The organism is Ruegeria sp. ABM4_193 (assembly GCF_056158705.1).
On record NZ_JBSWTT010000001.1, the window covers coordinates 3,510,877 to 3,560,444 of the forward strand.

The window sequence follows — 49,568 nt, forward strand, 5'->3', positions numbered from 1 at the left end:
CCGCACTGTCATCCGGTAGGATATTCCACCGATCCAGTGCGGCGCTGACCTGACGGGTCAACATGCGATCCGGTGTAATCAGGGCAGCGGTTTGACCGTCTTCAGCGGCTTGTCGCAGGCGCAAGGCGATGGTCAAAGCTTCGGCGCGGGGTGATTGCGCCTCGACCAGGGTCAGATCCTTGGTTGCGCCCTCCAGGTTGGTCAGTTCAGGCCCTTCGGTCATCCAGGCGTCAGTTACCGGCGCTGGGCGTAAAGCGAGCGAAACCAAACGGTTGCGCGCGCGTGAAGGCGAGGACAAGTCAGTCCATGCAGCAACCTGATCAGGCGCAAGATCCAGCGCGCGCATCAGTTTGTGGAACCGGTATTGTGGGTGGTCTTCCGATGTCAGCGCATCGTCCAACCCCTGCCAAACGTGGTCTGGCTGGTCGAAATCATAACCCGGCAGGACCAAGGCCCCCTGTGGCAGACGCGCGATGGCCTCCATCAACATAAGCGTTGTTCCGCGCGACCCGGTGGAGCCTGCCAGAATGACTGGGTGCTGCGGAGGATTCTCCTGCCAGCGCGCGATCAGGTTTTCGACAACGCGGCGTTGGCGGGCTTGCGCATCCATCGCTTGTGCGCCGGTATCGATGAAGTGGTCTGCAATGCCAATGAAAGCCTGCGCTCGTGCCCAATGCCCCGACATGTCGCTGACATCCAACTGCCGAATGGCCTCGGGCGACACACCTTCGCCTTGCATTTCATCAATAAGCGCCGCTAGGCTGTCCGAGAGGTCGAAGACCGAAGAGCGCGCCGCCAGATCCGGTTGCTGTTCCAGCAGTTTGGCCACCAGCTGCGTGAGTTCCAGACGCCGTCGAAGCGGTGGAATGGCTGGAGGAACCTGGGCTAAATCAACACTTTCCCCCAAATCTGTGACCAGCGACAGGCGTGGCAGCAGGCAGGGCGGCCCTTGATTGAACAGCTCGCGCACGCGCCGTTCCATGCGCCGTGTGTTCAGCACCAACTCCACCCGCGCCAAGGTTTCCGGCGGGCCAGAGCAGCGCTGCCGCAGGCCATCCACCAGTGCTTTTGGGAAATCTGTGCCGGGCGGCACAGCAAAGACGCGGGGCAGGGTGCTGGGTTCAAACATCTGTCAGCAGACCTTCGGCCAGTGCGATCCCTTCGGGGCGACCGACGTCACACCATCGCCCCGGATACTCTATAGCAAACAGGCGATTTTGATCGTGCATCTGGTTCCAAAGCAGGTTCAACGAGAACGCGGATTGCGGGAATGCGTGCAACCCATCTGTTTTGATAATCTGCGCCCCCCCATAGACCAAACCCGGCCCGCGCGTTATACGTCCGTCTGTGTCGGCCGAGAAATCTCCGTCCCCCGTGTGACCAACGGTTTGGACAATTGGAACACACATCAAAAGCGCATCCATACGGGTCGGATCCCACGCTTTCTGCAACAGGGTCAGAGGGTTTGGGCCCGACCAGATGGCATCGGTGTTCAGCGTGAAAACGGGGTCGGTGCCCAACAAGGGCAGGGCGGCTCTTAATCCGCCGCCGGTTTCCAGAATCTCTGGTTCTTCGCGTGAGATTATTACCCCTTTGGGGTTGAGATGCGCATACAGCTGATCGGCATGGTAATGCACGTTCGCCACGATGCGCACAGGGTCAAGTTCGTAAACAAGATCCAGCGCATGATCAATCAGAGGGCGCCCGGACACGTTGATCAACGGCTTGGGATGGTCCTTGGTCAAAGCGCCCATACGTGTGCCAAACCCTGCTGCAAACAGCATCACGCCAAAGGGTGAACCGGTCATTGCACCCTCAGCTTGTTCAAGTTTTCGGGGGTTGGGCTGGGCAAAGCCTCGTGCAGCAACGGTGCGATCGAAACCAGGGCCGGATGATCCAGATCGCGCATCAGATGGTCCCAGACCGCTGGTATCATGTCCACGTAGTGCGGTTTGCCGAAGTCCGTGGCAAGGCGTGCGAACACACCTAAAATGCGCAGGTTCCGTTGTGCGCCCAGCACACTGTAAGCGGTGCGAAAATCGTGATCGTCCATGCCAGAGGCCGCAATATACCGATTGATCATCTGCATTTCGACTCCGGGAGAGACCTTGCGGCGAATGTCCTGCAGAAGGGAGACCAGATCATAGGCGGGATGCGCCAGAACGGCTGATTGGAAGTCCAGCAGGCCAACGCGTTTTAGCCCGTCGCGATCCGGGAGCCAAATCAGATTTTCCGCGTGATAGTCCCTGAGCGCGACCACTTTCGCACCTGATGTTTCGCGGTGCAGAACATCCGCGAAACGGTGTTCAAACCGGCTTAGTGCACGTGCGTCGTAAGACCCCACAATTCCGGCCGCGTAACTTGTAAAGGCCAGCGTGCACAGTTCGGTCATCAGCGGCGGGTCAAAGGATGTCAAAGACAAAGACGGCGCTTGATGCAGGTGCAGCAAAACGTCTGTTGCCGCTTCATACAAAACACGTTCTTTCGAAGGATCCTTTGCCAGCACCCGGCTAAAAAGATCGTCACCCAGATCTTCCAGCAACAGAAAGCCGTATTGCGCATCTTCTGCGTAGATCTCAGGCGCGCTCAGGCCAACCGAACGCAGGTAATTCCCGATGCGTACAAAGTCCTCGACATCCTCGCATTTTTCAGGTGGTGCATCCATCAAAACGGCCGTTTGTCCGCTGGCCTGGTCGGTCAGCCGTTCGTAGCGGCGGTCCGAAGCGTCGCCCGCTAGCGGTGCACGGGTGGCATCGGCCCATTGGGTTTGAGCAATCAGGGCCTCGGCAAGGATCGTCCTGTTTGTCATCCGAAGGTCTCCAGTTTCTTTGTCCATTTCGGATCAAGCCATGACAGGGTCAGATGGCGCATCTCTTCAGTGTTAGGGTCTGTTTCAAAGGTCAGTTTCAAAGCGGCACCTGGTGTAAGTGGACCAAGTTTGTCAGGCCACTCGACAAGGCAGATAGCGGTTTCGAAAGCGTCAATCAGGCCCAGTTCCTCAACCTCGTCTACTGCACTCAGACGATAGAGATCGCTGTGCCATATTTCACCAATTGGCGTATCGTAGACCTGCACCAAGGTAAACGTAGGCGAAGGGACATCTTCGGGCTCGGACATGAGCGACTGAATAAGCGCGCGCGCAAAATGTGTCTTGCCGCTGCCGATCTCACCTTCCAACATCACAACATCGCCCGATTGCAGGTTTGCACCAATACGCTCGGCAAAATTGGCGGTTTCTTCGGGGGACTGAAACGTCAGGGATCGCGGCTTTGTCGTCATGGCGCCACAATGACCTTGCGTCTAACGGGCTGCAACCCGGTTCAAGCGCTGATCTGTTCTATCTGCTGGATTTTCGACGGGATTCTAGAAATGGAAAAACGAACTATGGTTGCACCGTTCTGTAGCGGAGTGACCGTGCATTGAACAGGGGTACCGGTTCTCAAATGAATTTCAGCCGTCCATTCCGCCCGATCATCACGCAATTCCAAAAAGTCCCTGATCTCGCCCAGGATCGGGGTCGCAAGGCAGAGATCCTGCCAGCGTCGTGTAACATCTGTGGCCGTGTCAGTTTGAAAGCCGGCATCTTCTGCGTCACCCCAAAGTTTTTGATACGCGTAGTTGGTCAATGCCAGGGTACCGTCATCTGCAAACACGGCAATTCCATCTGCAAGCTTGTCCAATATGGACTGCATAAGGTCCATTTCAGACCGAAAGCGGCGCGTCAGGGTGATCTCGGCTGTGATGTCCTCAAACAAGAACGCCACGGCCCCGTCGGGATGTGGTCGACCACTGACCGAATAGACCGAGCCGGATGGGAGCGACCATGTCTCGTGATAGTTTCCATCTTCTGCGGCTTCGAGAAGGTCATTCATCTGGCGCCGCCAACTGCGATAGTTCTTGGGCTCGGGCATCATGTGCTGATCCCGAAGTCGGTCGAAAAAGCTGCTTAGACTCGGACGACAGCTTAGAAAATCTGGCGGTAGGGTGGTCAGGTCGATCAAAGCCGGATTGAAAAGTGCAAGCTGTCGGTTGCGATCGAAAATGGCCAAGCCGATTGAAAGCTGCGCAAAGGTCTTGGTCATCGTCTGGACAAATTTGCGCTGGGCGGTTTCTGCTTGGACGATGGCGTTGATGTCGACGGCATAACACAGATGGCCGGACGCGTGTTCTAGCTGAGTCAGATCGAACCAAAGCTTGTTACTACTGCCTGAAACTTCAACAGATACTCTGGTTTTTCCAACGGATCGTTCCTCGGGCGTTGAAGGGAATAGGGGGTCGGTCAGGTCGGTGTCCTGATCGCGTGCTTTGCGCACGAGTGCGACATAGGCGGCGTTGCACCATTGTACCCGGTTGTTCTGACCCAGCAGCCACACTGGGTATGGGGCCTGATCCATGGCTAGCCGGGTTGGATCGTTCTGCGCTTCTGACCCTGCGGGCTTGGCCTTGGCAGCTTCACGCAGGCGGACACGGACAATGCCGTCAATCCACTCGCAAAGAACATCGCGCTCGACAGTGCAGTCGATAGGAGACACCACAACATATCCCTTATCGCGCACAGCGCCCGGAGATTCCGGAAAGGTCGGGAAATCCCTTTGTAGCAATCGGCGCAAGTCGGTCCAGTTTCTCACATGTTCGAAACCTGCCAGAGCGATGTCGGAATGGCTGATCAGCCTTTCTTCGTCGAACAGAAACACTGCGTCAAACAATGAAGTGTTTGAAAATAGCCCAAACGCATGGTCCCTTTGCGCACGACGCGGTAAGAGCCACTGAACGGCAAAACAGCCCGAGACAATGCTGATCGCGGCCAAAATGATCCAATCGGCCATTGTGTTCCCCAAAGCAGACTCCAACCCGCTTGAACTATGAGCAGGATTGGTTAACGGTCTCTTAACTCACACCTGAATGCGTTCGTTCAGACCCGATGGGACAGGCGTATCGCCCTTTTGTGCGTCAATCAGCTTGCGTGGCCAGGAGACTTTGACAATGGCGCCTCTGCGAGCGGGGTCGTCAGTCAGGCGTTGATAGGGATCAGCGCCATTGGCGAACTCCAATTCAGCACCACTGCGTTCCAGCAAGGTTTTGGCGATGAACAGGCCAAGGCCCATGCCTTCATATTCGGGGCGGGCCTTTTGGTCCGTTTCTGCCCGCCTGCGTCGCATAAAGGGATCACCGATGCGACCAATCATATGAGACGGATATCCGCGTCCGTCGTCCATAATACTGACGGTGATAAGGTTGTCGGTCCATTCAGCCTCGACCCAGACATTGTACCGTGCAAAATCCACTGCGTTCTGAATCAGGTTTCGCAATCCGTGGATGATTTCAGGCTTTCGCAGGATCGAAGGCTGTTGCACATCCCCGTCCTGCGCTGGCCCTTCGTAAAAGTGGACCTCTTTACCGCGACCGACATGTGGTTCTGCGGCTTCATTCACCACGGTCGAAAGCGGGGCCTGCCGCAAATGAAGGTCGTCTTTACCAGCCCGGCCCATGTCCCTCAGAATGTCCCGGCACCGGTCGGCCTGCTCGCGGATCAAAGCGGCGTCTTCCTTGAGGTCGGGGTGGTCGTCCAGTTCCTCGATCAGTTCCGCGCTGGTCAGTTTGATTGTGGCCAGCGGCGTGCCCAACTCGTGCGCGGCGGCCGCAACAACGCCACCCAAATCAGTCAGCTTCTGTTCACGCGCCAACGCCATGTGCGTCGCAGCCAATGCTTCAGACATGGACTGAACCTCAGCGCTGACGCGGTGGGAATAGGCTCCGATAAAAACAATAGCGATGACAATCGCGGCCCAATTGCCAAACAGAAGAATATCCGGAATATCCAGAACCAGCCCCAGGCTGGTGCGCAGCGGCAGATGGAACTCGGCCAGCAGGGTCGTCAGCACAATCGCCACCGCGCCAACGATCAGGGTCGAACGCGTGCTCATGACATTGGCCGAGATCGTGACTGGCCCCAACAGCAGAAGCGCAAACGGATTGTTCAACCCACCGGTCAGGTACAGCAATATGGACAGTTGCAAGAGGTCAAACAGAACCATCAAAAAGTTTTCAAACTCGGTCAGACGCTTGTTCTGTGGGAACAACAGGATGGCCGTCAGGTTGCCCATGACCGAAATGCCGATGGCCAGATAGCACAGGCCCAGTTGCAACTGCACATCGTAATATTGTTGGGCAACGGTAATGGCTGTGAATTGGCCAATAATGGCCACCCATCGCAACAGGATCAGAGTGCGCAGGCGAATCCAGCTGCTCCGTTCCTGGCCGCGCCAAAAAGTCTGGTTGGATTCTGCCATCGGTTCCTTATGTCCTGTTGCAAAGGCTGATCATCTTGATAGGTGTCCCGGCCGAAACGATCAACAACCCCCTTGTGACCGGAACACTGAAATGACCCGTCTATACGCAATTCTCGCAACTGTTGTATTGGCAATTGGCCTTGGGGCCATGTGGCTTTTGACGCGGGGCAGCGGTTCTGATGACCAGTTTGCGCAGTGCCGGTCCAGCCAGATCGCAGGGGGATCGGCCACTATCGGCGGGCCGTTTGAGCTGGTCAATGGCAAGGGCGAAACGGTGACTGACGCAGATGTGATCACCGAGCCTACGCTGGTTTATTTCGGCTACACGTTCTGCCCGGATGTCTGTCCTTTTGACATGTCGCGCAATGCTGACGCCGTGGATATTCTGGCCGAGCGTGGATATTCCACCACGCCGCTGTTCATTTCAATCGACCCCGAACGTGACACGCCAGAGGTGGTGGATGACTATGCTTTCAACCTAGGGGGCAAGACCATCGCGCTGACAGGCTCGCCCGAGCAAGTGAAGGTGGCAAGCAAGGCTTACAAGACCTATTACAAGGCGCATGACAAAAGCGACGAGTACTATTTGGTCGATCACTCCACCTTCACATATCTGGTCACGCCCGAACATGGTTTTCTTGAATTTTTCAAGCGCGATGACACGGCCGAGCAAATGGCGGACAAGGTTGGATGCTTTTTGGATCAGGCCGCTTCGTAACAAGGTTGTTTGACCTTTGTTCCCGCGCTGCTATTACTCATGTTCAAGCCAACGGCATGAAATAGCAGAAAGACCTAAGTATGGCAGACAGTTCTCAGCTTGATATTGGCCCTGATAAATCCCTGCTTCTGGTGGATGATGACGAGCCGTTTCTGAGACGTTTGGCCAAGGCCATGGAAAAGCGTGGGTTCGAAGTTGAAACCGCCGGATCCGTCGCAGCAGGCCGCGCTATTTCTACTGCACGCCCCCCGGCTTATGCCGTGGTTGACCTGCGGCTTGAGGATGGCAACGGCCTGGACGTGGTTGAAGTGCTGCGCGAAAAACGCCCGGACAGCCGGGTCGTGGTTCTGACGGGCTATGGCGCAATTGCGACTGCCGTGGCCGCCGTGAAGATCGGTGCGACGGATTATCTGTCCAAACCCGCCGATGCGACTGACATTACCAACGCGCTGCTGGCCAAGGGCGATGAACTGCCGCCGCCGCCGGAAAACCCCATGAGCGCAGATCGCGTGCGCTGGGAACACATCCAGCGGGTTTATGAGCTATGTGATCGGAACGTCTCGGAAACGGCGCGACGGTTGAACATGCACCGCCGGACGTTGCAGCGGATTTTGGCAAAGCGCAGTCCCAGATAGAGAAAAACCGTTGGGTTCAATCCCCTCAGGGTCCTCTTCGGGGGATCCGCACTAAGGCTGCGCGTCAGGATTCGGATAAATAAACCCGTTCACCGGGTACAAGCTGCCATATTGGCCCGGAAGGCTTTCGACCCGTACCAGCGTCCAGTCATTGTTTTTGGACACGTCTCTGACGCCCATCTTCAACGACACTTTGTTGCGGTGCCAATTGGCGTGGTTCACGATGACTTCGCGCTCGGTGACAACATCGGATACGACAGCCACATGGCCAAGTGGCATCCCGCGTGTTGCCCGAAACGACATGACAGAACCAACAACCGGCTCGTTGCCCCGATCAAACGCACTGCGCGCCTTGCCCCACCAATCCTTGGCGTTTCCACGAATTTCGATACCGCTGAGGTTGCGCGCATAGGGTACGCACCACACCCTTTGCCCGCGGGACTGCTTTTGCGAGACCTCGCGTAGCGCCATCAACTGACGGTCCGGGTCAAGCTGCGCATCGGTTGGGCCATGGGCGCACGCAGAAATCAGACTCAAAAACCCCACCGCAAATGCGGCTCGGGTTGTGCCGGACAAACGCGGCCAAGTCGTGTCTGTTTTGCGTATGCCTGTGTTCAAGAATCTTCACTGCCCATTCGAAGACATGTGAGTTTTAGGGCTAACATGCGGGCTGTGAAAAGAGGTCTGCAAATACGCGGCAAGATTTCGCCGGTTCTCTGTTGCATCGTTAAGACAATAGTGGCTGATCTTGACCAAGCGCCGCCTGTGGTAGGTCTCTATCAGAAGTTGTTATTGGGTGTCGCGTTGTGAAAATGAAGCAGCACTTAGTAAGTCTAAGAATTTCACTTCGATTTCATCCAAAGAATGAAGATATTCACCTTTTGAAACTTTCATGTCGATTCCGAATAGAAACATTGACGCTTCCCACAATAGGGCTCGATCTTGCTCTGGGTAAAAGCTGAGAACACCTTTGTCTTCGGCCCGCACAATGCTAGAGGCCCAACGGTCTGCATTTTCTAATGAAATATCTCCATCAGCTACACTTTGGTAAACCTCACGTAAGATCCGCCAATTCAGTTCCATCAAATTTTCTCCAACAATGAAGCGTGCCGCGCCAAATACGCTTCTCGCACCTCAACCGGCGGCCTTAGCGTAATCGTCAACCCCTCCATTACCACCCGATCAGGACGGCCAAAGAACTTCGTTGCCTCGGCTTCTGAAAATCCGGCAATCTGTGTCGCCTCCATCCAGGCGCTGATCTTATCGGCTTTCTTAATTTGCCGTTTCACCGTCTTCGGTACTTCGGCAGGCAAGCCGAACCGGATGTGGATCGCCGCCGCCAGACGGTCATCCAGCGCGCCATAATCCGGGCCGACGGCGGATTTGACAGGGGAAATCATGTCGCCGATCACATATTCCGGCGCATCGTGTAACAGCGCGGCCAGCCGCCATTTGATTGGCGCTTTGGGCGAAATTCGACCAAATATCTCTTCGACCAGCAAGGAATGCTCGGCCACGGAATAGGCAAAATCACCATTGGTTTGACCGTTCCAGCGCGCCACAAAGGCCAGTCCGTGCGCGATATCTTCGATCTCGATATCCACTGGGGTCGGGTCCAGCAGGTCCAGCCTGCGGCCTGACAGCATCCTCTGCCATGCTCGGGGTTGTGTTGCCATTTTGCCATGCCTTGTGAAGTCGGACACATAAAAATCGTATTTTTCTGCTATGATGTACCTGTCAGGATCACCAGCTGCCAACGTTTTCTTGAGCGTTCGTGCTTTGAAACATCTCCACTTGATCCCGACATTAAAACCGAGGGGGGCACACGCTTCTCCCGGTGTGCTCCTCTCGCAAGCGAAACGCGAAACGAAAGGAGTTCGCCATGTTCAAGCGTTTGTTCGCCATTGCATTGACTTTTGGTATGGCTGCCACAGCCCCACCTGCTTTTGCCCAAAACTGCGCAGAGCGAGAATCGATCATCACCAAATTGCAGGAAAGCTACGCCGAGGAATTGGCCTTTGGTGGTCTGCAAAAGACGCGCGGTGCGCAATCGGTGATGGAGGTTTGGACCTCGAAGAAAACTGGTAGTTATACCGTTCTGGTCACCAATGCGAATGGCATCAGCTGTATTGTTGCCGTTGGCACGGATTTTTTTGAAGCAATACCAAAGATAAAAATTGACGGCACCCCAAGCTGACAAAGGCCCTTAGCCTTCGGTTTCAACTCATCGACATTGCCACCTGCCCCAAGGAATGCTAGGGGCAGCCGGGACTGAGTAAAACCAGAAAAAATGGAGCGCCTGATGGCCGGGGACTATATCGTTAAGGACATTTCACTGGCCGGGTTCGGTCGCAAGGAATTGGACATTGCAGAAACCGAAATGCCGGGGCTGATGTCCCTGCGTGCGGAATACGGTGAAAGCAAACCTCTGAAAGGTGCGCGTATCGTTGGATCGCTGCACATGACCATCCAAACTGCCGTTCTGATTGAAACGCTGGTGGCGCTGGGCGCGGATGTGCGCTGGGCCTCGTGCAACATCTTCTCGACCCAAGACCACGCCGCTGCAGCGATTGCTGAGGCCGGTATTCCTGTTTTCGCCATCAAAGGTCAGACGCTGGAAGAGCATTGGGATTATCTGGACAAGTCCTTCCTGTTCGACGAAGGCCCGAACATGATCCTGGACGATGGCGGCGACGCGACGCTTTACATCCTGCTGGGTGCTCGCGCTGAGGCGGGTGAAGACATTATCCCTGTTCCGGGCTCGGAAGAGGAAGAGGTGATCAAGAAGCAGATCGCCAAACGCATGGAAACATCGCCGGGCTGGTTCACCAAGATGCGCGACCAGATTCAGGGTGTGTCCGAGGAAACCACCACTGGTGTGAACCGCCTGTATCAGCTGGTGAAAGACGGCCACCTGCCGTTCCCGGCGATCAACGTGAATGACTCGGTCACCAAGTCGAAATTTGACAACAAATACGGCTGCAAAGAGTCGCTGGTCGACGGCATCCGCCGTGCCACTGACACCATGATGGCCGGCAAGGTTGCCGTGGTTTGCGGTTACGGCGACGTGGGCAAAGGCTCGGCCGCTTCGCTGCGCGGCGCCGGTGCCCGCGTGAAGGTCACCGAAGTTGATCCGATCTGCGCCCTTCAGGCTGCGATGGACGGTTTCGAAGTCACCCTGTTGGAAGACGAAGTTGCCAGCGCGGATATCTTTATCACCACCACCGGCAACAAGGACGTGATCCGCATCGAGCATATGCGCGCGATGAAGGACATGGCCATCGTTGGCAATATCGGTCACTTTGACAATGAAATCCAGGTTGCCAGCCTGAAGAACCACAAATGGACCAACATCAAGGAACAGGTGGACATGATCGAGATGCCCTCGGGCAACCGCATCATTCTGCTGTCCGAAGGCCGTCTGCTGAACCTCGGCAACGCCACTGGGCACCCCTCGTTCGTGATGTCGGCATCCTTTACCAACCAGGTTCTGGCGCAGATCGAGCTGTTTACCAAAGGCGATCAGTACAACAACGAGGTCTACATCCTGCCCAAGCATCTGGATGAGAAAGTGGCCCGCCTGCACCTGGATCGCATCGGCGTGAAGCTGACCCAGATGGACGCCGATCAGGCTGCCTATATCGGTGTGAAGCCGGAAGGTCCCTACAAGCCGGAACACTACCGCTACTAAGCGCTGTCTGACGATGACTCAGACTTCTGGACGCCGCCGGTTTTTGTACTCGGCGGCGTCTTTCATTTTCAGGCTGGCAGTCGTGGTGATCCTGTTGGGCGGAGGGGGATGGTGGCTGCTGGCGCATCCCAATACTCCGGTGCCTTCTTATTGGAATCCGTTGCGCGATCTGAAAATCAGCGCGCCGGTGACGCCGGTCACAAAATGGCAGCTGAAACGCGCGCTGGCGCATGAGGCACAGTGCCGGGCGGCTTTGGCAGAGGCTGGTGTGCAATTCCCTGCAATGCAGGATCTGGTTGTCGATCAGAATTGCGGCATCAGTGGTCGGGGTGTGCTGTCGCAACTGGTAACGGCGCGGATGGAGCCTGTGGAAACCAGCTGCACCACCACCTTGCGCCTGGCCATGTGGGAACACCACGTCGTGCAACCCGCTGCGCGCGATCTGCTTGGGACCGACATAACCCGATTGCGTCACATCGGCAGCTATAACTGCCGCCGTATGCGCACCGCGCAGGGTGAAAACAGCGGTTGGAGCAGCCACGCCCGCGCGGACTCGATCGACATTATCGGTATGGATACGGCTGATGGTCGAACGCTGACCTTGTTGTCTGACTGGCAGGGCGCAGAACCGGAAGCCGCTTTTCTGCGCCAGATCTGGCGCGGGGCTTGCGAGTGGTTTCGCGTTGTTCTTGGCCCTGATTTCAATCGTTTGCACGCGGACCATTTCCACCTGCAAGGCCCCGGTTGGGGATACTGCCGATAGACCATTTGGCAGTTACTGTTCCAAACGCGATTTTGGGGGGAGAAATCGCGGATTTTTTTCCTTTTGGAAAAACCGTGGACGCGGCTACTCTTCCGGCCATCGGTGAGGATTGCCGGATTTATGGATTAAGGAGACTGGGATATGGGCAAGCGCGACGAGTTGATCGCTAAATACGCAGAAGATTTGAAAAGCAAATGTGGTATGGACCCCGATATGGACCTGTTGACCAAGGTCACCATCGGTTGCGGTCCGGCGATTTACGACGCAGATGCGGCAACAGTTGCAGCCAGCCAAGACTCCGAACTGGAAACAGTCAAGAACAACTTCCTGATCAAAAAGCTGGGTCTGGCCGACGGGCCGGAACTGATGGAAGGGATCAACAAAGCCATGGAAACCTATGGCATGTCCGAGCGCAACAAATACCGCGCCGTGGTCTATTACATGCTTACCAAGCATTTTGGCAAAGAAGCGGTTTACGGCTGATTTGTCGAAAAATACATGCAACGCCCGTCTTCTTCGGCGGGCGTTTCGCTTTTGAATCGTAGTTTAAATATTTGGGGTTTGAACCACCGGCAGCGGTTGGGCTAAGGTCAAACTGTGACCAGGACGGTCAGAACCAGACATTTCCATACGCGTGTGGTGAGTAGGGAGCACGCGGGGGTAGGGAAGGTTCTGCACCGTCGGAACCTTCCCTTATTTATTACCTAAGCTCATTGAGAATGCGGTCTATAAAGGTCTCGAAGCTTGTCGGTTGCCGGTCTGAATCGCGGCTTACCCCTCCACCCGAGCCAGCCAGATAGACTTCAATGCGTCCAGGGCGTGTTTTGCTGCCAGAACCTGTGAAGTCCCGCGCAATACCACCCAAAGCCTTGGCAGCAAGATCGGCGTTCTCGGCGTCTGCGGGGTGATAATACCGCACCTGAGTTTCTCTGATCCGATAGCCTACGCGCGCCGTCGCAACCACATTCGCCCGGCTTTCGTTCAATAGCTCGAATGCCCGGTCGCTGGTGTCTTGCGAAACCCGTGCCGGAACGAACAGTGACACTTCAAGGTCGATCGAAGGTTTAGCGGGTTGAAGTGGTTTTACCTCAGAGTAATTCGGAGTCGCTGATTGCGTGATCTCTTTGGGCAATGGGTCGAAGACTGCTTGTGTCGGCTGCAAAGAACTACGCTTTTTCAGCAGGCCGGAATCGGGATATTGCGGCGCAACGGGAACTGAAAATGACACCGGTTTGGCAAGCGTTTCCGGATCCTCCAAAACAGGTTCAAGTGAGGCGGGAAGAAACACAATCGGCGGGGCAAGTGACGCCTTGGTTTCTTGCAGTGGTGTTTCATCAATTTCAATGGGAGGCGGAACTGGCTTTTTCTCAAGAATCGGAGCTTGGATTTCTTCCTCAAGCGCGGGCGCAGCAGGATCCTCTGGAATTTGCTCGGTCGATGCCGCTGTAGGCGAAAGTGTTTCGTCCAATGCGGGTTCGTCGACAGGATCATTCGACTGCACGACGGAGTTTTCGGGCGTGGACTGTTGGGTTTCAATCAGCTTTGTTCCTGCCCAATGCAGCAAAGCCCCACAAAACAGAGCCGCCAAAATAATAGGAACCCGGCTTTTCGAAGGCGGTTTGCTGACAGGTTCATCCAGGTGGAGTGAGCGCACCCGTTCGGACACGATCTCGTCGATCTCAGTGTCATCTGTTGGCGGTAGAAGGTCTGTCTCAGTTGGTTTCAAGCGCGGTGGTTCGCGCGCTTCGGCCTTTCCATCAGCCAGCGCGTTTGCACGCTTTTCGCGCGCCTCTTTCAGGCGCGCTTCCCAGGTTTTTGTGTTCTTCGCAGCGACGGCGTCTTCGAGAATCCCACTGCCGCCTTTAACGTCAGACATGGGGTCACACTTTCAAGAAAGACCGAATTTTATTCGAACACCACCAAGCGTCTGCGATTACAAAAAACAGCAGATGGCAAGCCCCCACCCGGCGAAGCCCAGAGAAACATAGCATTTTGTCGAGCGCTTGAGAAGTTTTACGCCACACACAAGGTTTGCACGTCAATCAGGCTGCGTGTCGCCCAGTGCGCAAATCACCTTCCATTCGTCTTCCGTCACCGGCTGCACCGACAAGCGCGAGTTCTTGACCAGCACCATTTCAGCTAGACGTTCGTCCCCCTTGATCTGGTCCAGCGTCACCGGTTTGGCAAAGGGCCGAACTGCCTTGATGTCCACGCATTCCCATCGGTCATCATCGGTGGTGCTATCCGGATGAGCTTCGGCGCAGACCTCAACGATGCCTACCACTGATTTGTCTTTTTGCGAGTGGTAAAAGAACCCGCGATCCCCAACGGCCATCTGCCGCATGAAATTGCGCGCCTGATAGTTTCGCACGCCATCCCATTCCTCGCCGTTATCCCCTTTTGCGGATTGTTGATCCCAGCTCCAGGTTGAAGGTTCGGACTTGAACAGCCAATACGCCATCAGCCAATCACCTTTTTCCACGGAATCAGCTCAACCGATTGAAACAACCCCGCCTTGGTGTAGGGGTCATTGTCGGCCCAGGTCTGCGCGGCGGCCGTATCGGCGACGTCCAAAATGACCAACGACCCGATCATAGCATCACCATTCAAAAGGGGCCCCGCCTGAGATACCACGCCCGTCTCTTCGATGTAGGCCAGGTGAGCGGCGCGGTTGTCCAGCCTGGTTTGCAGCGCGTCGGGCTTGTCTTTGGCGATGAGAGCGATCAGCATTTATTCCTCCTTGAGGGGTCGGTTGAGCAAGGTTTGAATGGCCTCAGACACACTGTATGCACCATGGCTCAGATCCGCCACCGTAGTGCTGATAGGCATGTCCAACCCTTCTTTTTCAGCGATGTCCGACATGGCGCGCGCTGTGGCGACACCTTCGACTGTCGTCTGGCTGTCAAAACTCTGGTTTAGACCCAAACTCAGGCCAAAACGGTAATTTCGGGACAAGTCAGACGAACAGGTCAGAACAAGGTCACCCAGTCCCGACAATCCCATTAGAGTATCAGGACGCGCGCCTCGGGCCGTGGCGAATCGCTGCATCTCAACAAAGCCGCGTGTCAGCAATGCCGCGCGCGCACTGTCGCCCAATCCGGCCCCCATTGTCGCGCCGCATGCGATGGCCATAACGTTTTTTAGCGCACCGCCCAGCTCGGCCCCAACCGTGTCGGTCGTGCGATAAAGACGAAGATTTGTCGTTGTGAGTTCGGCTTGCAGCGTTTTGCCGATCTGGGCATCTGCACACGCCAGTGTCAGCGCAGTTGGCAGGCCGCGTGCGATGTCGTCAGCAAAGCTGGGCCCGGTCAGCAGCGCGATGTTGGCATTTGGTACAACGCTTTCAATCACGGCTATCGGTCCGAGGCCCGTGGACAATTCGATCCCTTTGCAGCAGGCAACCAGTGTTTTGCCCTGCAACAAGGGTGCATGATCCGTCAAAGCCTGTTGCAGTTTCTGCATCGGCACAGCCAGAAGAAGTGTATCTGCGGTACACGCTTCCTGTATATCTGCCGTAGCGGCAATGTTTGGCGGCAAGGTTACACCAGGCAGGCGGGCCTCGTTTCTTCGTGCCTCTTGCATTTGCTGCGCCTGATCCGCATCCCGCGACCACAGCGTAACCTGCCCATTGCCCGCCAATGAAATCGCCAGTGCGGTTCCAAATGCGCCAGAGCCCAGGACAGAAATGCTCATGCCTTGGCCCCTTTCTTGCCACTGCCCAGCATTGCGGGGCTGCGCTGATCCAGAGGCCAACGGGGACGTGCGGTCAGGTCCAGACCGTCGCGCGCGCCGGTGCGAAAACGCTCCAGACCGGCATAGGCGATCATGGCGGCGTTGTCCGTGCACAAGGGCAGCGGCGGGGCCGTGAATCGCGTGCCTTTTTCCGCACAAACAGTCTCTAACGCAGCACGAATGGCTGAATTTGCCGCCACGCCCCCGGCTACAGCAATCACAGGTTCAGATGGATTGAGGACCAGATACTGGTCCATCGCGCGTCGGGTTTTCTCGGCCAAGGTGTCCACAATCGCTTGTTGGAACCCGGCGCATAAATCCGCGCGGTCCTGACGGGTCAGCCCGCCCTTTTCGGCAACGATCTGGTCGCGCATCCGCATCAAAGCCGTTTTCAACCCCGAGAAGGACAGATCGCAACCGGGCCGGTCCAGCAGCGGCCGGGGAAAGCGAAAGCGTTTGGGGTCACCTGCGCGGGCCTCAGTTTCAACAGACGGGCCGCCGGGTTGTGTCAGGCCCAGAAGGCGCGCGGTTTTGTCGAAGGCTTCTCCGGGCGCGTCATCTATTGTGCCGCCAAGGCGCGTGAATTGCTCGGGCCCGTGGGCGATCAGGTATTGGCAATGGCCGCCCGAAACCAGAAGCATCAAATAGGGAAAGCTGATCCCGTCTGTCAGGCGCGGTGTCAGCGCGTGCCCGGCAAGGTGATTGACGCCGATCAGGGGCAAACCGGTCGCAGCACTCAGCCCTTTCGCGCACATGACTCCGGACATGACGCCGCCGATCAGACCCGGGCCGGCGGTCACGGCGATGGCGTCCATATCGCGCAGATCAACGTCGGCGGACTCCAACGCTTGTTTTACACAGATGTCCAGCTTTTCCGCATGCGCTCGCGCGGCGATTTCGGGCACAACACCGCCATAGGCGCTGTGCAGATCGGTTTGACCATGTACCACCGACGACAGGATTTCAGCATCCGCGCCGTCGGTTTGGCGCACAACGGCGGCAGCCGTGTCGTCACAGCTACTTTCCAAACCCAGCACGGTAAGTGTTTGCACCATCACCCTGATCCGTTGCATCATGTCATCAACGGCGGGGTATCACCCTGCGCGGATGCAAACAATCCTCAAGGGCCAAGGCGCCATACGTTGTATTTGTTGATGACCCGCCCGCGCGCAGCCTCGAAACGGTTTGTCGCGCAGTTGCCAACCCGCGTCAGATCCCGGGTTCAGGTTATCTATTCCCCAATTCTCGAGATTCGGCCCTTGAGCGTCGCGGTCGAAACAGAGGGGGTGAAGGGTCTGATTTTCACCTCGGCCAACGCGGTGAATGCGGCGGCTTCTAAAGATGTTGATCGCACATTGCCTGCTTATTGCGTCGGTCCGTCGACGACCGGGACCGCCAAAGGTTACGGCTGGCAGGCCGAGATGGTTGGGGCCACAGCCGAAGAGCTTGTGGGATATTTGTTGAAGAATCGGCCCGACAGCCCTTTGTTGCATTTACGGGGCGAGCACACACGCGGCAATATCGCCGCTCGACTGACCGAATCCGGTCTGACTGTGCGCGAGAAGCCGGTTTATCAGCAGCTTCTGTTGCCGCTAACACCCGAGGCGGCAGACGCCGCAGACCGAGATTTGCCGGTCATCGCCCCATTATTTTCACCGCGCACGGCGCGACATTTTGCCGATATTTGGTCCGGCTCAGCGCCGCTTTGGCTTGCCGCAATCAGTCAGGCAACGGCTGATCCCCTTTATTCCATGGACTATGCGCACCTAAAGATCGCCAAAGCGCCGACACCCAAGAAAATGCGTAAGGCAGTTAAAAAGCTTGTAAAACATGTGTTGCGGGTTGAGGGAGGCGAGGTCCCCGATTAACTTAACTTGGGCTGTTATTCATCTGAATTTGGATTCGATAAGGGGAATATTGCGGTGGCTGGTAAGAAGAAATCCGACGAAAAGCCGGTGGAAGACCCCAAGGCAGACGACGTTGTTGAATCCGAGCTGCAACAGGAAGATACGCCTGTTGACCCCGATGAACCTGTAGCAGAAGACCTTTCCGAAGCCGAAGCCGAAGCCGAAGCCGAAGCCGAAGCCGAAGCCGAAGCCGAAGCCGAAGCCGAAGCCGAAGCCGAAGCCGAAGCCGAAGCCGAAGCCGAAGCCGAAGCCGAAGCCGAAGCCGAAGCCGAAGCCGAAGCCGAAGCCGAAGCCGAAGCCGAAGCCGAAGCCGAAGCCGAAGCCGAAGCCGAAGCCGAAGCCGAAGCCGAAGCCGAAGTACAACCGGAAGAGGCCGCCCCGGTCAAAGAAAAAACTGTCGAGCGTGTGGTGGAAAAGCGCGGTGGATTTGCGCCTGCTTTGCTGGGCGGGGCTGTCGCCGCTGTAGTCGGATTTGCGCTGGGCAGTGGTGGGCTGCTACCGGGTGGAACCGACCACTCGGACGCTCTGGCGGCACTGGAATCGAAACTGGCGGATCAGTCGGATCAGATTGCGAAGCTGTCTCAGACGCTGGCAAACACTCCAGACGTCTCTGGTCTGACCGATCAGGTCAAAGCCCTGTCTGACAAGCTGGCACCGGTCGAAGGTGACCTGAACGCAGTCAAATCATCAGTTGATGCGCTGTCCGGTCAGGTCTCGCCTTTATCGGAACGGATCGCAACGCTTGAGAAAGCCCCAATCGAAGCCAACGCATCACCTGAGGCCACTGCCGCATTTGAGGCTGAGCTGAAAAAGCTTCAGCATTCGCTGGCGGCGCAACGGGCTGAGGTCGAAAAGATGGTGTCGGACGCGCAAGCGCTCGAGGCGAAAGCATCTGCCGAAGCTCAGGCTGCTACAAATGCAGCGGTTCTGTCTCGTGTGCATGGGCAGTTGGATGCGGGCCAACCCTATTCCGAACTGGTTGCGGAATTGAAGGCGGGTGGTGTCGATGTGCCTGACGCATTGAGCGCGCCGGCTGACAAAGGTGTGGAAACCTTGTCGTCACTTCGGGCTTCTTTTGAGCCAGCAGCCCGAAATGCTTTGGCAAACGCGCGTGATGCGGACAAGGGCACCGGCCTGATTGCCTTTTTGCAACGGCAAACGGGTGCGCGTTCGGTCACGCCACAAGAAGGGGATGGGCCGGACGCCGTTCTGTCGCGCGCTCAGGCTGCGCTGGCGAACGGAGACCTGTCCAAAACGTTGAGCGAGCTGAAATCACTTCCGGAAGCGGCGCAGACCGCGATGGCCGATTGGGAGCAGGCGGCTCAGACACGGGTCGCTGCTGTCGATGCGGCGAATACTTTGGCTTCTGGCCTGAACTCGAACTGAAGGACCTGCCATGCTGTGGTCACTGTTTAAGATCCTCGTTTTTGTTGCGATTATTGGCCTGCTGGCGTTGGGCGGTCAGTTCCTGATGCAAACCAGCGGTGGGGTGCAGATCACCGTCGCGGGCACGGAATTCACGCTTGGACCATTACAGTCCGTGATTGCGCTGGGTGTGCTGGTATTTGCCGTCTGGCTGTTCTTCAAACTACTCAGCCTTTTGGTTGCCACGCTTAAGTTCCTCAACGGCGATGAAACGGCCCTGTCGCGATATTTCGACCGCAGCCGCGAACAGCGCGGGTATCAGGCGCTGTCGGATGGTCTGATGGCACTGGCTTCGGGTGAGGGGCGTGCAGCAATGACCAAAGCCAACAAGGCCGAGAAGCTGCTGAACAAGCCGGAACTGACAAATCTGTTGGTGGCGCAGGCGGCCGAGATGACGGGCGACACCAAAAAAGCGGCTGAAACCTACAAGAAACTTGTCACCAACAACGCGACCCGTTTTGTCGGCGTGCGCGGGATCATGAAGCAGAAGCTGGCTGAAGGTGATGACGAAACGGCCCGCAAGTTGGCCGAAAAGGCTTTGGCAATCAAACCGCGCCATGAAGAAACGCAAGACGTTTTGCTGAACCTGCAAACCAAGGCCCAGGACTGGGCCGGGGCACGCTCGACCCTGTCTTCCAAATTGAAAGCGGGCTATCTGCCGCGTGACGTTTTCAAGCGCCGCGACGCGGTTCTGGCTTTGTCCGAGGCGAAGGATATTCTGAACGAAGATGCGAGCTTAGAACAGCAGGAACACGCGATCGAGGCCAATCGACTGTCACCTGATCTGGTGCCTGCCGCGGCCATGGCCGCCCGTGCTTACATCGCCAAAGGCAAACCCCGCCCGGCAACCAAGATTCTGAAAAAGGCCTGGGAGGCGCAACCTCATCCAGATTTGGCCCATGCCTTTGCCGAGATTGCGCTGGATGAAACGCCTACGGAAAGGCTCAAGCGTTTTACCGCGCTGACCCGCATTCACCCCGAGAATTTGGAAACCCGTTTGATTCTTGCCGAGTTGAACATTGTGGCCGAAGATTTCCCAGAAGCCCGTCGTGCGCTGGGGGATGTGGTAGAAAAACAAGGAGATGCGCGTGCTTTCACGTTGATGGCCGCCATTGAGCGCGGCGAAGGTGCTACGGACGCTGTTGTACAGGGCTGGCTGGCAAAGGCGCTCAACGCACCGCGTGGTCCGCAGTGGGTGTGTGACAATTGTCATGACATCCAACCCGAATGGGCCCCGGTTTGCCAGAATTGCGGCAGCTTCGATACGCTCAGCTGGCAAACGCCCCAGACGCCCGAGATCGCAAGCGCGACCGGTGTTCACATGTTGCCACTGATCGTGGGTGCACTTGAAGACAAGACGGACGATCCGGAAGAGGCAGAGCCGCTGGACGAGACTGAAACGGTTGAAGCGACTGCGGAGCCCGTCGAAGTTGCAGAAGAGACCGAAGTTCAGAAACAGGCCTGAGCCTGAAACAGACCAATGTGGTCATCACACCTGAATCAGTGTGCCTTTGAGCCTCCGGTCGCTGATCGGAGGCTTTTCTGCGTTGAAAGCTAGGGCGCAGTCAGCTCCTCCGAATTGCGAATACCTTGATCCGCTTCATTTTCGGACTTGTAGCGATGTGGTTCAGGGCAAGCTGTGGCGATTTGCTTTGCACCCGGAGCAGGGATCAGAACAGGACGCACAACGCAAACAGAGCTTAACGTAGACAGGTACGCTCTACCGCAACCACGTTTATTTTCAGTATGATAGGAAGAGATTTGGTGCCCAGGAGAGGACTCGAACCTCCACGTCCATACGGACACTAGCACCTGAAGCTAGCGCGTCTACCAATTCCGCCACCTGGGCAGGTGTCGTGAGGGGGCGTTTAAGCCCAGCGGCGGAGGGCGTCAACCAAATTCGCAGAGATTTTTGAAAGTTTTTTGAATTTGCTTCTGGGCCGCTGAATTGGCTCGGCGCATTTCACTCCTCACGCGGCGAATTAGCGCCTTGTTAGGAAGGCTTGCGGGCGTTAGGTCTAGGGCGCAATTTCTCAGCAGGAGCCCTCTCATGTCGAAACTGGTGACGATTTATGGCGGATCGGGATTTGTCGGTCGCTACATCGCGCGGCGCATGGCAAGTGAGGGGTGGCGTGTACGGGTAGCAGTGCGCCGCCCGAACGAGGCGATGTTCGTAAAACCTTATGGCGTCGTCGGCCAAGTCGAGCCGGTGTTGTGCAACATCCGCGATGACGCGTCCGTTGCGCTGGCCATGCACAGTGCGGATGCTGTGGTCAACTGCGTTGGTGTTCTGAACGAACTGGGCAAAAACGATTTTGGTGCTGTACAGGCCGAAGGGGCCGAGCGTATTGCGCGATTGGCGGCTGAGCAGGGGATTGAACGGATGGTTCATGTCTCGGCCATTGGCGCTGACGCCAACGCCGCCAGCGAATATTCTCAGACCAAGGCGCAGGGCGAGGCGGGCGTGTTGAAGCATATGCCAAACGCGGTGATCCTGCGGCCATCTGTGATTTTTGGCACAGAGGATCAATTCTTCAACCGCTTCGCCGGAATGACGCGCATGGGGCCGTTCCTGCCATTGGTTGGGGCCGAAACCAAATTCCAGCCGGTTTTTGTGGATGATGTGGCCAAGGCTGCGGTCAAAGGTGTTCTGGGACAGGCCGAACCTGGTGTGTATGAGCTGGGTGGTCCCGAGGTCAAAACCTTCCGCGCTTTGATGCAGCAGATGCTGGAAGTGATCCATCGTCGTCGCGTTATTATCGGTATGCCGTTCTTTGCCGCTCGGATCATGGCGGGTGTTCTGGATATCGTGAAGTTTGTCAGTTTCCAGTTGTTCCCGAACAACATTCTGACCCGCGATCAGCTGAAGAACCTGCGGAACGACAATGTGGTGACCGATGGAGCAAGGTCTTTCGCCGATCTTGAGATCACGCCGACCACGTTGGAATCTGTGCTGCCGGAATACTTGTGGAAGTTCCGCCCCTCGGGTCAGTATGACGAGATTCAGAATTCGGCGAAGAACCTGCGGACTGATCAGCTGTAGGCCATGAACAGCAGGATCGCGCCAAGAATGACGCGGTAGATGACGTAGGGTGTGAAGCTGACGCTGCGCAGTAGCCGCATCATCAGGCTGAGTGCCAAAAGAGCTGAGATAAAAGCAAACACCGCAGCAATGGCGCCGTCGCGCGCCAACTGTGCGTCGGCGTTTCCTATCACATCCAAAGAAAGCAAGGTGCCAGAGGCAAGGATCGTCGGGATCGACATCAACATGGCAATCCGCGCGCCATCTTCGCGGGTATAGCCTAACTGGCGCGCGCCAGTGATGGTGATTCCAGACCGTGATGTGCCTGGGATCAGGGCAAGAACCTGCCACAATCCCATTTTGAACGCGTCGCGTACGCCCCAATCAGCGGTTTCTTTGGTTTGTGGGGCTTTCTGGTCCATCCAATACAGCAACAGACCGAAACCCAACATGGTCCAACCAATTACAGTGATCGAACGCATGGCCTCATTCAGCCCCGTCATATACAGGATGAAGCCTGCGATCACCGTCGGGATTGTTGCGATGATCAGGCCCAGGGCTAAGCGTGCTTGTTCTGTGTCAGTACGGCCAATCAAGGCATGCGGTAGGCCGGAAATGGCGCGTTTAACGTCCGGCCAGAAATACATAACGACCGCGCCAAGGGTTCCCACATGCACCGCAACGTCTATGGTTTGCCCCTGATCCTGCAGGCCCGTCAGGTTTGGCAAAAGGATCAGGTGACCTGATGAAGATATGGGCAAAAACTCAGTGATTCCCTGAATAATTGCTACGAGAATCAGGTGGAAAAGACTCATCTGCCCTGCCGAGTTACGGTCACTATTGCTTTCCTTGTATGGGTATAAGGGTGGTACAAGAAAGGAAAGCACGCAAATAGGTCCGTATCGGAACTAAAATTCGGTTGTTTTTTCTGGAATTGACTTGCAAGCGACCGATTTTCTCAATTTAGGTCAGTATAATTGACTTTTAATTCGTAAATCTATCTCGTAAAGAAACCGGACCAAGCCAATTCATGGAGTCTGACCCGTGGCCAAGCAACCGATGCTGAAATTTGTGCAGATCGACCGGGACATGCCGGAAAAACGCGCCGCTGATGTGCGCAAGGAAGACTTCAACGAGATCTATGCGGAATATGCCGCTGCCAAAGCGGAAGAACAAGCCAGCCGGTGTAGCCAATGTGGCGTGCCCTATTGCCAGTCGCACTGCCCGCTGCACAACAACATCCCCGACTGGCTGAACCTTACGGCCACCGGTCGTCTGGAAGAGGCGTATCAGACCAGCCAAGCGACCAATACCTTCCCTGAAATCTGCGGCCGTATCTGCCCGCAGGACCGTTTGTGCGAAGGCAATTGTGTGATCGAACAATCGGGTCATGGCACCGTGACCATCGGCACGATCGAGAAATACATCACCGACACCGCTTGGGACAAAGGCTGGGTGAAGCCTGTTTCGCCCACCGCAGAGCGCAGCGAAAGTGTGGGTATTATCGGGGGCGGCCCCGGTGGGTTGGCCGCTGCAGACATGCTGCGCCGCGCCGGAATTCAGGTCACTGTCTACGACCGTTATGATCGTGCGGGTGGATTGTTGATGTATGGTATTCCGGGTTTCAAACTTGAAAAGGATGTTGTGCAACGGCGCAACGATCTGCTGGCTGAAGGCGGCGTGACATTTGAGCTGAACTGCGACGTTGACGCCGAGAAATTTGCAGAAATTCATGCCAAGCATGACGCGGTTATCATTGCAACTGGCGTTTATAAATCGCGTGACTTGTCCATGCCAGGAAGTGGGTTGGGTGGAATCGAGAAAGCCATCGATTTCCTGACCGCCTCGAACCGTAAAAGCTTTGGCGACGACGTAGAAGACTTCGACAATGGCCGCCTGAATGCTGAAGGCAAGAAAGTGGTTGTGATCGGTGGCGGCGACACGGCAATGGACTGTGTGCGTACCTCGATCCGTCAGGGCGCGACCTCGGTCAAATGTCTGTACCGACGCGACCGAGCCAATATGCCTGGCTCGCAACGTGAAACACAAAATGCCGAGGAAGAAGGCGTTGTCTTTGAATGGCTCAGCGCGCCCAAAGGGTTCACCGGTGACGACAAAGTAACCGGCGTGATGGTGCAGAAGATGCGTCTGGGGCAACCCGATGCTTCGGGCCGTCAGGCTCCGGAAGTCATCGAAGGTGCGGATTATGTGGAAGAGGCCGATCTGGTCATCAAGGCGCTAGGTTTTGAGCCTGAGGACCTGCCCACTCTGTTCGGCCAACCGGATTTGCCTGTGACACGCTGGGGCACCGTTAAGGCTGCATTCCAGACAGGTGAGACCGAAATGGATGGCGTCTATGCCATTGGTGACATCGTGCGCGGTGCGTCGCTGGTCGTCTGGGCGATCCGCGACGGCCGCGACTGTGCTGACGCGATCATCGACCGTTTCAACGCCAAAGCGGCCATCGCAGCCGAATAAGCTCAAGGATTATCAGGGTTCGACGCCAAGACGTCCCCTTGAAAGAAGGAAACAGCCAATGACCAAATATGATGCCGATTGGGTCCGAGCCGAGGAAGCCAAACGCGAATGGATGGCGGAAAACGGTCTCTATTCCAAGGAAGAAGAGCATTCATCGTGTGGTGTGGGCCTAGTTGTATCTGTAGATGGTAAGCCGTCACGCAAGGTGGTGGACGCGGGGATTGATGCACTAAAGGCGATTTGGCACCGTGGTGCTGTGGACGCTGACGGTAAAACCGGCGACGGCGCGGGTATTCACGTTCAGATCCCTGTTCCCTTTTTTATGACCAAATTCGCCGTACGGGGCACGAACCCAAACTGGACGAGCTTATCGCTGTGGGCCAGGTATTCCTGCCGCGCACAGATTTTGGTGCACAGGAAAGCTGCCGGACCATCGTGGAAACCGAAGTTCTGCGCATGGGCTACTACATCTATGGCTGGCGTCACGTGCCGGTCGATGTGACTTGCCTGGGCGAAAAAGCCAATGCGACCCGCCCCGAGATCGAACAGATTCTGATCTCGAACTCCAAGGGTGTGGACGAAGAGACATTTGAGCGTGAGCTATACGTGATCCGGCGCCGCATCGAAAAAGCCGCGACTGCCGCGGGTATTTCAGGGCTTTATCTGGCGTCGTTGTCCTGCCGTTCGATCATCTACAAGGGCATGATGCTGGCCGAACAGGTCGCCGTGTTCTATCCCGACCTGATGGACGAGCGCTTTGAGTCCGCTTTTGCGATCTATCACCAGCGTTACTCCACCAATACGTTCCCGCAGTGGTGGCTGGCTCAACCCTTCCGAATGTTGGCCCATAACGGCGAGATCAACACGCTGAAAGGCAATATAAATTGGATGAAAAGCCATGAGATCCGCATGGCCAGTGGTTCTTTTGGTGACTACGCTGAGGACATCAAGCCGATCATCGCTGGCGGATCGTCGGATTCGGCCGCATTAGACTCGGTTTTCGAGGTTTTGGTGCGTGCCGGCCGGTCTGCGCCCATGGCGAAAACCATGCTGGTCCCGGAAAGCTGGTCCAAACAGGCGGTAGAGCTGCCTCAGGCGTGGCGCGACATGTATTCCTACTGCAACTCGGTGATGGAGCCGTGGGATGGACCTGCTGCACTGGCGATGACCGATGGTCGTTGGGTCTGTGCCGGACTGGATCGGAACGGTCTGCGCCCCATGCGCTATGTGGTTACCGGTGACGGGCTTGTCATTGCAGGGTCCGAGGCGGGCATGGTTCCGATCGACGAGGCAAGCGTCACTGAAAAAGGCGCGCTTGGCCCCGGTCAGATGCTGGCCGTGGACATGAAGAAAGGCAAGCTGTACCGCGACAGACAGATCAAGGACAAACTGGCACGTGCGTTGCCCTTTGGTGAGTGGGTTGGCAAGATCAACGATCTGGACGACACGTTGGCCGGTGTCAGCGAAGCCCCGATTTTTTCTGGCGAAGAGCTGCGTAAGCGTCAGATCGCTGCGGGGTATTCGGTCGAAGAGCTAGAGCAGATCCTTGCCCCGATGGCCGAGGATGGCAAAGAAGCGCTTGCTTCAATGGGGGACGACACGCCCTCGGCTGTTTTGTCGAAACAGTACCGGCCACTCAGCCATTTCTTCCGCCAGAACTTTAGTCAGGTGACCAACCCACCGATCGACAGTTTGCGCGAATACCGGGTGATGTCGCTGAAAACACGCTTTGCCAACCTCAAGAACGTGTTGGATGAGGACAGCAGCCAAACCGAGATCATCGTTCTGGAAAGCCCCTTTGTTGGAAACGCCCAATGGGACAAGTTGGTCGAAAATTTTGATGCGCCCTTGGTTGAAATCGACTGTAGCTTTGAATCTGGCCGTGGTGCACTGAGTGTCGCTTTAGCCCGTGTTAGAGCCGAATCAGAAGAAGCCGTTCGGTCCGGTGCAGGACATATCGTGTTGTCTGACATGAACACGGGCGAGGGCCGGATTGCGATGCCGATGATTTTGGCAACCAGTGCAATTCACTCACACCTGACCCGGCAAGGGCTACGGACGTTCTGCTCTTTGAACGTGCGTTCCGCTGAATGTATCGACCCGCATTATTTTGCCGTTCTGATCGGGTGCGGTGCGACCGTAGTGAATGCCTATCTGGCAGAAGATTCTCTGTCCGATCGCATTGATCGTGGTCTGTTGGACGGAACCCTGACCGAGAATGTCGCCCGTTATCGCGAAGCTATCGATCAGGGCCTGCTGAAGATTATGGCCAAGATGGGTATTTCGGTGATCTCGTCCTATCGTGGCGGGCTGAACTTTGAGGCCGTGGGCCTCAGCCGCGCCATGGTGGCCGAGTATTTCCCGGGCATGACCAGCCGGATTTCGGGGATCGGTGTGACGGGTATTCAAGCCAAGCTTGAAGACATCCACGCTAAGGCTTGGGACAGCGGTCTGGATGTTCTGCCTATTGGTGGTTTCTACAAGGCGAGGAAATCGGGTGAAACCCACGCGTGGGAAGCGACCTCGATGCACATGATGCAAATGGCCTGTAACCGCGCTTCTTATGAGTTGTGGAAGCAGTATTCGGCCAAGATGCAATCGAATCCGCCGATCCACTTGCGCGACCTGATGGATTTCAAACCCATGGGCAACGCGATCCCGATTGAAGAGGTCGAATCGATCACCTCGATCCGCAAGCGCTTTGTCACGCCGGGCATGTCTTTGGGTGCACTCAGCCCCGAGGCGCATAAGACGCTGAACGTGGCGATGAACCGGATTGGTGCGAAATCCGATTCAGGCGAGGGTGGCGAAGATCCGGCTCATTTCGTGCCCGAGCCCAATGGCGACAACCCATCCGCTAAGATCAAACAGGTGGCTTCGGGCCGGTTTGGTGTAACCGCAGAATACCTGAACCAGTGCGAAGAGCTTGAGATCAAGGTGGCTCAAGGTGCCAAACCGGGTGAGGGTGGTCAGCTGCCGGGCATGAAGGTCACCGACCTGATCGCGCGTCTGCGTCATTCGACCAAGGGCGTGACGCTGATCTCACCGCCGCCGCACCACGATATCTACTCGATCGAGGATCTGGCGCAGTTGATCTATGACCTCAAGCAGATCAACCCGCGTTGCAAGGTGACAGTCAAGCTGGTCGCATCTTCGGGCGTTGGCACAATTGCTGCCGGTGTGGCCAAGGCAAAAGCCGATATTATCCTTATTTCGGGTCACAATGGCGGAACTGGTGCGTCACCAGCGACCTCGATCAAATACGCGGGCCTACCGTGGGAGATGGGCCTGACCGAAGCGCATCAGGTGTTGGCGATGAACAACTTGCGCGACCGCGTAACCTTGCGGACCGATGGTGGCCTGCGCACTGGACGTGACATTGTTATGGCCGCGATGATGGGGGCCGAAGAATACGGGATCGGCACTGCTGCGCTGATTGCGATGGGCTGTATCATGGTGCGTCAGTGCCAATCGAACACCTGTCCGGTTGGTGTGTGTACGCAAGACGAAAGCCTGCGCGCCAAGTTCACCGGAAATGCGGACAAGGTGGTGAACCTGATCACCTTCTACGCGCAGGAAGTGCGTGAGCTTCTGGCCAGCCTTGGTGCCCGCTCGATGGATGAGATCATCGGCCGTGCTGACCTGCTGGCTCAGGTCAGCCGTGGGTCTGCACATCTGGATGATCTGGACCTGAACCCGCTGCTGATCACTGTCGATGGTGCACACAATATCGTTTACAACCGCGACAAGGATCGGAATGCTGTACCCGATACTCTGGACGCCGAAATCGTGCGCGACGCGGCGCGGTTCCTGAAGGACGGCGAGAAGATGCAACTGTCTTACGCGGTGCAGAACACGCATCGGACGGTGGGTACTCGTGTCTCCAGTCATATCGTTCAGAATTTTGGTATGCGGAATACGTTCCAAGACGACCACCTGCACGTGAAACTGCAAGGATCTGCCGGTCAGTCATTGGGTGCATTTGCCGCGCCGGGTCTGAAGCTGGAAGTTTCGGGCGATGCCAACGACTATGTGGGCAAGGGACTTTCGGGTGGCATGATCGTCGTGCGCCCACCGCAGGTCAGCCCACTGAAAGCAGACGAGAACACCATCATCGGCAACACCGTTTTGTACGGTGCAACCGATGGCCATCTGTTTGCTGCCGGTCGCGCGGGCGAGCGGTTCGCCGTGCGCAACTCGGGCGCCAAGGTGGTGATCGAGGGCTGTGGCTCGAATGGCTGTGAATACATGACAGGTGGTGTTGCGGTGATCCTTGGCGACATCGGTGCCAATTTTGGTGCCGGCATGACAGGTGGCATGGCCTATCTGTATGATCCCGAAGGCAAAGCCCAAGCGCTGATGAACATGGAAACCCTTGTCACCTGCCCGGTTTCTGTCGCGCATTGGGAAGAGCAGCTGAAAGCGCTGATCACGCGCCATGCAGAAGAGACCTATAGCCGGAAAGCCGCAGACATCTTGCAACATTGGGACGTTGAAAAAGGCAACTTCCTTCAAGTGTGCCCCAAAGAGATGCTGAATAAACTGAGCCATCCGCTGAGCATCGAAGCCACCGCAGTTCCAGCAGAATAAAGCCTGCTGCAAAGCTTTATCGGCTGAAAAGCACTAAATAACGGGCCTCGCGTGTCATTTGCACCACGCGGGGCCTGGTTTGTTTACACTGTTTTTTCGGGATTCTTGCCTGTGCACCGGAATTTCGCCAATCTTCCTCGGAATTCGAGCGAAAACCATGGGCTGCTTCAGAAGTCCCGTGGTGTAAATCAGGGGCGGCAGAGTGCCAACAACATATCGCGACCAGTTCTACACCTTTGATCCGGCGAACCCTCCGCCTGTGGGAACGGCAATTGCTGTCGCCAGTTTCGATTTCACGGACGTTGATGATGACAACGAAATCGATGCGCCCAGTGGTGATACCGTCAATGGGCAGGACGTCACATCGTCATGGCCAGGGGATACGGTCACCATCAATGTGACCGGAGTTGGCAATGTCACCTATGTCGGAACCACGTTCTATCTGGCCGATGGGTCTCGGGTGTTCACTCCGACAGACGGTCAGGTTTTACAGCCAGGGACGTTGGTTTCGACAAGTTTCGTCAACACACAGGGACCGCTGGATGTTGGTACTCTGGGTCCGCCCTGTTTCACGCCGGGCACTATGATTGCAACCCCAGACGGGGACCGCGCGGTGGAAGACCTGAAAGCTGGTGATCTGGTCACGACACTGGACCATGGCCCTCAGCCCTTGATCTGGGTTGGGCGCACAAGGGTCGAGGCCAAAGGGAAACTGGCCCCAATCCGATTTGAGGCAGGCGTTTTCGATCTGGACTGTCCGCTTCTTGTCTCGCCGCAGCATAGAATGCTGATCGAGGATTGGCGCGCATCCTACTTGTTTGGACACGCCGAGGCGCTGATCGCGGCCCATGTTCTTGTCAACGGCGATACAGTGACCCGCGTTGAAGGCGGGGAGGTGGAATATGTTCACCTGCTGTTCAAGAGGCATGAAATCGTCATCGCCAATGGGGCAAAAAGTGAAAGCTATTATCCGGGTCATGCTTTGACGGCCGCGGACCGAGAGACCCAAAGCGAAGTGTTGCACCTGTTTCCTGAACTGGCCGGAGCGGACCCGATGTCGCTGGAAACGGCGCGCCCGGTCGTCCACCCGCGAGAGGCGCGCGCCTTGGGAATTTAGGCCGTTTCAAACCCCGGCGACGCGTCGTATAGCTGAGATATGGCGAAGAAAGCAGCCCGCAAATCAGGCGGAAAAAAAAGTAAGGCGACCAAACGGAAATCAACTGTGGCCCAAACGGTCCGTCGTTGGGCGACACGTGCCGCTTTGGCGATTGCCGGCCTCGTGGTCGCCTTGGTCTTGTTCTATTCGGTTGTAAACCCGCCGGTAACCCACACCATATGGTCCGAGTGGCGGCGATTGGGCAAAGTTGAACGCGAGTGGGTTCCGATAGAAGAGATTTCCCCGATCATGGCCCGATCGGTCGTCGCGGCGGAAGATGCGAATTTCTGCCAGCACTGGGGATTCGATGTTGAAGCCATACGTGACGCACTTGAAGGCGGCGGCAATCGCGGTGCGTCGACTATCACGCAGCAGGTGGTGAAGAACGTGTTTCTCTGGCAAGGGCGCAGCTGGGTGAGGAAGGCGATGGAAACCTCAATCACCCCGGTGGTTGAGATCTTCTGGAGCAAGCAGCGTATTCTCGAGGTCTATCTGAACGTTGCAGAAACCGGTAACGGCGTGTTTGGCGTTGAAGCAGCGGCACAGCGCTATTTCAACCGAAGTGCTGCGCAATTGACTTCTGTTCAGGCGGCCCGGATTGCTGCCATTCTGCCATCACCGCGCAATCGTTCGGTCACAGACCCAAGTGTGCGCACGCGTCGACGCGCGGCTTCGATTCTGGACGGGGCGGCCACCATCCGCGCAGATGGTCGCGCAGATTGTTTCGAGGATTGAAACCCGCTGCCCTCAAGGGCTAAATCAGTCGGGTATTCACTGGTTCGATTGGAAGCCCATGGCGCGTCTGTTTCACGTTCCCCTCTCTCCGTATTGCCGCAAGGTCCGATTGTCTTTGGCCGAGAAGAAGATCGAAGTTGAATTGGTCGAGGAGCGATACTGGGAACAGGATCCGGACTTTCTGCGCCGAAATCCGGCGGGAAAAGTGCCGGTGTTGCGTTTGGACGGGCAAGTCATGTCGGAAAGTGCGGCGATCTGCGAATATATCGAAGAAACTCGCCCCGAACCGCCCTTGATGCCGAAAAACCCCGAAGCTCGGTTTGAAGTTCGTCGCCTTGTGGGATGGTTTGACGACAAGTTCCATCACGAAGTGACATCGAAGCTTTTATATGAGCGAGTGAACAAGAAGGTGACCGGTCAGGGATACCCGGACAGCAAGAATGTCAAACAGGGTGCCAAGGCGATCAAGTATCATCTGGACTATATGGCCTGGCTGCTGGATCACCGCCGATGGCTGGCCGGGGATCAAATGACTTTGGCCGATTTCGCGGCGGCGGCACATTTGTCGGCGCTGGATTATATCTCGGACGTAGACTGGAACCGCAGCCAGGTGGTCAAGGATTGGTACGCGAAGATCAAGTCGCGCCCGGCGTTTCGGTCCATTCTGGCGGATCAGGTGCCAGGGTTTCGGCCGCCGCCTCATTACGCCGATCTGGATTTCTGATAGGGTTCAGTAGGGGGCTGCCTGCCCCCATCGCGCCGGGGGCGCGATTCCCCCGGAGGTATTTTGGGCCAGATGAAGAGCGGATCGGACCTGAAGAAAAAGCTGGTGCAACAGGCCCTGGCAGAGGGGTTTGTGTCGTGCCGCGTGTGCCGTCCTTGGGATGTTCCGCAGGTGCCCGAACGCCTTGGGGCGTTTTTGGAGGCCGGGTATCACGGACAGATGGGGTGGATGGCTGAGCGGGTGCATTGGCGCGGTGATCCCGCTGCCCTGTGGCCTGAGGCGCGGTCTGTGATCATGTTGGCTGAAAGCTACACGCCAGAGCATAACCCGACAGAGGTTCTGAACCATCCGGATCGCGGCGCTATTTCCGTTTATGCACAGAACAAGGATTACCATGATCTGGTCAAGAAACGCCTCAAGCGATTGGCGCGATGGTTGATTGCTGAAGCGGGGGGCGAGGTAAAGGTTTTTGTCGACACCGCTCCGGTTCCGGAAAAGGCCTTGGGGCATGCTGCTGGCCTTGGGTGGCAGGGCAAGCACACCAACCTTGTCAGTCGTGAATGGGGGAATTGGGCTTTTATAGGCTCTGTTTTTACGACAATTGAGTTACCGTCGGACGCGCCGGAGGTAGATCACTGTGGTTCGTGTCGCGCCTGTCTGGACTGCTGCCCGACCGATGCGTTTCCAGCCCCGTATCAATTGGATGCACGGCGGTGCATTTCCTACCTGACCATTGAACATAAAGGTCCCGTTGAGCCCGAGTTGCGCAATAAGATGGGCAATCGGATCTATGGTTGCGATGACTGCTTGGCGGCTTGTCCCTGGAACAAGTTTGCTGTTGCTGCCAGCGATATACGCTATGCCGCCCGGGCTGATTTGAAAGCACCGTCGCTGACAGAGCTGGCGGCGCTGGATGATGCGGCCTTTCGTGCGATGTTCTCTGGTTCGCCCATCAAGCGCATCGGCCGGGACCGGTTCGTCCGGAATGTGCTTTACGCCATTGGAAACTCGGGGCAGTCAAACTTGAGGCCGGTTGCACAGGTATTGACAAGCGACCCGGATGAAACCGTGGCCGACGCGGCGCGCTGGGCGGTAGAACAGCTGTCATAAATGCCGCAAACAGGCTGGACGCGTCGCGCATAACCGCTACACCCAATCGCAGCGAACAGTAAGGAGGACCCGATGACTCTGTCTTTGGGGGTGGATACGGGCGGAACCTATACCGATGCGGTGTTGATCCGGGATGAGAAAGAGGTGATCGCCTCGGCCAAGTCGCTGACCACGCGTGCGGATTTGGCCATTGGTGTGGGCAAGGCGATCTCTGCCGTGCTGGAAGACGCCCAGGTCTCGCCGGAGCAGATTGCGATGGCGTCATTGTCCACGACACTGGCCACAAATGCTCTGGTTGAAGGGCAGGGTGGACGTGTCGCGCTGATCTATATCGGGTTCAAGACGGGTGATCTGGTAAAGCATGGCTTGAAGGACGCGCTGAAAGATGATCCGGCGCTTGTGATTGCGGGTGGTCATACACATTCCGGCGGCGAAGCTGCGCCGCTGGATACTGCCGCCTTGGAGCAGTTTTTAGACACTCACAAAGGGATTTCTGGCTTTGCGATTGCGGCCCAATTCGCAACCCGTAATCCAGCGCATGAACTGGAGGCGGCGCGGATCGTATCTGAAAGGACCGGTGCGCCGGTGACATGTTCGCATCATTTGTCGGCCAAGTTGAACGGGCCGAAACGTGCTGTGACGGCGGTGCTGAATGCGCGTCTGATTGGAATGATCGACCGCTTGATCGGGCGCGCGCAAGATCAATTGCGCGTTCTGGGAATCTCGGCCCCGATGATGGTTGTGCGTGGCGATGGAGCTTTGATGAGCGCCGAACAGGCGCGGGAGCGCCCGATTGAGACCATCCTGAGTGGACCGGCGGCTTCGATTGTCGGGGCGCGCTGGCTGACCGGGGCTGACAATGCGCTGGTGTCGGATATCGGAGGCACCACAACTGATGTAGCGCTGATCCGGGACGGCAAGCCAGCTATTGATCCGGGCGGCGCGCAGGTTGGTGGATTTCGAACCATGGTCGAGGCTGTGGCGATGCGCACACATGGTTTGGGTGGGGACAGCCAGGTTCATGTTGTGACCGAAGGATTGCAGGGTGGCGTGTTTCTGGGCCCCCGGCGTGTTCTGCCCGTGTCTTTGATCGCAGCGGAAGCGCCCGAAGTTGTGCACGCCATTCTGGACGAACAATTGCGGGCGACCACGGTGGGCGAGCACGACACCCGATTTGTACGACGCGTGCCGGGTGTGCATGCTGATGGTGTCGGCGCTCGGGAAGAGATGTTGTTGGAACGTCTGGGCGATCAGGTTCTTCCGCTTGGCGCACTGCTGCGGTCGCGGATGGAGAATGGCGCACTGAATCGCTTGGTCGACCGCGGGATCGTCCAGGTCTCGGGCGTGACGCCGTCGGACGCGAGTCATGTATTGGGCCGCGTCGACGCTTGGGATTCTGAAGCTGCACGCAAGGCCTTGGTGCTGGTGGCCCGGAAACGGGTCGGATCCGGGGACATGCTGGCAAATTCGCCAGAGGCATTGGCGCAGATGATCGTGGATCAATTGACGGAACAGACCAGTTTGACTTTGTTAGAGGCTGCTTTTGACGAAGAGCAGGATGATTTCGGATTGTCACCTCAGGAATTGGCGCGGCATGTGTTGACGCAGCGTGGGTTGGCGCAACATCGTGGGTTGTTGTCGTTAAATGCCGCGTTGAACGTGGATGTGGTGGGCCTTGGAGCGTCAGCCCCCAGCTATTACCCCGCAGTGGGTGAGCGGTTGCACTGTCGCATGATCCTGCCCGAGCACGCTGGCGTAGCGAATGCGATCGGTGCGGTTGTTGGACGGCTGACATTGCGGCGGTCTGGTACGGTCACGTCACCGACCGAAGGGCGGTATCGTGTGCATCTTGAGGACGGGCCACAGGATTTTTCTGCATCGGATGAAGCGCTGGCGTTGTTGGAGCGGATTCTGAAATTCGAAGCCGAGAGTGCAGTCAGAGAAGCCGGCGCGGAAGATATCCGGGTGATCGTGGATCGCGATATCAAAACGGCGCGGGTCGAGGCCAAGGATGTTTTTGTCGAAGCCATGATTACGGTCGAGGCAAGCGGGCGACCAAGGGTGGCGACAGGCTAGCCCCCCTGAAGAGTTCAGAGGGGCCGGGCAGGTGGTGCTTTATTCTGCGGCGCTGGCGCGTTTAGGAAGGACCCAATCCGGGCGCGGGAAGTGGCAGGTATAGCCGTTCGGAATGCGTTCCAGATAATCCTGGTGCTCTGGCTCGGCCTCCCAGAAATCTCCGACAGGTTCAACTTCGGTCACGACCTTGCCGGGCCACAGGCCACTGGCGTTCACGTCAGCGATGGTATCGACCGCAACCTGCTGCTGAGCGTCGTCCACATAATAGATCGCCGAGCGATAGCTCATGCCGCGATCGTTGCCTTGACGGTTAATCGTAGTCGGGTCGTGGATTTGGAAAAAGAACTCCAACAGGTCGCGATAGCTGATCTGCGACGGATCGAACCAGATCTCGATGCCCTCGGCGTGGGTGCCGTGGTTGCGATAGGTCGCGTTGGGCACATCGCCGCCGGTGTAACCGACGCGGGTGCGTGAAACGCCCGGCATTTTGCGGATCAGGTCCTGCATGCCCCAAAAGCAGCCTCCGGCCAGTACAGCGCGTTGTTCGGTCATCAGATGTCCTCCACATGAATCAGATATTCGCCATATCCTTCGGCTTCCATTTCATCGCGATGGACGAACCGAAGAGAGGCGGAGTTGATGCAATAGCGTAGCCCGCCATGTTCGCGTGGACCGTCGGGGAAGACATGCCCCAGATGGCTGTCGCCGTGTTTCGAGCGGACCTCGGTCCGGATCATACCATGCGTTGTATCGCGAAACTCTTCCACATGTTCATGGATAATCGGTTTGGTGAAACTGGGCCAGCCGCACCCGGATTCGTATTTGTGGGTCGAGGCGAAAAGCGGCTCACCTGATACGATGTCCACATAGATCCCCGGTTCCTTGTTGTTCAGGTATTTTCCGGTGCCTGGACGTTCAGTTCCACTGCGTTGAGTGACGTGAAATTCTTCGGGCGAAAGCGCAGCGATGGCCGTGGGGTCTTTGGTATAGCGGGTCATGGATCCTCCGGCTGGTAAAGTATTGTGCCATAATCTGGGGACTGCAGAGGGGAAAGCAAAGCGATATTTCAACCGGCTCTCGCAGTCGTGCAAGTGATCTGAAGACTGACGAACCGCGTATCAGATTTAAAGGGAGGACAAGACATGTTCAGATTGCTGCTTTTGACTGCCCTGATCTTGCTGGGACGTGCCGTTCAGGCCGCGCCGTTGACAGGTGAGTTCGCCTCGATCGACGGGGGTACATTGGCCATTGAAGATTGGCGTGGCCAACCCGTACTGGTGGTCAATACCGCGTCACAGTGTGGGTTCACCGGACAGTATGCGGCTCTACAAAAGGTGTATGAGGCTTATTCCGACAAAGGGTTGGTCGTTCTTGCTGTCCCCTCAGATTCGTTCAATCAGGAACTTGGGTCCGCCGAAGAGGTAAAACAGTTCTGCGAGATGAACTATGGGCTGACGTTGCCGATGACAGATATTACGCCGGTTAAGGGAAAAGACGCCCACCCGTTTTACAAAGCCGTCGCCGCCCAGACTGGGTTCACGCCCAAGTGGAACTTTAACAAGATCCTGATCGATCCAGCGGGCGAAGTGGTTGCGACCTATGGTTCGAACGTCAAACCCGATTCTCGCAAGCTGTTGTCTCAGGTCGAAGCTTTGCTGCCCTGAGCGGGTTGCCGCGAGAGTTGGACGGCAAGAATGCCAAGTGTTGTGACGCCCACGCCAACGGCATCCATGGCTCCTAACTTTTCGCCCAGCAGGATCGCCGCGATTGTGACCCCGAATACAGGGTTGAGGAAATGAAATGTTGCCGCCCTGACGGCACCAATGCGGTCCAGCAGCAAGAACCAAATCAGCGTCGCGAGCAGCCCGGGGAACAAAGTGGTATAAGTGAACGCCAGCGCCAGTGGCAGAGTCGGGTGGATATAAATGGTTTCAAAGATAGGTGCTGCGACAAACAAGGCCGCTGAGCCAACCAACATTTGAAGCCCTACCACCATCATAAAGTTCCCACCAGACGTCGCGCCGCGAACCGCGAGCGTGGCAAATGTCAACGCTAGGGCCCCGATACCGCAAAGCGCGACCCCGAACATATCGACTCCCGCACTGACCCGATTGCTCATGATCAGCGCAACACCTGCGAAACCTGCGAACAAACCAAGTATACCAAGCGGGCGTAACTTCTCCTTGAAAATCAACCACCCTGCCAGCGCCACCAACAAGGGCATTGTGGATGCGATAATGGCGGCGACCGAGGCTTCAACTGTCTGCATCGCATAGAAGTTTAGACCCAAATAAAGGGCATTTTGGCAAATTCCGAACAGGATCGTTGCGCGCCACTGGTTCCGGGTCAGGTGCCAGCTTTGGCCCATCGCCCTTGCAATCATCACGCCCAGAACACCAGAAATCAGAAACCGCAATGCCAGCGAAAACAAAGGCGAGGCATCTGCAACGATAATACGCGCCGAGGTAAAGGCAGACGACCAGATCAGAGCAAATGTAAGCCCCATGGCTATGGCGCGCAGATCCATGGAGACCCCCTGTCATGTTGGGCGGACTGTTCCCGATTTTCCAACTCGCTGCAAGTTGCCTGCGCCAAAAAAGACACGCAGGTAACATGCGGTGTGATTTGTGCATGTTTTTATTGATTGATCAGCCAATAAACTATAACGGCTTGACGATCTGACCAAACAAGGGAGGTTTGTCAGTGCTTCTGGAGTACATTCTATCTTTTGGCGTCCTGCTGGCATTGGGCCTGGTCGCTTTCTTCGTCGTGAAATGGTGGAACCTGCGTTGCGTTGGTGTGACACCGGTTCATCTGTTCACGTTCATCGCGATCCTGTTCACATCCGGACTGGATGTCGGCCTGATCATGTTCCCTCTGACTGAATTCGGCGGCTATGCCGAAGACCCTGCTTATGCATTCGCCAATCCGTTGGCAATCGAGTTTGGGTTCTGGGGCTTCCTGATCTGGGCGTTCTATTTCCTGACAGCCTTCTATTTCTGCGTAATCGAACCGCGTGTGAAATTCTTTGAGATCCCTCTGGTCAAGTTGATCAACAACGTGGTCATCATCGGCACCTGCGCTTTCACCGCCAGCCTGTTCCTGATCTATCTGCCCGGCTACTTGCCTGAAGTCGGAGACGGCGAGTCCGTCGTAACCACGTTCTACATCATCGTCTTCGTGGTTATCCTGGCGGCGGCCTATTCGTCGACTGACCTGAAATACGTACGCATCCTGTCGGTGGGTTCGACCTTCCTGTTCCTGGCTTTGATCCTCGGTATGTGGGCCGCAGCAGGCATGGGCGTAACCGGGTTTGTGGAAACCGGCAGCAATATTGGTGCCTATTTCGCCAACCTGCACAAGTTTGTCCTGCCGCTGACCGACTATCACGCCTTCTACCTGTTCTGGTGGTTCGCTTGGTCGATCATGATCGGTCAGTTCACCTCGCGCTTTGTGGGCGGTCTGACCACGTGGCAATTACTGGCGGCACTGTTGATCTTTCCGTCCATCCCGCTGGGTATCTGGTTCACGGTTCTGTACTATTACCACCTCAACGGCATCAGCACCGCTGGTATCACCAACATCGCGATGGTGATCGTTGGCGTGACCTTTGTGATCAACTCGCTCGACTCGCTGATCCGCCTGTACACAGACAACCTGAACATGACGGTTGAGCGGTTCGGTAAGGCCCCTTATGTGGCGGGCAACGTTGTGCTGCTGTTCGTCCTGACTTTGCTTTTCCAAAGCCAGTGGCTGCAAATCCAGTGGATCGGCGCGGTGGTTGTTGGTCTGTACCTCGCCTGCGTGGTCTATATCCTGATCACCAAGCGCAAAGAGGTGTTGAGCATCGATGCGATGCCTGAAGGCCGCGATCTGGACTTCCATAAGGTTGAGACGGTTCACTAATCGTCGATCAAATCACTGATCCGAGGGGCACCCCAAAGGTGCCCCTTTTTCGTTGCATCTTGGCGACCATCAGGTTTGCGCTATGTTTCACCGGGAAAGACGAAAGGTGTGCAGAGTGCTGGAAGAAAAACGCAAAGATCTTGACTCAGAGAAACAGAAGAAAATTCTGATGCGTCTGGTCGAAGCACTTAGCCAACTTGATCCCGATCTGTATTACAGACCGACAAGTGACATTGCCTTGCATCTGGAAAAGTATATTCGCGATGACGCGAAGCTGACGTCTGACGAACGGTCGCTGATGGAGCGGTTGAGTCGCCGTGACCTGGAGGTCTTGCTGAGCTTGCATTGAAGCCAAAGAAAAAGGGCCCCCAATTGGCGGCCCTTGATCATGTCGAAAAAACGGAACTTAGCCGTTCACGCTGTCCTTCAGCGCTTTCGCGATGGTCATTTTCACAACCTTGTCGGCTTCTTTGGTGAAGGTTTCACCAGTGGCCGGGTTGCGGACCTGACGCTCGGGGCGCTCGCGGCAGTAGATTTTGCCGACGCCGGGCAGCGTCACTGCGCCACCGGCAGAAACTTCGCGGGTGATCAGGCCGGTGATGGCCTCCAGCGCCGCATTCGCGGATTTCTTGTCGGTTCCCATTTCCTCAGCGAGAGCAGCAACCAGCTGAGTCTTAGTCATAGGCTTTGCCATTTCTTGGTCTCCTTAACGTGCCCGATCTATAGGGCCTCACCGCGTAACTGTAACGGGATATTGTGGGCGAACACAACGAATAGTAGCGCTGAAACCCCTAAAAATATGGGGAAAACGTTGCTTTTTTGCGTCAGAGGAAGGCTGTTTCGTCAAAGGAACGCAATTTCCGGCTGTGTAACCGCTCAAGCGGCATGCCGCGCAAGTGCTCCATCGCCTTGATACCGATGGCCAGATGACGGCTGACCTGAGTGGTATAGAAGGACGATGCCATACCTGGCAGTTTCAGTTCACCGTGTAACGGCTTGTCCGAAACGCACAGCAAAGTGCCGTAGGGTACGCGGAAGCGATAGCCGTTTGCAGCAATGGTCGCGCTCTCCATGTCCAGCGCAATTGCGCGCGATTGGCTGAGACGCTGGACCGGGCCGGTTTGATCACGCAATTCCCAGTTGCGGTTATCGACCGAGGCCACAGTTCCTGTCCGCATGATCCGCTTCAGCTCATAGCCTTCCAACTCCGTCACTTCAGCCACGGCGCGTTCCAGCGCCACCTGAACCTCGGCCAACGGAGGAATCGGAACCCAGACAGGCAAATCGTCGTCCAGAACCTTGTCGTCACGGAGATAGGCATGGGCCAGTACAAAGTCGCCCAAGGCTTGCGTGTTACGCAACCCGGCGCAATGGCCAACCATCAACCAGGCATGAGGGCGCAGAACGGCGATATGGTCTGTTGCGGTTTTTGCGTTGGACGGGCCAACGCCGATATTCACCAGAGTGATCCCCGAACCGTCTTTCCGCTTGAGGTGATAGGTCGGCATCTGCGGCAGTTTCAGCGGTTGTTCGATCGCTGCCTCTGGGTCCGTGATCTCGGCGTTTCCGGTTGAGACAAAGCTGGTATAGCCGCTGGCGGGATCTGCCAATTGCTCGCGGGCGTAGTTTTCGAACTCTGAGACATAGAACTGATAGTTCGTGAACAGTACATGATTCTGAAAATGGCTTGCATCGGTCGCCGTGTAATGCGCCAGACGGGCCAGAGAATAATCCACGCGTTGGGCGGTAAACAGCGACAATGGACCGACGACATCCTCGTGATCGTGTACACCGTTGACGATGTCGTCGTTGGTGGTGCTCAGATCCGGCACGTCAAACACATCGCGCAGTGTAAACGCGGCCGCGCCCTGATGTGGCACAACCAGATCTGAATTGTTTGCCACTGCGAAATGCACCGGGATGGGTGTGTCCGAGGCTGCAATCGTGACTGGCTGGCCGTGATTCTTGATCAACAAAGCGATCTGTTGGGTTAAGTAAGACCGGAACAGATCGGGCCGCGTTACGGTGGTGGCATGGACACCGGGTTCAGAAACGTGGCCAAAGCTCAGGCGGCTGTCGACCTGCGCGTATGTGGACGTTCGGATGCGAATTTCCGGGTAATAGGCTCTGTACCGCGCGGATGGGGCACCTTCCTGCATCGCTTTTGAAAAGCTGTCGCACAGGAATTCCGTGGCTTGTGTGTAAAGCTCTTCCAGACGAGCAACGGCGGCTGCCGGATCAGTGAATTGCTCTGGCGCTTGTGATTCAGGGGTCAGAAGGGTCGTCATGCCAAAGGTTCCAAAAGGTCGATTTTTTCAAAGGTGCGTACGTCCACCAGCCCGAGGTCCGAGATTCGAAGCTCTGGAATCACGACCAGCGCCAGTAGTGAGTGCTGCATATACGCGTTGTTTAATTTACAGCCACAGTCCTGCATGGCTTGCACCATCTTGTCGGCCTTGGCTGCGACCTCGGCGGCGGGGCTGTCGGACATCAGGCCAGCTATGGGCAATTCCACCAAAGCCAGTTCCTGCCCGTCTCGGAACAGGGTGATGCCACCACCCACTTCGGCCAGACGGTTGGCGGCCAAGGCCATCTGTTCCCGGTCCGTGCCGACGACGATCATGTGGTGACTGTCATGCGCCACGGTCGAGGCCATGGCCATCTTGCCCTGATAGCCAAAGCCCGAGACAAATGCGTTGGTCACTCCGCCTGTTGCGCGGTGCCGTTCGACCAAAGCGATCTGGCAGACATCACCTTCGCCCTCGACCAGCCCACCTATGATCGGCAGTTCAGCTTTCAACGCTTTGGTCGGGGCCTGGTTTTCCACCACACCGATGACATTGGCCCGCACCCGGTTCGCCCCGTCCGGGGCCTTGATCTCAAAATCGGTCGCGCTCAGATCGTGCCCCAAGTGAACGGTGTTACGTGCCTTTTCGGGCCAGTTCAAATGCGGGCAATCCACCGCAATCTTACCGTTTTCCGCAACCACTTTCCCACGGGCGATCACTGTTTCGATCGGCAAGCTCGTCAGGTCCGAGCTGAGAAGGATGTCTGCCCTGCGCCCCGGTGTCACGGACCCGATTTCACGTTCCAGCCCAAAATGCGACGCTGTATTGATCGTTGCCATTTGCAGCGCGATCAAAGGGTCACATCCACAGGCAATGGCGTGGCGCACGACACGGTTCATATGCCCGTCATTGACCAACGTGCCCGAGTGGCAATCGTCGGTGCACAGAATGAAGTTACGCGGATCCAGCCCTTTCTCGGTCACGGCGGTGATCTGACTTTCGACATCGTACCAGGCTGATCCCAAACGCATCATCGACCGCATTCCCTGCCGCACCCGGGCAATGGCGTCGGCTTCGCAGGTGCCTTCGTGATCATCCGCTGGTCCACCGGCCACATAGGCTGCAAAATCAGACCCTAAATCGGGCGAAGCGTAATGTCCGCCCACGGTTTTACCCGCCCGTTGCGTGGCTGCAATCTCGGCCAGCATCTTGGGGTCGCCATGGATCACGCCGGGAAAATTCATCATTTCACCTAGCCCGATGATACCGGGCCAGTTCATGGCTTCCGTCACATCTTCGGGCGTGATTTCATAACCGGTCGTTTCCAGCCCCGGGGCAGATGGGGCGCAGGACGGCATCTGGGTGAAGATGTTGACCGGCTGCATCATGGCTTCGTCATGCATCATGCGCACACCGTCCAGACCAAGCACATTGGCGATCTCATGCGGATCGGTGAACATGCTGGTCGTACCGTGCGGGATGACCGCGCGTGCGAATTCGGCAGGGGTGAGCATACCAGATTCGATGTGCATATGCGCGTCGCACAGGCCGGGCAGAATATAGCTGCCACGCGCTTCGATGATCTGTGTTTCCGGGCCTATGCAGTGCGAGGCGTCGGGCCCGACAAAAGCAATCCGCCCGGCTGCAATCGCAACCGAATGATCCGGCAACAGTTCGCGTGTATGTACGTTTACCCAGATTCCGCCCTGAATTACGGTGTCGGCGGCGTCGCGTCCGGCGGCAACTGCGATCAATTTGGGGGCGACGTCGGGCCAGCTGGGGAAGGGTGTATATTCCATGGCTCAACTTTCACGAATGCGCCAGCGGGTGCAACCCCGGTTCTGCGCTGTCACAAACAGATCATAAATTCCTGCTTGTCCTGCATCCACTTGCAGCGCGCCCATGCCGCCCGGCCATTGGACAGGTGCGCAGTGACCTTGGGCAAAGGCGAAAGCTTGCCGGGTTACGTGGCTGGCGCAATCTCGCGCCGAATCCAATTCGCAAAGGCCACAGCTCCGGGCGTGTCCTCGGCCTGCGGGGACAACAGCAGATAATATGCCTCGGGCATCGGCGCGCGATGTTCAAACGGCGCGACAAGCTGCCCGCGTTCGATCAGGTGGTGTGCAATGGCGTCATGCGCAAGGCACAGGCCCCCGCCCGCCATGGCTGCAGAAAGGCAAACCAGATAGGTTGTTGCATAGGTAATCGATGGGTTTCCCCATGTTAGACCCTGTTCTTCTGCCCAGCTTGACCAATTGGACAGCAGATTAGAGCAATCAAACAACGGCTTTTCCTGAAGATTGTCCAGTTTCACCTGATATCCCGGGGCACAGACCGGATAATAGTGTTCAGTGCGCAGCATCTCGGTCCGGGTGGTGTCTGATGGGCGCAACGAAAAGCGAATCTCAACCGCAGCACCTTCGGCCATCTCTCTTGGTTCCCATAGTTCGGTGAAGATATTTAACTGTACATCTGGGCGCTCTGCCTGAAACATCGGCAGGCGTGGGGCCAGCCAATTGACGGCAAAGCTGATGTTGCATTGCACTTGAACCGCGTTTGGCTGCGCACCGGTGACAGCCTGTGTGCCGCGCATAAGCGTCCGAAACGCTTCTCGGACCACTGGTAAATAGGTGATTCCGGCCTCGGTCAGTTCTAACGCTTTGGGGCGGCGCAGGAATAAGGGTTGCCCCAGATGGCCTTCCAACGATTTTATCTGCTGACTGACAGCGCTTTGCGTCATGTTCAGATCCCGCGCTGCGCCAGTGAAAGACAGATGCCGTGCTGCGGCCTCAAACGTGCGCAGCCAGCCCAGCGGAGGCAGTTTGTTCTGCATCGACATAACCCCGGCATAAGTTCAGCTAATGGGATAGCTTTGTTTTTTTCGTTGGTCAAACGCGCAAGTCAAATGCAGGCTTTATCCAAGGTCAACCGCAACAGGAGCCGCCGCATGAGTGTTACCAACCTTCGCCCCAATATCGATCACTGGTCCGAGCGTGTGGATATGGCTGCCGCGTTCCGCTGGACCGCGCGGCTGAACATGCACGAGGCCGTCGCCAACCATTTCAGCCTTGCAGTGAACGAGGACGGTACGCAGTTCCTGATGAATCCCAATCAGGCGCATTTCTCGCGCATTCGCGCGTCAGACTTGTTGTTGTTGGATGCCAACGATCCTGACGTGATGTCCCAACCCGGCGCGCCGGACCCCACCGCATGGGGGTTGCATGGGTCAATTCATCGCCACTGTCCGCATGCGCGTTGCGTCATGCACGTGCATTCGATCTTTGCGACAGTTCTGGCTTCGTTGGCCGACAGCACCTTGCCGCCGATCGATCAGAACACGGCAACCTTCTACAATCGCTATGTGATTGATCAAGAGTTCGGCGGGCTAGCCTTCGAAAGCGAAGGCGAACGCTGTGCCGGGATGCTGACGGACCCAAAGAAAAAGGTCATGATCATGGGCAATCATGGCGTGCTGATCATCGGCAGCGATCCCGCAGATACGTTCAACCGGCTGTATTACTTTGAACGCGCGGCCGAGACGTATATCCGCGCATTGCAAACGGGCCTGCCCCTGCGTGTGCTTTCGGATGAGATTGCCGAGAAAACCGCACAAGAACTGGACGACTACCCCGACCAGGCCGAAGCCCACCTGCGTGAGATCAAGGCGATTCTCGACGCAGAGGAATCAGACTACGCAACCTGACTGCACATCCTAAAGAGAGCATCATGACGGATATCGCCCCGGATCCCGAAACCGCCCGCTGGCACTATCACCCCGAAGGTCCCGTAGGCCTGAACCCATTGTTCAGCTGGCCACCGCGTCCCGCGGCTGTTCTGAAATGGTACAGCGGCGCGTGGCTGCAAATCACTTCCCTGACCTTGTGCATGGTCCTGGCGGTAACGGCCTATGCCTTCTTTTTCCCTTCATTAGAGACAATGCAGAGCTTTGCGCCCGGCTGGATGTTTCGGATCTGGCTGTTGAACATGGTGCCGCAAATCCTGGTGGCTGGGGGGCTGCATTGGTGGCTTTACATGCGAAAAGGGCAGGGCATGTATAAGAAGTTCGACCGGCGGGATCTGACGCGGAACAACGGAACGTTTACCTTCCGCAATCAGGTTTGGGACAATATCTGGTGGACACTGGGCAGCGCCATGACAGTGGCCACCGTATATCAGTGGATCATTTACTGGGCGATGGCCAATGGCTGGGCGCCGACGATCACCTGGGCTGAAGCTCCGGTTTGGTTTGCCGTGTGGATGATGTTCATTCCGATGTGGTCCGGCTTGCACTTTTACTGGGTGCACCGGCTAGAGCATCACCCAAAGCTCTACAAATACGTCCACGCCGTGCATCACCGCAATGTTAATATCGGGCCCTGGTCTGGGATTTCGAACCACTGGTATGAAAACCTGCTGTATTTCACCACCTACTTCATCCACCTGATTGTGCCGTCTCATCCGCTGCATCTGCTGTTTCACAGTTCATTCCAGCAGATCAGCCCGGTTCTGTCCCATTCAGGGTTCGAAAAATTGAAAGCTGGCGAGACCGAGGCCGCGCGAGCTGGGGATTTCTTTCACCAGCTTCACCACAGGTATTTCGAGTGCAACTACGGCACGTCCGAAATCCCGTTCGACAAGTGGTTCGGCACCTACCACGATGGCTCGGCTGAGGCGACGACGCGTACGCGCGCGTACAAAAAGCAGATGTACACCTGATGGTTTCGGTCTGATTGCCTCAGTTTAAACCCGCTCAAACAAAGCAATGAACGCCGTGTCGTCTTTGTTGGGGCCAGCAGCAAGATCGCCATAAATACGAACTTCGGGCAGTGTCAGATTTCGAATCTGACCCTGTTCCAATTGACGCAGTTTTTCTGCGAAACCCATTTTTTCGAAATGACGGGCATTGATCGAAAGAGCGAACTGCGCACCAGGCCGTGCGACACGCAAAAGCGCGGGAAAGACCTGGGGGCCGAGATGGCCGTGGGTGAAGGTCCCGGAAGAGACGATGCCGGAATAGCTTTCACGCGGTACCGGAATGCCCTGGGTCAGGTCTGCTTCAATCGCGTCGCGGTAGATATCCTTGCGCATGGCCTGATCCAGCATTTCCGCGCTGATATCGGTCGCATCAATAGGCCCAACGCCTAGCCCGGACAACACTGCGCCGCAAAGACCTGTGCCCGCGCCGACATCCAGAACCGGGCCCTGACCGCCTGCACCCACGAATGCCCGTGCGGTGTGGGTGTGAAGCTGGTAATCCGCGCGCGCGGCGAAGCCGTCATCATAATCCCCGGCCCACTCCGCATAGAGGCGTTTGTGTTCATTCGGGGAGTTCAGCGCATAGGCCGAATGCAAATCGGGTTTCTTGTCGCTCATACCCAACAGAAAGCCGCATCCAAAGATTCGATTCAAGTGCGTCCATGCAGCGCTTGCATCCCGGTGCACTGAGGCCCATCAAAGGGGCATGACTCAGACGCTTTTCTCATTTGGCCATGGTTATTCCGCACAGGCCCTGTCCCGACATATTGCTCCGAAAGGCTGGCGCATTTTTGGCACCACACGTGACAACGAAGGCATGGCAGCCATCCGAGACTCGGGTGCCGAGCCGTTGGTCTGGCCTGGACAGGAACCGACTCTGGATGGGGTGACGCATCTTCTGATTTCGACCGCCCCGAATGCAGAGGGCGATCCGGTTTTGGCGGCGCTGGGTGAGGAAATCGCCCGCCGCGCGGCGCAATTCACATGGGTTGGGTATTTGTCGACAACTGCCGTTTATGGCGATCATCAAGGCGGATGGGTTGACGAAGACACGCCTCCGGCTCCGACCGCCAAACGCGGCAAATGGCGCATGTTGGCCGAGCAGCAATGGTCATCTGTTCCCGGCCTGCCGGTACATATCTTCCGGCTGGCTGGCATCTATGGCCCGGGCCGAGGTCCCTTTTCCAAGCTTAAACGCGGAGGGTTGCGACGTATCATCAAGCCGGGGCAGGTGTTTTCGCGCATTCACGTGGAAGACATCGCGCAAATCCTTGAAGCCTCGATGACTAAGCCCAACCCGGGTCGCGTCTACAATGTATGTGACGATGAACCAGTCCCGCCCCAGGACGTCATTGGTTACGCTGCTGAGTTGCAAGGTCTTCCCCTTCCGCCGGCGGTATCCTTTGAAGAGGCCGACCTGACGCCAATGGCGCGCAGCTTCTATAATGAGAACAAGCGTGTGCGGAACAGTCGGATCAAGGACGAGTTGGGCGTGAGATTGATCTACCCCAACTACAGGGTCGGGTTAGACGCTTTGATGAAAGGCCAATAGCACTTTAACACGCTGCTGCCTTGATCATGTCCGCCGCTTTTTCCGCAATCATGATGGTTGGCGCGTTTGTATTGCCAGACACAAGTGTTGGCATGACCGACGCGTCGACTACGCGCAGCCCTTCTATGCCATGTACGCGCAGTTCGGGATCCACCACCGCCATCGGGTCGTGCCCCATTTTGCAGGTGCCGACCGGGTGATAAATTGTATCGGCGCGGGCGCGGATGTGCTTTTCCCAATCCGCGTCGGTTTGGGCGCTATCTGTTCCGAACATCTCTTTGTGTCGGTATTTCGCCAAAGCGGGCGCTTCGAGGATGTCCCGTGTCATACGCGCCCCTTTGATCATGGTCTCAATATCCCTGTCGTCTGACAGAAAGGCCGGGTCGATGTTGGGTGTGTCCATCGGGTCAGCACTGCGCAGCCCGACTGTTCCGCGGCTGTCTGGGCGTAACTTGCAGATATGGCAACCATATCCGTATCCGTAATGCAGTTTGCGAGCGTGATCATCAACCATTGCGATAGTGAAATGCAGCTGAATATCCGGGCGCTCGAGATCTGGGCTGGTTTTCAGAAAAGCCGCGCCTTCGGCAAACGGGGTGGCAGCCATGGATACACCTGTCTTGCGCCACCTGTAAATATGTCCAAGCAGTCGGGCGGCCCCCACAGGACCTATACCGAATGTGTTTGTGTCTTTACTGCGGTACGTGAGAATGAAGTCCAGATGGTCCTGCAGGTTTTGTCCAACGCCCGGCAACTCATGACGTATGGCGATTCCGTGCGGTTTCAGATCACCTATCGCACCAATGCCGGATAGCTGTAACAGTTGCGGCGACTTCAACGCACCGGCGCACAGCAAGACTTCGCGCGTGGCGGTCACCGTGAAATCTGCGCCTTTGCCTTTTTTCTGATAGGTCACTCCGCTGGCACGTCTTCCTTCGAACGTTAGTTCTTTGACATGGGCATGTGTGATGACGGTCAGGTTGGGGCGGCTCAGTGCTGGAAACAGATACGCCGCCGCAGCAGAGCAACGCTCGCCATTTTTTGCCGGATCGTGGAACTGCGTGACCTGATAAAGTCCAACGCCTTCATTATCACCGCGATTGAAGTCGTCTGTGCTGCGGTGTTGCAATTGCTCAGCGGCTTCAACAAAGGCGCGGGTGACAGGGCGCGGTTCTTTTTGGTGCGAGACATGCAGAGGTCCGCTATCGCCATGCATGTCATCTGCGCCTTGCTCATTATTCTCAGCGCGTTTGAAATAAGGCAATACGCTGGTCCAATCCCACCCATCGCACCCCAGGTCCGCCCATCCATCATAGTCTTGTCGTTGACCCCGGATATAAAGCATCGCATTGATCGCACTTGAACCGCCCAGGGCCTTACCACGTGGTTGATAGCCCCTGCGTCCATTCAAACCGGGCTGCGGAACGGTCTCGAAGGCCCAGTTGTTAATTCGAGGTCGCCCCGGCAAAGCTGCAACAACAGCGGACGGTACCCTGACAACCATGCCATTGCCGCGGCCTCCGGCCTCAAGCACACACACGCGTATGCTGGGATCTTCGCTGAGGCGATGTGCCAGTACAGATCCCGCAGAACCTCCGCCAACGATGACATAGTCGAATTGCAATACTGTGCTCCCAACTTCTTTCAGCAGTGGCCGCTGGGTCTTTGGCGTCCTGATCTAGCGGTTTTGGGAACACTGCGGGATTTTAGTAAAAAAACAATTATAACGCCAAGTCAGTTACTGAGGCCTTTAAGTTGCTACTCCAAATATTCGACCGATGCAGACCGGCGCTCTCAATGGCTTTTGGAGTACCGATGATCCTCTGCGCGCCGCGATTCCGCCTCTGAAGTTCGTTTCACCTAGTTTCTCAGGTTTCCTGAGCGCTCAAAGCGCATCTGCGAGATTGATTTATTAACGTAATATGTTGTTTTCATTAACGAACTGAAGAAAACGATGAGAAATGTGAAGTTTTTTCAAAATGGGGGTTGCAGGTCCCAGACCTAATCCGTAAATA

At 56.6% G+C, this 49,568-nt stretch carries 46 protein-coding genes, 1 tRNA gene and 1 pseudogene (1 of these 48 running past the window's edge); 23 read left to right on the plus strand and 25 right to left on the minus strand.

Features of this window, described 5'->3' with window-relative positions:
* The 6 genes from addB to regB all read right to left on the minus strand — a co-directional run.
* Window positions 1–1,129, minus strand: partial view of a double-strand break repair protein AddB gene (addB, locus tag ACXADZ_RS17585; RefSeq protein WP_475198334.1) — the 5' portion only. It extends 1,796 nt beyond the left edge of the window; 1,129 of the gene's 2,925 nt are visible here — the first part of the coding sequence; its start codon is at window positions 1,127–1,129; its stop codon lies off the left edge, out of view.
* Window positions 1,122–1,808, minus strand: a complete 687-nt coding sequence (locus tag ACXADZ_RS17590; protein WP_475198336.1) for a nucleotidyltransferase family protein — start codon at window positions 1,806–1,808, stop codon at window positions 1,122–1,124. Before ACXADZ_RS17590 ends, addB begins: the two co-directional genes overlap by 8 nt.
* Complete coding sequence (locus ACXADZ_RS17595; protein ID WP_171092744.1) at window positions 1,805–2,809, minus strand: aminoglycoside phosphotransferase family protein; 1,005 nt, start codon at window positions 2,807–2,809, stop codon at window positions 1,805–1,807. Before ACXADZ_RS17595 ends, ACXADZ_RS17590 begins: the two co-directional genes overlap by 4 nt.
* Window positions 2,806–3,279 (minus strand): tRNA (adenosine(37)-N6)-threonylcarbamoyltransferase complex ATPase subunit type 1 TsaE, encoded by a 474-nt coding sequence (tsaE, locus tag ACXADZ_RS17600; protein WP_475198339.1) that lies wholly within the window; start codon window positions 3,277–3,279, stop codon window positions 2,806–2,808. The genes ACXADZ_RS17595 and tsaE overlap by 4 nt, the downstream gene beginning before the upstream one ends.
* Before the next feature lie 41 nt (window positions 3,280–3,320).
* Window positions 3,321–4,826, minus strand: coding sequence for a PAS-domain containing protein (locus tag ACXADZ_RS17605; RefSeq protein ID WP_475198341.1), 1,506 nt, complete (start codon window positions 4,824–4,826; stop codon window positions 3,321–3,323).
* Between the two features lie 66 nt (window positions 4,827–4,892).
* Window positions 4,893–6,290, minus strand: coding sequence for a sensor histidine kinase RegB (gene regB / locus ACXADZ_RS17610; protein ID WP_171092738.1), 1,398 nt, complete (start codon window positions 6,288–6,290; stop codon window positions 4,893–4,895).
* Window positions 6,291–6,381: 91 nt separating this feature from the next.
* Between regB and ACXADZ_RS17615 the strand changes: the two genes are divergently transcribed.
* Both ACXADZ_RS17615 and ACXADZ_RS17620 read left to right on the plus strand, forming a co-directional pair.
* The gene (locus tag ACXADZ_RS17615; RefSeq protein ID WP_171092736.1) at window positions 6,382–7,008 is read left to right on the plus strand and encodes an SCO family protein; all 627 of its coding nucleotides are present in this window, start codon (window positions 6,382–6,384) and stop codon (window positions 7,006–7,008) included.
* A gap of 80 nt (window positions 7,009–7,088) precedes the next feature.
* Entirely contained in the window at window positions 7,089–7,643 is a 555-nt protein-coding gene (locus ACXADZ_RS17620) for an ActR/PrrA/RegA family redox response regulator transcription factor (RefSeq protein ID WP_050604676.1), read from the plus strand.
* Between the two features lie 51 nt (window positions 7,644–7,694).
* Here the strand turns inward: ACXADZ_RS17620 and ACXADZ_RS17625 are convergent, their stop codons facing one another.
* From ACXADZ_RS17625 to ACXADZ_RS17635, 3 genes are all read right to left on the minus strand, one after another.
* Window positions 7,695–8,180, minus strand: a complete 486-nt coding sequence (locus ACXADZ_RS17625) for a CHAP domain-containing protein (protein ID WP_253746708.1) — start codon at window positions 8,178–8,180, stop codon at window positions 7,695–7,697.
* 252 nt (window positions 8,181–8,432) lie between these two features.
* A complete protein-coding gene (locus ACXADZ_RS17630) occupies window positions 8,433–8,726 on the minus strand; it encodes a hypothetical protein (protein ID WP_475198342.1) in 294 nt (97 codons plus the stop codon).
* Window positions 8,726–9,319: an HD domain-containing protein gene (locus tag ACXADZ_RS17635; RefSeq protein WP_475198344.1), complete on the minus strand. Its 594-nt coding sequence runs from the start codon at window positions 9,317–9,319 to the stop codon at window positions 8,726–8,728. The genes ACXADZ_RS17630 and ACXADZ_RS17635 overlap by 1 nt, the downstream gene beginning before the upstream one ends.
* 206 nt (window positions 9,320–9,525) lie before the next feature.
* Here ACXADZ_RS17635 and ACXADZ_RS17640 point away from each other — a divergent pair, with 206 nt between their 5' ends.
* The 4 genes from ACXADZ_RS17640 to ACXADZ_RS17655 all read left to right on the plus strand — a co-directional run bounded on the left by ACXADZ_RS17640 (window position 9,526) and on the right by ACXADZ_RS17655 (window position 12,580).
* Entirely contained in the window at window positions 9,526–9,840 is a 315-nt protein-coding gene (locus ACXADZ_RS17640) for a hypothetical protein (RefSeq protein WP_475198345.1), read from the plus strand.
* Window positions 9,841–9,945: 105 nt separating this feature from the next.
* Window positions 9,946–11,334, plus strand: a complete 1,389-nt coding sequence (ahcY, locus tag ACXADZ_RS17645; RefSeq protein ID WP_475198348.1) for an adenosylhomocysteinase — start codon at window positions 9,946–9,948, stop codon at window positions 11,332–11,334.
* Window positions 11,335–11,347: 13 nt separating this feature from the next.
* Window positions 11,348–12,097, plus strand: coding sequence for an extensin-like domain-containing protein (locus ACXADZ_RS17650; protein ID WP_475198349.1), 750 nt, complete (start codon window positions 11,348–11,350; stop codon window positions 12,095–12,097).
* A gap of 141 nt (window positions 12,098–12,238) precedes the next feature.
* Window positions 12,239–12,580 (plus strand): DUF2853 family protein, encoded by a 342-nt coding sequence (locus tag ACXADZ_RS17655; RefSeq protein WP_171184737.1) that lies wholly within the window; start codon window positions 12,239–12,241, stop codon window positions 12,578–12,580.
* Between the two features lie 217 nt (window positions 12,581–12,797).
* Here the strand turns inward: ACXADZ_RS17655 and ACXADZ_RS17660 are convergent, their stop codons facing one another.
* From ACXADZ_RS17660 to tsaD, 5 genes are all read right to left on the minus strand, one after another.
* Window positions 12,798–13,973 carry a hypothetical protein gene (locus ACXADZ_RS17660; RefSeq protein WP_475198352.1) on the minus strand — a complete coding sequence of 392 codons (1,176 nt, stop codon included), beginning with the start codon at window positions 13,971–13,973 and terminating at the stop codon, window positions 12,798–12,800.
* Between the two features lie 162 nt (window positions 13,974–14,135).
* Window positions 14,136–14,558, minus strand: coding sequence for an EVE domain-containing protein (locus tag ACXADZ_RS17665; RefSeq protein WP_475198353.1), 423 nt, complete (start codon window positions 14,556–14,558; stop codon window positions 14,136–14,138).
* On the minus strand, window positions 14,558–14,827 hold the full coding sequence (locus ACXADZ_RS17670) for a YciI family protein (RefSeq protein ID WP_475198356.1): 270 nt from the start codon (window positions 14,825–14,827) through the stop codon (window positions 14,558–14,560). Before ACXADZ_RS17670 ends, ACXADZ_RS17665 begins: the two co-directional genes overlap by 1 nt.
* Entirely contained in the window at window positions 14,828–15,790 is a 963-nt protein-coding gene (locus ACXADZ_RS17675; protein WP_475198359.1) for an NAD(P)H-dependent glycerol-3-phosphate dehydrogenase, read from the minus strand.
* Window positions 15,787–16,884, minus strand: a complete 1,098-nt coding sequence (gene tsaD, locus ACXADZ_RS17680) for a tRNA (adenosine(37)-N6)-threonylcarbamoyltransferase complex transferase subunit TsaD (protein ID WP_475198361.1) — start codon at window positions 16,882–16,884, stop codon at window positions 15,787–15,789. The genes ACXADZ_RS17675 and tsaD overlap by 4 nt, the downstream gene beginning before the upstream one ends.
* Before the next feature lie 99 nt (window positions 16,885–16,983).
* On the opposite strand from tsaD, the gene ACXADZ_RS17685 reads away from it, so the two are divergent.
* From ACXADZ_RS17685 to ACXADZ_RS17695, 3 genes are read left to right on the plus strand one after another with little or no spacing between them, the layout of a single operon-like run.
* Entirely contained in the window at window positions 16,984–17,697 is a 714-nt protein-coding gene (locus tag ACXADZ_RS17685) for a uroporphyrinogen-III synthase (protein WP_475198363.1), read from the plus strand.
* A 54-nt stretch (window positions 17,698–17,751) separates the two neighbouring features.
* Window positions 17,752–19,122 (plus strand): COG4223 family protein, encoded by a 1,371-nt coding sequence (locus ACXADZ_RS17690; protein ID WP_475198365.1) that lies wholly within the window; start codon window positions 17,752–17,754, stop codon window positions 19,120–19,122.
* Window positions 19,123–19,132: 10 nt separating this feature from the next.
* On the plus strand, window positions 19,133–20,626 hold the full coding sequence (locus tag ACXADZ_RS17695; RefSeq protein WP_475198367.1) for a heme biosynthesis HemY N-terminal domain-containing protein: 1,494 nt from the start codon (window positions 19,133–19,135) through the stop codon (window positions 20,624–20,626).
* A gap of 297 nt (window positions 20,627–20,923) precedes the next feature.
* Here the strand turns inward: ACXADZ_RS17695 and ACXADZ_RS17700 are convergent.
* Window positions 20,924–21,010: transfer RNA gene (locus ACXADZ_RS17700), tRNA-Leu, on the minus strand.
* Between the two features lie 201 nt (window positions 21,011–21,211).
* Here ACXADZ_RS17700 and ACXADZ_RS17705 point away from each other — a divergent pair.
* Window positions 21,212–22,204, plus strand: a complete 993-nt coding sequence (locus ACXADZ_RS17705) for a complex I NDUFA9 subunit family protein (RefSeq protein ID WP_475198369.1) — start codon at window positions 21,212–21,214, stop codon at window positions 22,202–22,204.
* Here the strand turns inward: ACXADZ_RS17705 and ACXADZ_RS17710 are convergent.
* Window positions 22,195–22,998: an undecaprenyl-diphosphate phosphatase gene (locus ACXADZ_RS17710; RefSeq protein ID WP_475198370.1), complete on the minus strand. Its 804-nt coding sequence runs from the start codon at window positions 22,996–22,998 to the stop codon at window positions 22,195–22,197. The two genes, ACXADZ_RS17705 and ACXADZ_RS17710, sit on opposite strands and share 10 nt — an antisense overlap.
* A 229-nt stretch (window positions 22,999–23,227) precedes the next feature.
* Here ACXADZ_RS17710 and ACXADZ_RS17715 point away from each other — a divergent pair, with 229 nt between their 5' ends.
* The 7 genes and pseudogenes from ACXADZ_RS17715 (at window position 23,228) to ACXADZ_RS17745 (ending at window position 35,052) form a co-directional block, all read left to right on the plus strand.
* On the plus strand, window positions 23,228–24,661 hold the full coding sequence (locus ACXADZ_RS17715; RefSeq protein ID WP_171669967.1) for an NAD(P)-dependent oxidoreductase: 1,434 nt from the start codon (window positions 23,228–23,230) through the stop codon (window positions 24,659–24,661).
* Window positions 24,662–24,719: 58 nt separating this feature from the next.
* Window positions 24,720–29,251, plus strand: a pseudogene (gltB, locus tag ACXADZ_RS17720) (glutamate synthase large subunit).
* 202 nt (window positions 29,252–29,453) lie between these two features.
* Window positions 29,454–30,368: a Hint domain-containing protein gene (locus tag ACXADZ_RS17725; protein ID WP_475198376.1), complete on the plus strand. Its 915-nt coding sequence runs from the start codon at window positions 29,454–29,456 to the stop codon at window positions 30,366–30,368.
* Between the two features lie 39 nt (window positions 30,369–30,407).
* Window positions 30,408–31,142 carry a monofunctional biosynthetic peptidoglycan transglycosylase gene (gene mtgA / locus ACXADZ_RS17730; protein ID WP_171184762.1) on the plus strand — a complete coding sequence of 245 codons (735 nt, stop codon included), beginning with the start codon at window positions 30,408–30,410 and terminating at the stop codon, window positions 31,140–31,142.
* Between the two features lie 58 nt (window positions 31,143–31,200).
* The gene (fzlA, locus tag ACXADZ_RS17735) at window positions 31,201–31,866 is read left to right on the plus strand and encodes an FtsZ-binding protein FzlA (RefSeq protein WP_475198381.1); all 666 of its coding nucleotides are present in this window, start codon (window positions 31,201–31,203) and stop codon (window positions 31,864–31,866) included.
* A 72-nt stretch (window positions 31,867–31,938) separates the two neighbouring features.
* A complete protein-coding gene (gene queG / locus ACXADZ_RS17740) occupies window positions 31,939–32,976 on the plus strand; it encodes a tRNA epoxyqueuosine(34) reductase QueG (protein WP_475198384.1) in 1,038 nt (345 codons plus the stop codon).
* 72 nt (window positions 32,977–33,048) lie between these two features.
* Window positions 33,049–35,052, plus strand: coding sequence for a hydantoinase/oxoprolinase family protein (locus ACXADZ_RS17745; protein WP_475198386.1), 2,004 nt, complete (start codon window positions 33,049–33,051; stop codon window positions 35,050–35,052).
* A 39-nt stretch (window positions 35,053–35,091) separates the two neighbouring features.
* Here the strand turns inward: ACXADZ_RS17745 and msrA are convergent, their stop codons facing one another.
* Complete coding sequence (gene msrA, locus ACXADZ_RS17750) at window positions 35,092–35,604, minus strand: peptide-methionine (S)-S-oxide reductase MsrA (RefSeq protein WP_171092693.1); 513 nt, start codon at window positions 35,602–35,604, stop codon at window positions 35,092–35,094.
* Window positions 35,604–36,050, minus strand: coding sequence for a peptide-methionine (R)-S-oxide reductase MsrB (gene msrB, locus ACXADZ_RS17755; protein ID WP_171184768.1), 447 nt, complete (start codon window positions 36,048–36,050; stop codon window positions 35,604–35,606). Before msrB ends, msrA begins: the two co-directional genes overlap by 1 nt.
* 144 nt (window positions 36,051–36,194) lie before the next feature.
* On the opposite strand from msrB, the gene ACXADZ_RS17760 reads away from it, so the two are divergent.
* On the plus strand, window positions 36,195–36,716 hold the full coding sequence (locus ACXADZ_RS17760) for a glutathione peroxidase (protein WP_475198395.1): 522 nt from the start codon (window positions 36,195–36,197) through the stop codon (window positions 36,714–36,716).
* Here the strand turns inward: ACXADZ_RS17760 and ACXADZ_RS17765 are convergent.
* On the minus strand, window positions 36,692–37,579 hold the full coding sequence (locus tag ACXADZ_RS17765) for a DMT family transporter (protein ID WP_475198398.1): 888 nt from the start codon (window positions 37,577–37,579) through the stop codon (window positions 36,692–36,694). The genes ACXADZ_RS17760 and ACXADZ_RS17765 overlap by 25 nt on opposite strands.
* A gap of 182 nt (window positions 37,580–37,761) precedes the next feature.
* Between ACXADZ_RS17765 and ACXADZ_RS17770 the strand changes: the two genes are divergently transcribed.
* The gene (locus ACXADZ_RS17770; protein WP_475198607.1) at window positions 37,762–38,958 is read left to right on the plus strand and encodes a BCCT family transporter; all 1,197 of its coding nucleotides are present in this window, start codon (window positions 37,762–37,764) and stop codon (window positions 38,956–38,958) included.
* A gap of 115 nt (window positions 38,959–39,073) precedes the next feature.
* Window positions 39,074–39,307, plus strand: coding sequence for a hypothetical protein (locus tag ACXADZ_RS17775; RefSeq protein WP_475198404.1), 234 nt, complete (start codon window positions 39,074–39,076; stop codon window positions 39,305–39,307).
* Between the two features lie 57 nt (window positions 39,308–39,364).
* Here ACXADZ_RS17775 and ACXADZ_RS17780 read toward each other — a convergent pair whose 3' ends face one another.
* The 4 genes from ACXADZ_RS17780 to ACXADZ_RS17795 all read right to left on the minus strand — a co-directional run bounded on the left by ACXADZ_RS17780 (window position 39,365) and on the right by ACXADZ_RS17795 (window position 44,079).
* Complete coding sequence (locus ACXADZ_RS17780; protein ID WP_068347305.1) at window positions 39,365–39,652, minus strand: HU family DNA-binding protein; 288 nt, start codon at window positions 39,650–39,652, stop codon at window positions 39,365–39,367.
* A 130-nt stretch (window positions 39,653–39,782) separates the two neighbouring features.
* Window positions 39,783–41,246 carry an AMP nucleosidase gene (locus ACXADZ_RS17785; RefSeq protein ID WP_475198409.1) on the minus strand — a complete coding sequence of 488 codons (1,464 nt, stop codon included), beginning with the start codon at window positions 41,244–41,246 and terminating at the stop codon, window positions 39,783–39,785.
* Window positions 41,243–43,045 carry an adenine deaminase gene (gene ade / locus ACXADZ_RS17790; protein ID WP_475198411.1) on the minus strand — a complete coding sequence of 601 codons (1,803 nt, stop codon included), beginning with the start codon at window positions 43,043–43,045 and terminating at the stop codon, window positions 41,243–41,245. The genes ACXADZ_RS17785 and ade overlap by 4 nt, the downstream gene beginning before the upstream one ends.
* Before the next feature lie 164 nt (window positions 43,046–43,209).
* A complete protein-coding gene (locus ACXADZ_RS17795; RefSeq protein WP_475198413.1) occupies window positions 43,210–44,079 on the minus strand; it encodes a LysR family transcriptional regulator in 870 nt (289 codons plus the stop codon).
* A 114-nt stretch (window positions 44,080–44,193) separates the two neighbouring features.
* Here ACXADZ_RS17795 and ACXADZ_RS17800 point away from each other — a divergent pair, with 114 nt between their 5' ends.
* A complete protein-coding gene (locus ACXADZ_RS17800; protein ID WP_171184778.1) occupies window positions 44,194–44,949 on the plus strand; it encodes a class II aldolase and adducin N-terminal domain-containing protein in 756 nt (251 codons plus the stop codon).
* Between the two features lie 23 nt (window positions 44,950–44,972).
* Window positions 44,973–45,962 carry a sterol desaturase family protein gene (locus ACXADZ_RS17805; RefSeq protein WP_475198420.1) on the plus strand — a complete coding sequence of 330 codons (990 nt, stop codon included), beginning with the start codon at window positions 44,973–44,975 and terminating at the stop codon, window positions 45,960–45,962.
* Window positions 45,963–45,986: 24 nt separating this feature from the next.
* Here the strand turns inward: ACXADZ_RS17805 and ACXADZ_RS17810 are convergent, their stop codons facing one another.
* The gene (locus ACXADZ_RS17810; RefSeq protein ID WP_475198423.1) at window positions 45,987–46,619 is read right to left on the minus strand and encodes a class I SAM-dependent DNA methyltransferase; all 633 of its coding nucleotides are present in this window, start codon (window positions 46,617–46,619) and stop codon (window positions 45,987–45,989) included.
* A gap of 88 nt (window positions 46,620–46,707) precedes the next feature.
* Between ACXADZ_RS17810 and ACXADZ_RS17815 the strand changes: the two genes are divergently transcribed.
* Window positions 46,708–47,553, plus strand: coding sequence for an SDR family oxidoreductase (locus ACXADZ_RS17815; RefSeq protein ID WP_475198425.1), 846 nt, complete (start codon window positions 46,708–46,710; stop codon window positions 47,551–47,553).
* 4 nt (window positions 47,554–47,557) lie between these two features.
* Here the strand turns inward: ACXADZ_RS17815 and ACXADZ_RS17820 are convergent, their stop codons facing one another.
* On the minus strand, window positions 47,558–49,177 hold the full coding sequence (locus ACXADZ_RS17820) for a GMC family oxidoreductase (protein WP_475198427.1): 1,620 nt from the start codon (window positions 49,175–49,177) through the stop codon (window positions 47,558–47,560).
* Window positions 49,178–49,568: the final 391 nt, after the last annotated feature.

What these genes read in the sequence shown, in the direction of transcription:
- ACXADZ_RS17590 (WP_475198336.1), bottom strand. Translation starts at nt 1,808, where the DNA reads ATGACCGGTTCACCCTTTGGCGTGATGCTGTTTGCAGCAGGGTTTGGC.
- ACXADZ_RS17595 (WP_171092744.1), bottom strand. Translation starts at nt 2,809, where the DNA reads ATGACAAACAGGACGATCCTTGCCGAGGCCCTGATTGCTCAAACCCAA.
- tsaE (WP_475198339.1), bottom strand. Translation starts at nt 3,279, where the DNA reads ATGACGACAAAGCCGCGATCCCTGACGTTTCAGTCCCCCGAAGAAACC.
- ACXADZ_RS17605 (WP_475198341.1), bottom strand. Translation starts at nt 4,826, where the DNA reads ATGGCCGATTGGATCATTTTGGCCGCGATCAGCATTGTCTCGGGCTGT.
- regB (WP_171092738.1), bottom strand. Translation starts at nt 6,290, where the DNA reads ATGGCAGAATCCAACCAGACTTTTTGGCGCGGCCAGGAACGGAGCAGC.
- ACXADZ_RS17615 (WP_171092736.1), top strand. Translation starts at nt 6,382, where the DNA reads ATGACCCGTCTATACGCAATTCTCGCAACTGTTGTATTGGCAATTGGC.
- ACXADZ_RS17620 (WP_050604676.1), top strand. Translation starts at nt 7,089, where the DNA reads ATGGCAGACAGTTCTCAGCTTGATATTGGCCCTGATAAATCCCTGCTT.
- ACXADZ_RS17630 (WP_475198342.1), bottom strand. Translation starts at nt 8,726, where the DNA reads ATGGAACTGAATTGGCGGATCTTACGTGAGGTTTACCAAAGTGTAGCT.
- ACXADZ_RS17635 (WP_475198344.1), bottom strand. Translation starts at nt 9,319, where the DNA reads ATGGCAACACAACCCCGAGCATGGCAGAGGATGCTGTCAGGCCGCAGG.
- ACXADZ_RS17640 (WP_475198345.1), top strand. Translation starts at nt 9,526, where the DNA reads ATGTTCAAGCGTTTGTTCGCCATTGCATTGACTTTTGGTATGGCTGCC.
- ahcY (WP_475198348.1), top strand. Translation starts at nt 9,946, where the DNA reads ATGGCCGGGGACTATATCGTTAAGGACATTTCACTGGCCGGGTTCGGT.
- ACXADZ_RS17650 (WP_475198349.1), top strand. Translation starts at nt 11,348, where the DNA reads ATGACTCAGACTTCTGGACGCCGCCGGTTTTTGTACTCGGCGGCGTCT.
- ACXADZ_RS17655 (WP_171184737.1), top strand. Translation starts at nt 12,239, where the DNA reads ATGGGCAAGCGCGACGAGTTGATCGCTAAATACGCAGAAGATTTGAAA.
- ACXADZ_RS17660 (WP_475198352.1), bottom strand. Translation starts at nt 13,973, where the DNA reads ATGTCTGACGTTAAAGGCGGCAGTGGGATTCTCGAAGACGCCGTCGCT.
- ACXADZ_RS17665 (WP_475198353.1), bottom strand. Translation starts at nt 14,558, where the DNA reads ATGGCGTATTGGCTGTTCAAGTCCGAACCTTCAACCTGGAGCTGGGAT.
- ACXADZ_RS17670 (WP_475198356.1), bottom strand. Translation starts at nt 14,827, where the DNA reads ATGCTGATCGCTCTCATCGCCAAAGACAAGCCCGACGCGCTGCAAACC.
- ACXADZ_RS17675 (WP_475198359.1), bottom strand. Translation starts at nt 15,790, where the DNA reads ATGAGCATTTCTGTCCTGGGCTCTGGCGCATTTGGAACCGCACTGGCG.
- tsaD (WP_475198361.1), bottom strand. Translation starts at nt 16,884, where the DNA reads ATGGTGCAAACACTTACCGTGCTGGGTTTGGAAAGTAGCTGTGACGAC.
- ACXADZ_RS17685 (WP_475198363.1), top strand. Translation starts at nt 16,984, where the DNA reads ATGACCCGCCCGCGCGCAGCCTCGAAACGGTTTGTCGCGCAGTTGCCA.
- ACXADZ_RS17695 (WP_475198367.1), top strand. Translation starts at nt 19,133, where the DNA reads ATGCTGTGGTCACTGTTTAAGATCCTCGTTTTTGTTGCGATTATTGGC.
- ACXADZ_RS17705 (WP_475198369.1), top strand. Translation starts at nt 21,212, where the DNA reads ATGTCGAAACTGGTGACGATTTATGGCGGATCGGGATTTGTCGGTCGC.
- ACXADZ_RS17710 (WP_475198370.1), bottom strand. Translation starts at nt 22,998, where the DNA reads ATGAGTCTTTTCCACCTGATTCTCGTAGCAATTATTCAGGGAATCACT.
- mtgA (WP_171184762.1), top strand. Translation starts at nt 30,408, where the DNA reads ATGGCGAAGAAAGCAGCCCGCAAATCAGGCGGAAAAAAAAGTAAGGCG.
- fzlA (WP_475198381.1), top strand. Translation starts at nt 31,201, where the DNA reads ATGGCGCGTCTGTTTCACGTTCCCCTCTCTCCGTATTGCCGCAAGGTC.
- queG (WP_475198384.1), top strand. Translation starts at nt 31,939, where the DNA reads ATGAAGAGCGGATCGGACCTGAAGAAAAAGCTGGTGCAACAGGCCCTG.
- ACXADZ_RS17745 (WP_475198386.1), top strand. Translation starts at nt 33,049, where the DNA reads ATGACTCTGTCTTTGGGGGTGGATACGGGCGGAACCTATACCGATGCG.
- msrA (WP_171092693.1), bottom strand. Translation starts at nt 35,604, where the DNA reads ATGACCGAACAACGCGCTGTACTGGCCGGAGGCTGCTTTTGGGGCATG.
- msrB (WP_171184768.1), bottom strand. Translation starts at nt 36,050, where the DNA reads ATGACCCGCTATACCAAAGACCCCACGGCCATCGCTGCGCTTTCGCCC.
- ACXADZ_RS17760 (WP_475198395.1), top strand. Translation starts at nt 36,195, where the DNA reads ATGTTCAGATTGCTGCTTTTGACTGCCCTGATCTTGCTGGGACGTGCC.
- ACXADZ_RS17765 (WP_475198398.1), bottom strand. Translation starts at nt 37,579, where the DNA reads ATGGATCTGCGCGCCATAGCCATGGGGCTTACATTTGCTCTGATCTGG.
- ACXADZ_RS17780 (WP_068347305.1), bottom strand. Translation starts at nt 39,652, where the DNA reads ATGGCAAAGCCTATGACTAAGACTCAGCTGGTTGCTGCTCTCGCTGAG.
- ACXADZ_RS17785 (WP_475198409.1), bottom strand. Translation starts at nt 41,246, where the DNA reads ATGACGACCCTTCTGACCCCTGAATCACAAGCGCCAGAGCAATTCACT.
- ade (WP_475198411.1), bottom strand. Translation starts at nt 43,045, where the DNA reads ATGGAATATACACCCTTCCCCAGCTGGCCCGACGTCGCCCCCAAATTG.
- ACXADZ_RS17795 (WP_475198413.1), bottom strand. Translation starts at nt 44,079, where the DNA reads ATGCAGAACAAACTGCCTCCGCTGGGCTGGCTGCGCACGTTTGAGGCC.
- ACXADZ_RS17800 (WP_171184778.1), top strand. Translation starts at nt 44,194, where the DNA reads ATGAGTGTTACCAACCTTCGCCCCAATATCGATCACTGGTCCGAGCGT.
- ACXADZ_RS17805 (WP_475198420.1), top strand. Translation starts at nt 44,973, where the DNA reads ATGACGGATATCGCCCCGGATCCCGAAACCGCCCGCTGGCACTATCAC.
- ACXADZ_RS17810 (WP_475198423.1), bottom strand. Translation starts at nt 46,619, where the DNA reads ATGAGCGACAAGAAACCCGATTTGCATTCGGCCTATGCGCTGAACTCC.
- ACXADZ_RS17815 (WP_475198425.1), top strand. Translation starts at nt 46,708, where the DNA reads ATGACTCAGACGCTTTTCTCATTTGGCCATGGTTATTCCGCACAGGCC.